This is a genomic window from Ideonella lacteola (genome assembly GCF_038066555.1).
Taxonomy (GTDB): Bacteria; Pseudomonadota; Gammaproteobacteria; order Burkholderiales; family Burkholderiaceae_C; genus Ideonella; species Ideonella lacteola.
Genome location: NZ_JBBUTG010000023.1, coordinates 57,672 through 102,671, shown reverse-complemented (window position 1 = coordinate 102,671; position 45,000 = coordinate 57,672). Strand labels below are relative to the sequence as shown.

At 66.1% G+C, this 45,000-nt stretch carries 40 protein-coding genes and 2 pseudogenes (1 of these 42 cut by a window edge); 11 read left to right on the top strand and 31 right to left on the bottom strand.

Annotation, left to right across the window (positions count from 1 at the left end):
- Nucleotides 1–821: 821 nt before the first annotated feature.
- Nucleotides 822–1,043, bottom strand: a pseudogene (locus AACH06_RS24530) (IS256 family transposase); the annotation flags it as partial.
- A gap of 198 nt (nucleotides 1,044–1,241) precedes the next feature.
- On the opposite strand from AACH06_RS24530, the pseudogene AACH06_RS24525 reads away from it, so the two are divergent.
- Nucleotides 1,242–2,300, top strand: a pseudogene (locus AACH06_RS24525) (IS256 family transposase); the annotation flags it as partial.
- Between the two features lie 509 nt (nucleotides 2,301–2,809).
- Here AACH06_RS24525 and AACH06_RS24520 read toward each other — a convergent pair.
- Both AACH06_RS24520 and AACH06_RS24515 read right to left on the bottom strand, forming a co-directional pair.
- Nucleotides 2,810–4,126, bottom strand: a complete 1,317-nt coding sequence (locus AACH06_RS24520) for a family 8 glycosyl hydrolase (RefSeq protein WP_341428425.1) — start codon at nucleotides 4,124–4,126, stop codon at nucleotides 2,810–2,812.
- 114 nt (nucleotides 4,127–4,240) lie between these two features.
- Nucleotides 4,241–5,326, bottom strand: coding sequence for a branched-chain amino acid ABC transporter permease (locus tag AACH06_RS24515; RefSeq protein ID WP_341428424.1), 1,086 nt, complete (start codon nucleotides 5,324–5,326; stop codon nucleotides 4,241–4,243).
- A gap of 125 nt (nucleotides 5,327–5,451) precedes the next feature.
- Between AACH06_RS24515 and AACH06_RS24510 the strand changes: the two genes are divergently transcribed.
- Nucleotides 5,452–6,360 (top strand): LysR family transcriptional regulator, encoded by a 909-nt coding sequence (locus tag AACH06_RS24510; RefSeq protein ID WP_341428423.1) that lies wholly within the window; start codon nucleotides 5,452–5,454, stop codon nucleotides 6,358–6,360.
- A gap of 11 nt (nucleotides 6,361–6,371) precedes the next feature.
- On the opposite strand, the gene AACH06_RS24505 is transcribed toward AACH06_RS24510, so the two are convergent.
- The 4 genes from AACH06_RS24505 to AACH06_RS24490 are packed head-to-tail and all read right to left on the bottom strand — an operon-like array spanning nucleotide 6,372 to nucleotide 9,490.
- Entirely contained in the window at nucleotides 6,372–6,779 is a 408-nt protein-coding gene (locus AACH06_RS24505; RefSeq protein ID WP_341428422.1) for a nucleotide triphosphate diphosphatase NUDT15, read from the bottom strand.
- Between the two features lie 41 nt (nucleotides 6,780–6,820).
- On the bottom strand, nucleotides 6,821–7,768 hold the full coding sequence (locus AACH06_RS24500; RefSeq protein ID WP_341428421.1) for an NAD(P)-dependent oxidoreductase: 948 nt from the start codon (nucleotides 7,766–7,768) through the stop codon (nucleotides 6,821–6,823).
- Nucleotides 7,765–8,463, bottom strand: a complete 699-nt coding sequence (locus AACH06_RS24495; protein WP_341428420.1) for an RraA family protein — start codon at nucleotides 8,461–8,463, stop codon at nucleotides 7,765–7,767. Before AACH06_RS24495 ends, AACH06_RS24500 begins: the two co-directional genes overlap by 4 nt.
- Before the next feature lie 49 nt (nucleotides 8,464–8,512).
- On the bottom strand, nucleotides 8,513–9,490 hold the full coding sequence (locus AACH06_RS24490; RefSeq protein ID WP_341428419.1) for a Bug family tripartite tricarboxylate transporter substrate binding protein: 978 nt from the start codon (nucleotides 9,488–9,490) through the stop codon (nucleotides 8,513–8,515).
- A 143-nt stretch (nucleotides 9,491–9,633) separates the two neighbouring features.
- On the opposite strand from AACH06_RS24490, the gene AACH06_RS24485 reads away from it, so the two are divergent.
- Nucleotides 9,634–10,524: a LysR family transcriptional regulator gene (locus AACH06_RS24485; protein WP_341428418.1), complete on the top strand. Its 891-nt coding sequence runs from the start codon at nucleotides 9,634–9,636 to the stop codon at nucleotides 10,522–10,524.
- An 8-nt stretch (nucleotides 10,525–10,532) separates the two neighbouring features.
- On the opposite strand, the gene AACH06_RS24480 is transcribed toward AACH06_RS24485, so the two are convergent.
- The 5 genes from AACH06_RS24480 to AACH06_RS24460 form a co-directional block, all read right to left on the bottom strand.
- Nucleotides 10,533–11,351 (bottom strand): response regulator, encoded by an 819-nt coding sequence (locus tag AACH06_RS24480; protein ID WP_341428417.1) that lies wholly within the window; start codon nucleotides 11,349–11,351, stop codon nucleotides 10,533–10,535.
- Nucleotides 11,348–12,841: a PAS domain-containing sensor histidine kinase gene (locus AACH06_RS24475; protein WP_341428416.1), complete on the bottom strand. Its 1,494-nt coding sequence runs from the start codon at nucleotides 12,839–12,841 to the stop codon at nucleotides 11,348–11,350. The genes AACH06_RS24480 and AACH06_RS24475 overlap by 4 nt, the downstream gene beginning before the upstream one ends.
- Nucleotides 12,842–13,097: 256 nt before the next feature.
- A complete protein-coding gene (locus AACH06_RS24470) occupies nucleotides 13,098–15,053 on the bottom strand; it encodes an amidohydrolase (protein ID WP_341428415.1) in 1,956 nt (651 codons plus the stop codon).
- 83 nt (nucleotides 15,054–15,136) lie between these two features.
- Complete coding sequence (locus tag AACH06_RS24465; protein WP_341428414.1) at nucleotides 15,137–16,147, bottom strand: helix-turn-helix transcriptional regulator; 1,011 nt, start codon at nucleotides 16,145–16,147, stop codon at nucleotides 15,137–15,139.
- A gap of 22 nt (nucleotides 16,148–16,169) precedes the next feature.
- On the bottom strand, nucleotides 16,170–17,213 hold the full coding sequence (locus AACH06_RS24460) for a pepsin/retropepsin-like aspartic protease family protein (protein ID WP_341428413.1): 1,044 nt from the start codon (nucleotides 17,211–17,213) through the stop codon (nucleotides 16,170–16,172).
- Between the two features lie 405 nt (nucleotides 17,214–17,618).
- Between AACH06_RS24460 and AACH06_RS24455 the strand changes: the two genes are divergently transcribed.
- Complete coding sequence (locus AACH06_RS24455) at nucleotides 17,619–17,828, top strand: hypothetical protein (RefSeq protein WP_341428412.1); 210 nt, start codon at nucleotides 17,619–17,621, stop codon at nucleotides 17,826–17,828.
- A gap of 42 nt (nucleotides 17,829–17,870) precedes the next feature.
- On the opposite strand, the gene AACH06_RS24450 is transcribed toward AACH06_RS24455, so the two are convergent.
- Together AACH06_RS24450 and AACH06_RS24445 are read right to left on the bottom strand one after the other, a co-directional pair.
- Nucleotides 17,871–18,092, bottom strand: coding sequence for a hypothetical protein (locus tag AACH06_RS24450; protein ID WP_341428411.1), 222 nt, complete (start codon nucleotides 18,090–18,092; stop codon nucleotides 17,871–17,873).
- Nucleotides 18,093–18,537: 445 nt separating this feature from the next.
- Entirely contained in the window at nucleotides 18,538–18,759 is a 222-nt protein-coding gene (locus AACH06_RS24445) for a hypothetical protein (protein WP_341428410.1), read from the bottom strand.
- Between the two features lie 457 nt (nucleotides 18,760–19,216).
- Between AACH06_RS24445 and AACH06_RS24440 the strand changes: the two genes are divergently transcribed.
- Nucleotides 19,217–19,354 carry a hypothetical protein gene (locus tag AACH06_RS24440; protein WP_341428409.1) on the top strand — a complete coding sequence of 46 codons (138 nt, stop codon included), beginning with the start codon at nucleotides 19,217–19,219 and terminating at the stop codon, nucleotides 19,352–19,354.
- A gap of 31 nt (nucleotides 19,355–19,385) precedes the next feature.
- Here AACH06_RS24440 and AACH06_RS24435 read toward each other — a convergent pair whose 3' ends face one another.
- The 6 genes from AACH06_RS24435 to mltG all read right to left on the bottom strand — a co-directional run bounded on the left by AACH06_RS24435 (nucleotide 19,386) and on the right by mltG (nucleotide 24,013).
- Nucleotides 19,386–20,051: an ankyrin repeat domain-containing protein gene (locus AACH06_RS24435; RefSeq protein ID WP_341428408.1), complete on the bottom strand. Its 666-nt coding sequence runs from the start codon at nucleotides 20,049–20,051 to the stop codon at nucleotides 19,386–19,388.
- A 14-nt stretch (nucleotides 20,052–20,065) separates the two neighbouring features.
- On the bottom strand, nucleotides 20,066–20,872 hold the full coding sequence (locus tag AACH06_RS24430; protein ID WP_341428407.1) for a TatD family hydrolase: 807 nt from the start codon (nucleotides 20,870–20,872) through the stop codon (nucleotides 20,066–20,068).
- Nucleotides 20,873–20,976: 104 nt separating this feature from the next.
- Nucleotides 20,977–21,363 (bottom strand): PilZ domain-containing protein, encoded by a 387-nt coding sequence (locus AACH06_RS24425; RefSeq protein WP_341428406.1) that lies wholly within the window; start codon nucleotides 21,361–21,363, stop codon nucleotides 20,977–20,979.
- Nucleotides 21,364–21,391: 28 nt separating this feature from the next.
- Nucleotides 21,392–22,393 carry a DNA polymerase III subunit delta' gene (locus AACH06_RS24420; RefSeq protein WP_341428405.1) on the bottom strand — a complete coding sequence of 334 codons (1,002 nt, stop codon included), beginning with the start codon at nucleotides 22,391–22,393 and terminating at the stop codon, nucleotides 21,392–21,394.
- Entirely contained in the window at nucleotides 22,386–23,018 is a 633-nt protein-coding gene (gene tmk / locus AACH06_RS24415; RefSeq protein ID WP_341428404.1) for a dTMP kinase, read from the bottom strand. Before tmk ends, AACH06_RS24420 begins: the two co-directional genes overlap by 8 nt.
- Nucleotides 23,015–24,013, bottom strand: coding sequence for an endolytic transglycosylase MltG (mltG, locus tag AACH06_RS24410; RefSeq protein ID WP_341428403.1), 999 nt, complete (start codon nucleotides 24,011–24,013; stop codon nucleotides 23,015–23,017). Before mltG ends, tmk begins: the two co-directional genes overlap by 4 nt.
- 113 nt (nucleotides 24,014–24,126) lie before the next feature.
- Here mltG and ygfZ point away from each other — a divergent pair, with 113 nt between their 5' ends.
- The 3 genes from ygfZ to AACH06_RS24395 all read left to right on the top strand — a co-directional run bounded on the left by ygfZ (nucleotide 24,127) and on the right by AACH06_RS24395 (nucleotide 26,489).
- The gene (gene ygfZ / locus AACH06_RS24405) at nucleotides 24,127–25,065 is read left to right on the top strand and encodes a CAF17-like 4Fe-4S cluster assembly/insertion protein YgfZ (RefSeq protein WP_341428402.1); all 939 of its coding nucleotides are present in this window, start codon (nucleotides 24,127–24,129) and stop codon (nucleotides 25,063–25,065) included.
- Between the two features lie 123 nt (nucleotides 25,066–25,188).
- Nucleotides 25,189–25,548 (top strand): DUF4936 family protein, encoded by a 360-nt coding sequence (locus AACH06_RS24400; protein ID WP_341428401.1) that lies wholly within the window; start codon nucleotides 25,189–25,191, stop codon nucleotides 25,546–25,548.
- Nucleotides 25,539–26,489 carry an NRDE family protein gene (locus AACH06_RS24395; protein WP_341428400.1) on the top strand — a complete coding sequence of 317 codons (951 nt, stop codon included), beginning with the start codon at nucleotides 25,539–25,541 and terminating at the stop codon, nucleotides 26,487–26,489. The genes AACH06_RS24400 and AACH06_RS24395 overlap by 10 nt, the downstream gene beginning before the upstream one ends.
- 28 nt (nucleotides 26,490–26,517) lie before the next feature.
- Here AACH06_RS24395 and AACH06_RS24390 read toward each other — a convergent pair whose 3' ends face one another.
- Nucleotides 26,518–27,375: a YbgC/FadM family acyl-CoA thioesterase gene (locus tag AACH06_RS24390; protein WP_341428399.1), complete on the bottom strand. Its 858-nt coding sequence runs from the start codon at nucleotides 27,373–27,375 to the stop codon at nucleotides 26,518–26,520.
- A 14-nt stretch (nucleotides 27,376–27,389) separates the two neighbouring features.
- Complete coding sequence (locus AACH06_RS24385; RefSeq protein ID WP_341428398.1) at nucleotides 27,390–28,361, bottom strand: alpha/beta hydrolase; 972 nt, start codon at nucleotides 28,359–28,361, stop codon at nucleotides 27,390–27,392.
- Nucleotides 28,362–28,417: 56 nt separating this feature from the next.
- On the opposite strand from AACH06_RS24385, the gene AACH06_RS24380 reads away from it, so the two are divergent.
- Nucleotides 28,418–29,566 (top strand): iron-containing alcohol dehydrogenase, encoded by a 1,149-nt coding sequence (locus tag AACH06_RS24380; RefSeq protein WP_341428397.1) that lies wholly within the window; start codon nucleotides 28,418–28,420, stop codon nucleotides 29,564–29,566.
- 68 nt (nucleotides 29,567–29,634) lie between these two features.
- On the opposite strand, the gene AACH06_RS24375 is transcribed toward AACH06_RS24380, so the two are convergent.
- Both AACH06_RS24375 and AACH06_RS24370 read right to left on the bottom strand, forming a co-directional pair.
- Entirely contained in the window at nucleotides 29,635–31,356 is a 1,722-nt protein-coding gene (locus tag AACH06_RS24375) for a diguanylate cyclase (RefSeq protein WP_341428396.1), read from the bottom strand.
- 58 nt (nucleotides 31,357–31,414) lie between these two features.
- Nucleotides 31,415–32,929, bottom strand: a complete 1,515-nt coding sequence (locus AACH06_RS24370) for a family 43 glycosylhydrolase (RefSeq protein ID WP_341428395.1) — start codon at nucleotides 32,927–32,929, stop codon at nucleotides 31,415–31,417.
- 302 nt (nucleotides 32,930–33,231) lie between these two features.
- Between AACH06_RS24370 and AACH06_RS24365 the strand changes: the two genes are divergently transcribed.
- The gene (locus AACH06_RS24365; protein ID WP_341428394.1) at nucleotides 33,232–36,435 is read left to right on the top strand and encodes a glycoside hydrolase family 3 protein; all 3,204 of its coding nucleotides are present in this window, start codon (nucleotides 33,232–33,234) and stop codon (nucleotides 36,433–36,435) included.
- Nucleotides 36,436–36,536: 101 nt separating this feature from the next.
- Here the strand turns inward: AACH06_RS24365 and aceA are convergent, their stop codons facing one another.
- Nucleotides 36,537–37,835, bottom strand: a complete 1,299-nt coding sequence (aceA, locus tag AACH06_RS24360) for an isocitrate lyase (protein ID WP_341428393.1) — start codon at nucleotides 37,833–37,835, stop codon at nucleotides 36,537–36,539.
- A gap of 318 nt (nucleotides 37,836–38,153) precedes the next feature.
- Here aceA and AACH06_RS24355 point away from each other — a divergent pair, with 318 nt between their 5' ends.
- Nucleotides 38,154–39,215, top strand: a complete 1,062-nt coding sequence (locus AACH06_RS24355; RefSeq protein WP_341428392.1) for a LacI family DNA-binding transcriptional regulator — start codon at nucleotides 38,154–38,156, stop codon at nucleotides 39,213–39,215.
- A gap of 130 nt (nucleotides 39,216–39,345) precedes the next feature.
- Here AACH06_RS24355 and AACH06_RS24350 read toward each other — a convergent pair whose 3' ends face one another.
- The 6 genes from AACH06_RS24350 to AACH06_RS24325 all read right to left on the bottom strand — a co-directional run.
- Complete coding sequence (locus AACH06_RS24350; RefSeq protein ID WP_341428391.1) at nucleotides 39,346–39,675, bottom strand: helix-turn-helix domain-containing protein; 330 nt, start codon at nucleotides 39,673–39,675, stop codon at nucleotides 39,346–39,348.
- A gap of 54 nt (nucleotides 39,676–39,729) precedes the next feature.
- The gene (locus tag AACH06_RS24345) at nucleotides 39,730–41,247 is read right to left on the bottom strand and encodes a tryptophan halogenase family protein (protein ID WP_341428390.1); all 1,518 of its coding nucleotides are present in this window, start codon (nucleotides 41,245–41,247) and stop codon (nucleotides 39,730–39,732) included.
- 13 nt (nucleotides 41,248–41,260) lie between these two features.
- Nucleotides 41,261–42,268, bottom strand: coding sequence for a cupin-like domain-containing protein (locus tag AACH06_RS24340; protein WP_341428389.1), 1,008 nt, complete (start codon nucleotides 42,266–42,268; stop codon nucleotides 41,261–41,263).
- 31 nt (nucleotides 42,269–42,299) lie between these two features.
- Complete coding sequence (locus tag AACH06_RS24335; RefSeq protein WP_341428388.1) at nucleotides 42,300–43,001, bottom strand: SapC family protein; 702 nt, start codon at nucleotides 42,999–43,001, stop codon at nucleotides 42,300–42,302.
- Between the two features lie 22 nt (nucleotides 43,002–43,023).
- Nucleotides 43,024–44,574 (bottom strand): tryptophan halogenase family protein, encoded by a 1,551-nt coding sequence (locus tag AACH06_RS24330; RefSeq protein WP_341428387.1) that lies wholly within the window; start codon nucleotides 44,572–44,574, stop codon nucleotides 43,024–43,026.
- 71 nt (nucleotides 44,575–44,645) lie between these two features.
- On the bottom strand, nucleotides 44,646–45,000 hold the 3' portion of the coding sequence (locus tag AACH06_RS24325) for a TonB-dependent receptor (protein ID WP_341428386.1). Its footprint extends 2,663 nt past the window's final position; the window shows 355 of its 3,018 coding nt (coding positions 2,664–3,018); its start codon lies off the right edge, out of view — the gene reads right to left on this strand; it ends in the stop codon at nucleotides 44,646–44,648.

Genomic DNA, 45,000 nt, shown 5'->3' with positions numbered 1-45,000 from the left:
CGTGCGCTTGGCCGTCGTCCCCAGGCCCAGGCTGTGTTGTTTCATGCGCCATATCGTCTCAGCACTTCAGCTTCCCGCCAAGCACCAGGCCGCGCGATTTCTGCAGACATTCCCTAACGTTCGACGTAAGGGGCTGGGCGCAGGCCAGTCCCCTTGACGGAGCGGTTAGGCAAAGGGGGCCAGAGCACCCAGATGCCTGGAACGCAACGCCACAACCGACGGGTATTTCATGCCGGGCAGCCATGCAAGGTATGCGTAGGTTGAGCTAGAGACTCTCATGACAAATGCTACGACGCTGGCCGGGAGAGAAGAAGGACTTCAGCTACCTCGGTAAAGCGCTGAAAGCTTGCCGTGGCAGAGATGGACAACAGAGTACTACTGGCGGAGACAAAGGAGAGCGATTCCGGCGACCGCGGTGTACTGCCGCGGCCACCCACATGTGCCCAAGCTGACTTGAATACGGCCGGAGTCGCCGCGGACCGTGCGCTGGCCGCCGGAGGACGGACAGCCCACGCCGACGATGAAGCTGGCACCCAGAAACCGTAGACATGTCGCTGAGACTTCACCGGCCCTGCTGCCTTCTGATGCCTAACGTTCGACGTAAGGGGCTGGCCGCAGGCCAGTCCCCTTGACGGAGCGGTTAGGCAGAGCGGGTAGGGCACCGAAATGCCTGCAACGCAATGCTACAACCGACATGCATTTCAAGCCCGGTGGCCCGACGAGGCAGTGACTGGCAAAGCAGAATACTTGCACAACAAGTGCTACGACGCTGGGCGGATGGGACGAAGGATTTCAGCGACCTTGGCAAAGCGCTGGACGGCCGGCTTGTCGGCGCCACTCGGGTAGCCCAGGTGGTGGTCGAGCTCGGCGCCCAGAGCGCGCTCGATCAGCGCCTTCTTGAACGCCATCGACGCGGCGTTGACCGCCTCGCCGCTCATCGGCCCGCTGACCAACTGGTCCAGCAGCTCCTTGGGAATCTTCGGCAGGGCCGCCGACTTCGCAGCTATCGCCGCGTTCTTCAACTTCGTCTTGCTTGGTGGCATAGATGCTCCAGGTCGGTCATGCTATGCCTCGCACACAAAACTCCGGACAAGCTCCCGGCGGCCAGCGCTCGGTCCGCCGCGGCTCCAGCCGTATTCCAGTCAGCATGGGCGCACGTAGGTGGCCGCAGCGGTACACCACGGTCGCCGGAATCGCCCTCGTTGGTCACGGCCGGTGGTACTCTGTGGGCCAACCCTCCCAAGGCGGCCCAGACGGTCAACCAGCGCAACGGCAAGACTGCCAAGACCGTTCTGACCGAGGACGGCCCGCTGCGCATCGATGTGCCCCGCGACCGCGAGTCGAGCTTCGAGCCGCTGCTCATCCCCAAGCACGAGCGGCGCTTCACCGGCTTCGACGACAAGATCATCGCCATGTACGCACGCGGCATGACCGTGCGCGAGATCCAGGGATTCCTCACCGATCAGTACGGGGTCGATGTCAGCCCCGAGTTAATCAGCTGCGTGACCGATGCGGTGATGGCCGAGGTCGGCGCCTGGCAGAGCCGCCCGCTCGATCCGATGTACCCGGTGGTGTTCTTCGACGCGCTGCGCGTGAAGATCCGCGAGGACGCCGTCGTGCGCAACAAGGCGGTCTACCTGGCGCTGGGCGTGTTGCCTGACGGCACCCGCGACATCTTGGGCATGTGGATCGAAGGAACCGAAGGCGCGAAGTTCTGGATGAAGGTGTTCAACGACCTGAAGACTCGCGGCGTCAACGACATCCTGATCGCCGTCACCGATGGCCTGAAGGGCATGCCGGAAGCGCTGGGTGCGGTGTATCCGGCCACGACGCTGCAGACCTGCATCGTGCACCTGATCCGCAACAGCCTCGACTTCGCCAGTTGGAAGGATCGCAAGGGCCTGGCCGCCGCCATCAAGCCGATCTACGCGGCCACCAGTGCCCAGGCCGCCGAGCGCGAACTCGATGCCTTCGAGCAAGGCCCATGGGGACAGAAGTTTCCCACCGTCGTTGCCGCCTGGCGTAGGGCCTGGGACCGCGTGATTCCGTTCTTCGCTTTCCCGCCGGCCGTTCGTCGCGTGATCTACACGACCAATGCGATCGAGAGCATCAACTCGCAGCTTCGCAAGATCATCAAGTCCCGGGGTCACTTCCCCAGCGATGACGCAGCGAACAAGCTCCTCTGGCTCGCCTTGCGCAACATCACGGCCGACTGGGGACGTGCGGCGCACAACTGGAAGGAGGCGATGAATCAATTTGCCATCCTCTATGCGGACCGGTTCACCAAGCCGCTCGCGTAGGATGGAGACCGACTGTCCCACCACGTCGGTCGGTGTCGCAAGCGCCCACCGCCGCCGCGGAGAAGTCTCAGAGCGCCTCAAACACAGAATTTCGGACACTCCCTGGTAGAGGTGGCCCACAGAGTACCACCGGCGTACGCCAGGCGGAGCAACTTGAGACCTTGGCATGCTGCAGCGGTCACCCACATGTGCCCAAGCTGACTTGAATACGGCTGGAGCCGCCACGGACCGTGCGCTGGCCGCCGGAGGACGGACAGCCCACGCTGACGATGAAGCGGGCACCCAGCAGCACGCATTTGCGCAAGAAATCGGCCAGAACTTGCGCAAATGGACGTAGAAGTCCGCGTGGCAGATGCTCTCAGAGCTGTTAATTAACATAATATACATTGTCACGCCAATGATGACGGCGAGCCTGCCATGGCCGCCCAAGGCTCTGCCGTTTCATCGTCCGTCGTTCGCGTTCAACGAAGTCGCCTCGATCAGCACCACTACTGGCATCGCCCTGACATTCACGGCGCCCACCAGTTTCCCGAGATCGTCAACAGCGCTTGAAGGCGGATCGCGTCGCCGTAGTATTCGACGGTGGCTGGGTAGTCGCCGCCGGTGATCGATGTCCACAGGCTGTTCATCCAAGCTTGGCCTTCCGGCCCGCCGAGCATCGCGTTCACCGCCATCGGCGCGGTGAAGACCAGGTCGCGGTGCTTGTCCATCTGCTGGCCATTGGGGCCGTTCTTCACGAAGTAGCCATCGCGAATCTTCTTCGGCACGCCGCCCGTCTTCTCGCGAATCCACTTGGCCATCTGTTGTTGCGAGGCCTTCATGTCGGTGCGGCCATCGTTGAGCCAGGACGCGGCCAATCGCCAGGGGGTGCGGGCTGCGTTCCAGAAGAAGTCGCCATCGTTCTTGGTTTCGAGCCACCTACCAATCACTGGCGAATAGCGTGCGCTGGAGCGCAGCATGAAGTCGGGCATCAGGCCGGTCTGCTCGCTGCCGTGGGTGAACTGGTCGTTGACCGCCTTTGAGATCTCGTCGTAGACCCGGTTCCATTTCGCACTGTTGGCCGAGTCGTAGCGAGCAAAGGCCAGGATGTGGCCGGTCATGAAATCGGACGAGCGCGTGTAGTTCAAATCGGCCCCGCGCGTCCAGTCGCCCACGTTGAGGTTGGAATAAGTGGGGCCGATATCCCATTTCAGGATGTCGTGCATCACCTCCAGCGCACGCGCCTTGTAGTCGATGCTGCCTGTCGAGCCCCATTGCACATGGGCCAGCAGCAGCGCGTAAGCCACATCGAGGTCACCGTCGGTGGCCGAGATCTGCCCTTCCACGTCGGTCATCTTGCCGCCCTTGAGCGTCTGCTTCCATGCCATCAGGTGCGGGCCCCACTTGCTCGGATGCTTGGTGAAGTACCCATACATCGAGTCGAAGGTTTCCTTGTCGGCCATGTAGGCGGCCAGCACCATCCCGTAGCCGTGGGCTTCGGATACGGTGGAGTTGGTGTTGTCGTATTTGATCCAGCTTCCGTCGCCGCCGTCGGTGCGCAGGTAGTTGGTCTTCCACAACGCGTATTGAGAGATCACCTTGGCGTCCATGTCCGCCTGCGACACATGGGTGGGCTTGATCGTGCCGGCGGTGTAGGTCACGTGTTGCGGAAACGGGCGTGCCGCGGCCTGCAGGGCTGATGACGCACGCGCTCGGTCGCTCTCCGGAGCGCTGGCGTGGGCCAGCGTGGTGTCGTCTGCAGAATCGCCACCGCCGCAGGCGGCCAACATGCCGGCGGTGACCAAGGCCAAGGCCAGGCTCGATCGCCGCCCTCTTCTTGGGCTCATGGTTCTCTCTCCTCGTTGATTCGCTTGATGGTTGCTCGTGGGGAGCGACGCGCAGCGTACAGCCCGATTCAGGTTTCGTCTGTTCGGAATTGCTGCGGGCCGCTGCTTCCCAAGCTAACCCGGATCCAACGCGCTCCCCCGCCCCTGCCCCACCCACAACCCCGCTGGTCGCCACAGCATCGTGCCGACCATGGCCGCAGCCACGATCAGGGGGCGCAGCACGCCGGCGTCAAGGCGACCGTCTGACCAGTTCTGCAATGGGCCGACCACGTAGCGCAAGGCCTCTGGCAGGCCCGCCAGCAGCAAGGCGGCGATGACCACGCCGGGAACGCGGCCCGGGCCGCCCAACACCACCATCGCCACCACCATGATCGATTCCTGAAGGCTGAACGCCTCGGGTGAGATGAAGACTTGCCAGGTGCCAAAAACGTAGCCGGTGATGCCCGCCAGGCCCGCGCCCAGGCCAAACGCGGCGAGCTTCAGCCTCCGCACGTCCAATCCCATGGCTTCTGCCGCCGTCTCGTCTTCTCGCATCGCCATCCAGGCGCGGCCGAGACGCGAGGCTTGCACCCGCACGCTCACGGCGATCGCACCTGCGGCGAACGCCAACAGCAGGTACGCATAGAGCGTGACCGGCGCGATCGCCACCGAGCCGATGTGCAGAGGGCGGCCCAGGTCGAGCCCGCCGATGCGGATCGGGTCGATCGGGCCCAGGCCCTTGGCACCTCCGGTCAGGTTGATCGGTTCAACCAGGTTCACCATCAGCAGCCGCACCACCTCGCCGAAGCCCAGCGTGACGATGGCCAGATAGTCGCCCCGCAGCTTCAAGGTCGGCGCGCCGAAGAGCATGCCGCAAGCGGCCGCAAGCGCAGCGCTCAACGGCAACATCAGCCACCAGGGCGCGTGAAGCCCCTGCGGCCACCACGTCAACAGGGCGGGCCACTGCTCCAGCAGATGGGGCGATGCCAACAGGCCGCCGGCGTAGGCGCCCACGGCGTAGAAGGCGATGAAGCCGAGATCCAGCAGGCCAGCGTAGCCCACGACGATGTTCATGCCCAAGGCCAGCACCACATAGAGCAGACAGGTGTCCAGCACCCTCACCCCATGCAGGCCAATCGCCTGCAGGCCCAGTGGAAGCAGCAGCACGAAGAGCAGTGGCAGAGCCGGTGACAACGGCAGGTTCGTCAGGTGGCGTGGCATGGTGCCATACACGCTATCCCGGCTTGAATCATTGAAATCGTCGTTGCACTTCCGTTCATTACGGAACCATGTGCTTCAATCGCTGGCCATCTTTCGGCTTCCTGTTTTGAAGGGCAGCGACATTCATGGACCCACTCAACGGCCTGCTGGCATTTGTCCGAACCGCCGAGCTGGGCAGCTTCGTCGCTGCGGGCCGGGCGCTGCAACGCACACCTTCGGCCATTGGCAAGGCGGTGGCTCGGCTGGAGCAAGACGTGGGTGTCCGCCTGATCCAGCGCAGCACCCGGCGCATGCAGCTCACGGCCGAGGGGAAGCTGTTCCACGAGCGCTGCCGACGCGCGCTCGATGAGCTGGCCGATGCCCGCGCCCTTCTCGTCCAAGCGCAAGCGCAGCCTCGCGGCCTGCTTCGGGTGAGCGCGCCCGTCGTGGGCCACCATTTCCTGCTGCCGCTGCTGCCCGACTTTCTGGTGCGCTACCCCGACGTTGAGGTGGATCTGCACTTCACCGACCGCCCTGTCGACCTGATCGACGATGGCGTCGACATCGCCATCCGCAGTGGCGATCTGGCCGACTCCGGCCTCATCTCACGCCCCTTGCAGGCGTTTCGGCTCGGGCTCTGGGCTTCACCTGACTACTTACGCCGCCGAGGCGCTCCACAGCGGTTGGTTCAGCTGGGCCAACACGACGCCGTGAAGTTTCGCCACCCTCACACCAACAAGCTGCTCGACTGGCCGCTGCCCGATGACGCGGAGCCGGCGGCGGCGGCCATTCGCACAGTGCTGGCCTGCAACCACATCGAAGCCGTGCTGACCGCGGCACTCAAAGGGATTGGCATCGTCTGCCTGCCCGACTTCCTGGTTCGAGAGATGGTGGCGGACGGACGCTTGCGCGCGGTGCTGCCTGACGCCGTGGCTTCGACCGGCCGCTTCAAGGCCCTATGGCAAGGGCAACGGCACCTGTCTCCCAAGGTGCGCGCTTTCGTCGATCATTTGACAGTGCATTTGACAGTGCACTTGCCCGGCTCAACGGGTTGAGGTTGGGCGCGCTATGTAGCGACTGGCCGGTAGCCCGCATCCCGCACCGAAGCCAATGGCTGGAACAGCGGGCTGGGCAAGTCAGACCAACGGAACCAGCCCCATCTCACGCATTTGTCGGGTTCCAGCACCCGCGGCTCGCCTGACTTGCAGCGCGCGGCGACGAAGAGCGTCACGTAGTGTTTTCCGTCGAAGACATCGTTGGAATACGTGCCCCGCGACACCTCTTGAATCTCGAGCCCGGTTTCCTCCAGCACCTCGCGCCGGGCGCATTGCTCAATGCTCTCGCCGAATTCCAAGTGGCCACCTGGCAAACCCCAGGTTCCGGCTCCATGAGCGCCCTGGCGAAGGCCGAGCAGCACCAGGCCTTCGCGAACAACGACAACACCGACGCCGACACGTGGACTTTGGCTGGTCATGACACCCTGGTTGGAAACGGGCCACGGCGGGCCTCGGTGGTTCACAGTGTGGCTGATTCTCCCCGCTCAGCGTGCAGCACGGCCAGCGCATTGCGAGCCGCGGCCACCCCCATCTTCACGTAGGCCTCCGCACTCACCCCACCCACATGAGGGCTGAGCGTCAGCCGCGGATGGCCATGAAACGGATGCGGGGCCGTCATGGGTTCCTTGCAAAAGCTGTCGAGTCCCGCATGTGCCACTTGGCCTGAGTTCAGCGCGTCGAGCAAGTCCAATTCGTCGATCAGTCCACCACGGGCAGTGTTGACGATCAAGACGCCGCGTTTGCAACGCGCCAGCGTCGATCGGTTCAGCAGGCGAGTGTTTTCTGGCGTCAGCGGGCAGTGCAGCGAGATCGCGTCGGCCTCGCGCCAGACCGTATCGAGATCCACCCGTTGAACGTGGCCGGGCACACTTTGGGCAAAAGGATCGACTCCCAACACCCGCATCCCCATCGCATCGGCCATGCGCGCGAAGCGCAGGCCAATGGCACCGAGGCCGATCACGCCGACCGTGCGCCCGTCCAGCTCGACGCTCTGGTGCGTGGCCTTGTCCCAATGGCCCGAATGCATGCGAGCGTTCAGCGTCACCACCGATTTCGCGCAGGCCAGCAGCAACGCCATGGCGTGCTCAGCCACCGCCGCCGCATTGGCGCCCACCGCGGCCACCACCTTGATGCCGCGAGCCCGGGCGGCCGCTTGGTCAATCGTGTCCACGCCGCTGCCGTGCTTGGAGATCACCTTCAGGCTGGGCGCCGCTAGCATCGCGGCTTCGCCCACCTTGCTGTACCGCACGATGATGCCGGCGGGGTCATGCCGGCCACACAACGCCACCACATCGTCTTCAGTGGGCGATGCCCCGGCAAACACCAGCTCACAGCCGTTGAGCAAGGCCATGGCCTGGGGGGCCAGGTCCGCCCCGGTGACCAGAATGACGGGCCTGTTGTCACTCACAGCGCGTCTCCCTCATTCAACACGCCCGCCGCCCGCAGGGCACCCTCGAGCCAAGCCGGTCGGCAGGTGCGCGGGTCCTGAACTTCGACCATGCGCCGCGCTTCCGCCACCAGTTTTTCGGCCGCCAGCGGCAGCAAGGCTGCAACCTTGCCGCGCTCGATGACCGTGACCCCGTCGGCATCCCCCACCACCAGGTCGCCCGGGCACACCGAAACGCCCCCTACCGAGATCGGGTGGTTCACCCGCCCCGGCACGGACTTGGTCGGACCGTTGGGGTTGAGCCCCGCGGCGTACACGGGGATGCCCAACTCCCGAATGGCTTCGCTGTCACGCACCGCGCCGTCGATCACCACACCCGACACACCCAGGACCATGGCCTGCCGGCACATGATCTCGCCCATCAGCGCGCTGGACAGATCGCCCTTGCCATCCACGACCAGCACATCGCCCGGTTTCACCAGCGCCAGCGCCGCGTGAATCATCAGGTTGTCGCCCGGCCGAACCTCCACCGTCACGGCCGGGCCCGCCATCCGCATCTTGGGCGCCAGTGGCGCGATGCGACCACTCAGCGCGCCGCGGCGTCCCGCCACATCGGCCAGGATGGACGCTGCATACCGCCCCGCCTGCTCCACCAAGCGCTGATCGACACGCTCGATCTCGCGAATCAGTTCTGGCGCTTGCGCCGCTTGCCTCATGCCACTCTCCTTCATGGTTTCATGCATCCCGGTCTGCTCGGGCCCCCCGTCACTCGACCTTGATGTTCGATTCCTGCACCACCCTGCCCCAGCGCGGCATGTCGTCCCGGATCAGCGCGGTGAATTGCTCCGGCGTGCCGCCGGCCGGCTCGGCCCCTTCGTCCTGCAGGCGCCGGTTCAGTTCAGGGAGTTGCAAGGCCTTGTTGAACTCGGCGTTCAACCGGGCGATCACCGGCTTGGGCGTCGCGGCCGGTGCCAAAAGGCCGAACCAGCTGCGTGCATCAAAACCCTTGTAGCCGGATTCGGCGATCGTCGGCACGTCGGGCAGATCGTCGACGCGCTTGGCGGAGGTGACCGCCAACGCCCTGACCTTTCCTTGCTTGACTTGGCCCAGCAACGTGGGCACTGAGGACATGTACACGTCCACCTGGCCGCTCAACACGTCGGTCATGGCCGCCGCAGCGCCCTTGTAGGGCACGTGCTGCATCTTGATGTCGGCTGCGCGCTGGAACAGCTCGCCCGTCAGATGGGCGACGGTGCCATTGCCCGGCGAGGCGAAGTTCAACTGGCCGGGCTTTGCCTTGGCCGTCTTCACCACATCGGCCAGGGTCTTGTAGGGCGTGGCCATGCTGGCCACCATCACCAGCGGCGCGTGCGCCAGCAGCACCACCGGCGCGAGGTCTTTCTGGGGGTCGTACGGCAGCTTGGGATAGAGCGTCGGGTTGATGGCCAGGTTGCTCGTCTGACCGATCACCAGCGTGTAGCCATCGGCAGGCGCCTTGGCGACGGCATCCACCCCCAGGTTGCCTCCAGCGCCGGGCCTGTTGTCGATGACGAACACCCAGCCTGTCGCCTTGGCCACGCGCTGGCTGGTTTCGCGCGCAATGATGTCGGTACCGCCGCCCGGCGGAAACGGCACCACGATGCGAATCGGCTTCTCGGGCCAGGCCTGGGCCGCGGCCAACGTGCAGGTGCCCACGCCGGCCAACGCCAGCGAGAAGCACCGAAGGGCTTGAATGCCTTGCATATGTCTCCTGAGTCAAGGCCGCCTCTTTCGCGATATCACGATGGGCGGCACGGCTGTTATGCGAGTTCGGGCTTCAGTATTGGCGCGAGAGTCACTACAGTCCAATCGATTCTTCTTGCCGATCCATCAGTGACACTTTGCCTATGGACCTGAGAGACCTGCGCTATTTCGAGACGATTGCCGAGCTTCAGCACCTGGGGCGCGCCTCTGCCAAACTGCATCGAACCCAACCCGCGCTCACCGGCTGCGTCCGGCGGCTCGAGCAGGATTGCGGCGCCGCGCTGCTGGAAAAGTCAGGCCGTGGGATCCGGCTCACCGAAGCCGGCCGCGTCCTGCTCAAGTGGGCGCAGCGCATCCGATTCGATGCCGAAGACGCTCGGCAGGAGTTGGCAGCCATCGGCCAGGGGCTCACCGGTCACGTGCGCCTGGGCATCGTGCCCACTGCGGCGCAGTACCTTCTTCCATCCGTCGCCCGGCAGTTGCTGAAAGAGGCGCCCGAGGTGACGCTGCGAACCTCGGTGGGGCTGATCGAGACCTTGAAGCCGCAGCTGCGCTCTGGCGAGATCGATCTGATGGTCGGCACCGAGAGCGCGCTGGACGACGGCTTCATCTCTCAGGTGGTGGCCGAAGACGCCATCGTGGTGGCCGCCAGCGCGAAGCACGAGCTGCTGCGCGGCTCGCCCACCTTGAAAGACCTGGTGCCCTACCGCTGGGCGCTTCAGCCCCCTGGAGCCCCCACGCGAGACTGGCTGGACCACGCATTCGATCGCAAGCGCCTTCCGCGTCCGCGGGTGCAGGTGGAATCCACCATGCTGCTGATGCTGCCTGCGCTCATCGAACAGACGGGGCTGTTGAGCTTCATCTCGCGCCACCACTTGCACAGCCGAACAGGCCGCACGCTGCTCAAAGAGATTCCCATCAAGGAAGCGACCATGCATCGCCGCCTGGTGTTGACCCGCCGCGCCAAGGGCTACCTCTCACCCGCTGCCCGTCGCTTGGTGGATCTGTTCGCGGCCGCCGCCACGTCGCCCTGAGCGCGGCCTCAGGGCACCGGAGCAACGCCGAGGCAGGAACGGATTTCCCGCAGCAAGGTGTCGGTATCGATCGGCCGGCGCAGGTAGCGCGCGGCCCCGAGTGCCAGGCCGCGCAGGCGGGCCTCCTCGTCCCAATGGGTGGCCGAGAGGAAGATGAAGGGCACATCCGCCAACCCGGGTTCGCGCTTGACCTGAGCGATGAACTCGAAACCGCTGGATTCGCGCATGCCCACGTCGCTGATGATCAGCTGGGGTCGCTCTTCGCGGGCCAGCATCAGTGCCTCGTCTGGCCGGTCCGCCGTGACCACCCGAAAACCCAGTGGTTCGAGCAAGCTGCGCTTGAGTTGAAGGTTGGCCGGGATGTCGTCCAGCACCAGGATGGTCGCCTCAGTTCCCCGACGCGGACGCGGTTCACCATCGCTGGCGCGTTGCGGCGGTGTCGGCGGCACCGCCAAGCCAGAAACGCGCGAAGCCAAGGTGGCAATGAAAGATGCGGGATCGAGTGGTTTGGAGAGGTAATCGTCAAAGCCGGCAGCAAGAATGCGCTCACGGTCGCCCACCATCGCCTGTGCCGTGATCGCCACCAAGGGGATGTGCTGCCAGTCCGGCGCAGCTTTCACCCGCCGTGCAAACTCATAGCCATCCATGACCGGCATCTGCACATCGCACAAGATGCCGTCAAACGCGGCGTCGTCGGCAAGCACGGACAAGGCCTGCTCGCCGTGCGCGGCAGACACCACTTCGCAGCCGGCCGCTGTCAGAAGGTAGCCCACCAGCGCCAGGTTCATGGCGTTGTCGTCCACCACCAGGATTCGCACTCGGCTCATGCCGCGGCCTCGTCTTGGGCGGGTACCGCCGGCAGGCTCAACCAGAACCGGCTGCCCTGGCCCAGTTGGCTGTCCACCTGGATGGCCGTGTCGTGCAACTCTGCAAGCTTGCGGCACAGGTACAGGCCCAATCCCGTCCCTTCGATGCTGCTTCGGTGCTGCCGGCTCCCTACCTGGCTGAACGCTTCGAACAGGCGCGCCATGTCCGCCTGGCTGATGCCGGAGCCGGTGTCGCACACCCCCATGGCCCAGAGGCCGTCGCTCGCGGGCTCGACGAACAGCTCGACAACGCCGCGTTCGGTGAACTTGATGGCGTTGTTCGCCAGGTTGATCAGGATCTGCTGCAGCGCGCGTCGATCGGCATGGACCCAGGCGGCGGGTTGACTCGCCCGCACCGCGAGTTCCAGCCCTTTGGCGTGTGCAATCGGGCGCAGTGTCGACGCCACCTCGTCCACCAATGCGCGAGCTTCGATGGGCACTCGGTGCATCTGCATTCCGCCGGCGTCGATCTTGGCCACGTCCAGCAAATCATTGATCAGCGACAACAGGTGCTTGCCGCTTTGCTGCACGGTGCTCAGCTGTTTTTCCTGCTCTGCCGTGAGCGGCCCCGGCAATCGCATCAGCAAGATGCCGGTGAAGCCAATGATGGCGTTCAACGGCGTTCGAAGCTCGTGGCTCATCGTCGCCAGGAAGCGATCTTTCGCCTGATTGGCGCGCTGCAGCTCGAGGTTCTTCTCTTCCAGCACCCGCTCCACCCGCCGGCGCTCGCTGATATCGCGAATCGCGCTGAGAGCGAACATACCGAGATCGGTGCGCAACGGGCTGAGGCTGATCTCCACGGGAAACTCCTCTCCGCCGTTGCGCTGGCCATGCAGTTCCAGCCCCTGCCCCATCGGGCGTGCATGGGGGTGGCCCATGTAGCGCTCACGGTGCCGGCCATGGGTGGCGCGGTAGCGCTCAGGCAGCAGTGTTTCCAGCGGCGTACCCACCAACTCAGACGCCCGATAGCCAAACATCTCTTCCGCCTGGGGATTCACCAGCGCGATGCGACCGATCTCGTTGACGACCACCACCGCGTCTGGCATGGAGTCCAGCAGTTGGCTGTAGCGAGCCTCCAGCAACTGAGCATCACGCCGAGTGCGCAGCTGTGAGACGTCGGCCAGGTTGTAGACCTCGCACGCCCCGATCTCGGAGGCCATGCCGATCGGGCGCGAGGCCACATTCACGTACAGCAAGGCGCCAGTGGCGCTGCGGGCCACGGCGTCAAACGAAGCGGACCTTTTTTCAGGTGGCCCGTGGCTGGAGGGCGGGGGCTCGTCGCCTTGAAGAATCAGCTCGGCCAAACGCAGGCCCATCGCCTGTTCGCGCGGATGCCCGAACATCGACTCTGCGGTGCGGTTCCAGAAGCGGATCAGACCCTTTTCATCCACCAGCACGATGGCATCAGGCGAGTCTTCCGCAATCGATTCAAACAAAGCGGCGTCTTTCATGCCAGCCTCGGAGAAGTGCGTGAATCAATGCGAAAGATTGTTCTCTGAACCGGGGCAGTTCGTCCGTTGCCCAGGCCTCAGATAGGGCATTGCGAGTCGAAATGAGGCCTGCCAACGCATCAAAGATGACGTGTCATGGCGCTCCCATGAGCGCCGCCAGCTCAGCCTGATCAGTCCTTTCTCGTCAGGTCACATGTGGCGGACCGGCGGCTGGCCGCAGGGTGCGCAAGCGGCCGCCATCTTCTGGTGGCCCGCTTCAATGGGCGTGGCCGTCTCCGTGCGGGGCGCCACGCGCCCGCGGCGGCACCGCATGCCCGGTAGAGCCTTGTGCACTCAACATGGCCGCGGCTGTGTGCTGGCGCAACCGCTGTGCTGATGGTGCCGCCGCGTACACCCCGGTGCCCCACACGACCTCACCGCCGGTCATCGTCAGCAGCACCCGATTGCGGCCCAGCGCTTCGTCGGGCACGGTGAGGAAATCTCGTTCCAGAACGATGAGGTCGGCGAACTTGCCCACCTCGATCGAGCCCACGAGCTTCTCCATCCTCAGCTGATGCGCCGCGTTCAGTGTGATGGCCGTCAATGCCTCGTCACGCGAGAGTGCCGGATCGGCGTTGATGGGCCCCTCGAAGATCGGCGACAAGCTGGCGGCGCTGTGGGGATTGGTCGGATCGCCAGATCGTGTGACGCCCACCTTGAGTGCCAGGAAGGTGTCGAACGGGTCGATCGGCCAGTCGCTGCCGTGAACGATTCGCGCGCCCGCTCGCTGCAGGCTGCCCGAAGGCTCCATGCGGGCAAACCGTTCGGCGCCCAGATGGTGTTCGGTATCACCGATCGAGTACGGCGCCCGCTGGGCCCACTGGAACGACATTGTCGCCATCACGTCCAGCTCGGCAAAGCGTGGATAGTCGGCCACTGCCACGGTTTCGTCGTGTGCGATGGCGGGCCGAAAGTCTGCGGTCGGTCGGGCCTGGCGGGCAGCTGCCACCGCATCCAAGGTCGTGCGTACAGCACGCTCACCGGTGGCATGCAACTGCAGATCCATCCCGGCATCCACCGCTGACAGCACCAGAGCCTGCAGCGATGCGGGGGTGTAGTAGAGCTGGCCCAGGTTGGTGCCCGGTTCCCATTTCGGTTCGGCATCTGTTCCCGCGTTGCGCCAGTACGGCGTCAGCAGCGCCCCGGTGTCGGCGGGCGCATTCACCACGCCGTCCACAAACACCTTGGTGACCCGGGATCGCACACCTGGCGCAGGGGCGGGCTCGCCCAAGTCGGCTTGGTCGGCCAGCGCCTTGGCCTGGGCGATGGCCTCGGCCGGTGCGCTGTTCGCCACCGCGGGATCGATATTGATCGCGAGGTGGGCACGTGCGGTCAGTTCACCGGCGTCGCGCAGCGTCTTGAACACACGCAGATGGGCATCGCCGGCAGCGGCGTCCATGAACGTGGTGATCCCCTGCTCTCGCATGGCCGCCAGTGCGGCCCGCCCTTGCTTGAGTTGATCCTCTTCGCTGTCGGGCGGGATGGCGGCCTTGAGCTCGAAGCCGGCCGCGTCTTCACAAATGCCCGACGGCGTGCCGTTGGCTTCGCGCAAGAATTTGCCACCGACGGGATCCGGCGTGTGGGCATCGATGCCCGCCACCGTGAATGCTCGCGAGTTTCCCAGCACCGAATGGAAGTCAGCCGAGGTGACGGCGATGGGTCGCGTGGTGTTCAGGGCGTCGAGGGTCGCCCGGGTCGGGTCCGCGTCCAGCGAGGCCGTGGACTGGCGATCCCAGTTCACCGCCTCGAGCCATGCGTCAGGGCCGGCATCCGCCGTGGCATCAATGCAGGCTTGAAGGCGTTGGTTGAGTTGCGCCCTTGTCAGTGGCGCATAGGCCAGATCGCACACCAGCAGTGCTCGGCCGCCGGCCAGCGAATGCAGGTGACCGTCGATGAAGCCTGGCATCAGCATGCGGCCTTCCAGCTCGATCACCTTGGTGCTCGCGCCAATGTGCCGACGTGCGTCTGCATCCGAACCAACAAAGGCGATGCGGCCCTCGCGTACGGCCACTGCCTGGGCGATGCGCCGCTGGCCGTCCATCGTGACCACCTTGCCACCGCGAAACACCACATCCGCGGCTTCGGTGTCATCACCGCTGCTGCAGCCCACCACGGCGGCAACGGCGGTGAAGGCCCCCACCGCGCCGATCCGTGCCCATCTGGAACGTCTCATGTCTCCTCCAACCGCACGCCACACGGCGCACGCCGAAGGTATCGTTCGCGCTCCGGGGCTGACCTCTGCAGATGCAGAGGGGCTCAGCGCGGCCTTGCAGGCCGACGTCCGGCCAGCGCCCGGCCCAGCGCCACCTTGTCGGACACGCCAAGCCGAAGGTAAGCCTCTCGCAGGTAGGTGCGCACGGTCGCGGGCGCGAGGCCGGTCTGGAGGGCAATCTCTTTGTACGACCGGCCTTCGGCATACAGCACCGCCACGCCCATTTCGCGCGGCGGCAGCACGGGCCCGCGATGCTGTGGCTGGATGCTCAGCAACGTCAGCTCACCACAAGCCTGGCTCACCAGGCGACGTCGCCCCAGCTTCAATGCACCGGCACCCTGCGCGAAGGCACCGGCCAAGGGTGCAGGCAGGCGCGAGCCCTCCCACGAAGGGGCGTGCTCCTTCAACAGCAAGGCCATGCGGGCCCCGACGTAAACGAACTCACCGCCTGCGTCGAGCAAGGCATGGTCATCCGCGCCCGTCGCCGTGCCCTCGGACGCAATCAGTGTGGCCACGCGCGCGCCCCACCGTCGCATCAGGTGAGCCGTGAACTGCTGGAAAAGCAGGCTCTGCACGGCGTTATAGGGGGGCGAGCATTGCTGGCGGTACAAGCAGATGTAGTGCAGCAACCCGCTTCCAGGCAGCAGCCGGGTGATGGCCATCACGTGATAGAGATCATGGCGGCGAGCAAAGGCCTCGACGGCAGGCTCGGGGTCGGCGTAACCGACTTCGATCACCACGGTGTCCAACTGCTGCATCGACGACCGTGCGAAACGGTCGCGATGAGAGATGGCGTTCCACTCGCGCGAAAACTCGGCGCTCAGGTTGATGCGACCACTCAGCCAGCTGCGCGGGGCCAGGCCATCCATGCCGCCCGAGCACTCGCCCCACCACGCTGCATCGAACGGCACCACCTGACGCAGGGCGGTGAGCCCCTCGCTCATCAGGCGAGCGGGGGATACAGCCGGCGCCAGCCTATCCAACGCCTGCAGCCCCTCGCTGAAGGCGACGAAGCTCTCACGATCGACACTCAGGCCCGAAGTGGGTGGCGCCATCGATGGCCTGCAGCGCTGCTCTTCAGGGCTTGGCGGGCGCGGTGGGGTCGGGGCGACCGGCTTGGGCTTCCGGCGCTGCAGAGTTCGGGGTTGCTGGCGTGCCGGCGACGAACACCGGGCCGCCCAAGTGCGTGAAATACACCATGCGCTGGCTGTTGGCGAACAGCACGCGGTGCGATGTGAGGAAGTCTGCCCCCAGGATCATTTGGGGGCTGTGGGACAAGGACTCTCCGCCCCAATAGCCCAGATCCTGCCGAGCGGCGCCCCACAGGTTCATCACCGTCAACTTGGTGTTGCGGATCTCCTGCGGACCGATCGCCACCGTCTTGAATGACCCCACCCACGAGGCGATCCGGCGCGAGCCGATGCCGTGGAACAACTGCTCCTTCGCCTCTGGCGGCCTCACCACACCCACTTCTTCGGCGGCCTTGGTATCGATCACCGACACGTCGGCCCCGGTGTCCAGCAGCGCACGCAGCGGCTTGCCGTTGACTTCGACGGTGACCATCGCCCGAAGATCATCTGCCGAGCGGTTGTCCAGCATCTTCAGCACGATGGCATCTTTGTCCCAGTACCCGAGGTAGGTGTCCTTGCAGTCCTGGGGGCGGAACAAATGGATCGTGTTGTCCTTGAGCAGCAACTCGACGTCGTTCTGGAAGAGCACGTTGGCGCCGAGGATGGCGCCAGTGCCTGCGTCGTGCGGCATGTCCCAGATGACGCGCATGCGCATGCGGCCCCATTTGGCTTCACCGACGGTGAACTCCTGGACGCTGGCTTGGTACTCCTGTGATTCACCGCCCACCCCGAAACTGGCGTCATCGGTGTGAGACAGCGACAGCTTGGCCCCCTCGGCCGCAGAGCGCGTCAGCCCGGTGCCATAGGCGCCCGAATCTATCAGCACATTGATCGGATACCCATTGACGGTGCCAGCCATGTGGGGCCTGCCGCTGTCGGTATTCACCTTCAGCGCCGCAAACTTGGAGTAGCGGCAAGCGGCTTCCGCCGCCGGCGCGTACAGCGCGACTGCCAGCGTCCAAGCGGCGGCGAGCGCTACACGCCGGGACATGACACGCCGGGTGGAGCCCCGGGCTTTCTGGCATGGGATGAGCATCTGAATTCCCTCCGCGGCACCGCGCAATGTGGGGCGGCTGTTTGATCGTGTTGAAGTCAACGTTCAGGCCGACTTGAGCTGACTTGAGTGGACTTGAGTGGACTGGAGCCGGCGCCGAGATTGTCGCCAATTTGTCGCAGCCCTCATCGGCCGTGAGCGCCGTTTCAGAGGCATGCCTGCCTCTTCACGGCATCGCGCTGGGCGCGTCAATCCGAACTCGCAGCGGGGCCCGGCGGATGTCGCGTGTTACCGACGCGTCGAGCCACCCTCGGGTGCCTACGCTTGGACCGCCGGCAGTCGAACGCTACATTTCGTTTCGCCAGCAACGGCGCTGGCGACATCGGTCAGAGGAGAGCTCACATGCACAACGTGACGTTGGGTCGTGGCTACCCGGAGTCCACGATCGAAGAAGAACCGATTCTGGGCCGCGTGCTCGCGATGCCGGATGGTCGGATTCAACCCCTCACCTGGCGCGATCGCATGATGTTGAGCCTGGGGCTCACCGATGCGCGCCAACTTGCCACCAAGTATTTCGGCCCCGCATCCGCAGCGGCCCTTCCCGGCCACTGAGGCCGCGTGCTTCTGGCGGCGCCAGGCGGGCCAGAGAGCTCGTCAGGCGTCGACCAGATCCAGCATCTGCCGGTGGATGTTGGCGCCCGTGATGGTCAGCCGCAAAGTGCCGCCATCCCACTTGAGCCAGTCCAGCGCGACATAGTCGTCGACGTGGTCGGGCGGAATCTGCGCTGCTCGACGGCGGTGCAACAGGTCGACCGTCTCAGGCAAGGCTGCGCGCAATGCGTGGAGGCGCTGACGCGTCAGGGCTTGGGCAGGCATGAAGAGTCTCCTGGGGCGTGAGTTGGGAACGGTTCTCAAGCCGAGCTACGGCCCGAGAGGCTCCGCCATGGTGCCCGGGGGCCTATGCCCGCCCCGCCAGCCTGAGGCTCATTCCCGTGTCAGACGATGCCTACAGCCACCGCGTTCGGCGTGCCCGGCCGCCGCTGGCTGCTGACGCTCGTCATCGCACCGGCCAAAGCAAAAACGGGGACGCGCCGGCCCCGTACTGCTTTGGATGACTTGTTCATGGAGCACGCTGTCTGGGCGACACCCGTTCGGCATGCTCAGCGTTGGTACCGGGGGTTGCGGAGGATTCGGAAGGGCATGGCCGCCCGCGGCGTCTCGGCCCTGCCGTGCGCGGTCCGCTGCTCTACGGTAGCCAGAACCGGTCCTCGCCACCCTCACCCCGCCTGGACATCCCGCTCACGCGGGAGCTGGGGTGAAGTCAAAGGGCGTCGGCCTCTTCTTCGTCCGCCGCGAGGTCGATCTCGCGGTCGTAAGCGGCGAGATCGGCACCCTGCACCTTGGGGATCAGCGGCCGGTCCAACGGGCGGCAGACTCGGCGCTGCAGCCGGTTCAATCGATCGGAACGCTCCACGGCCTGCAGGATGGCCTCGGGGTCCATCATCATCGTGAACGGGTTGATGGCGTTTTGGGCGTGACGCATGAGCTTCTCCGGGGTGGCAGGCTTCGGCGCGAAGCCCATGCGGCGAACTGTAGGGAAGCTGCTTTCTCGGCGACAGTCGGCCGACAGACAAGCCGCGTGTCGGAAAAAGACTGACAAGCTCACCGACTTACCCGACGCCGGGGTTGGTGGGCCAGCAGCACGCCGTGAAACCTTCCGATCACCGGCTCGCCCGCCTGACACCACGTCCACCCATCGGCGTGCGCGAAGTCACAAGATTCGGGTTATCCCTAGGATCTGTCTTGAAACTGTCGCCGAGAGCTGTCACAGTTACGGCACTGCAGCAAATTGCTAGCAGCAAACCGGGGTGAAGGCAATTGGCCAGAACCCCGAAATCCGGCAGGGCTCGCCAGAAGCGGGCCCGCTGGGCGGCCAAGACGGCCATGCAGGCTGTCCGCGGCCGACACAACAAACCACCAACCTCAAAAGGGCCACGAAAATGACACAACGTCTGAAGAACCTCCTGTCGAACACCAACGCCCAGCTGGGCTACTCGCACTTTGACGCGATGCTGGTGATCGCCGTTCTCGGCTACTTCGCGCTCGCACTGGCCGATCTGGCCGGCCTCAAGGGCTGATTCCCCTTCTCTACCGCCCCGGCAACGCTCATCAAGGCCGCCCGCGCCGGGCAATGGCCTCCAGGCGCTCTGCCAGCCGGCTCCTGTCGGCCTTGCCGGCGTAGTCCACCGCAGAGAGCCCTGCCTGATTGCGCAGGGTGACATCCGCACCGCGCAGGGCCAGCAGCTCCGCCGCATCCACACTACCGAAACCCGCCGCCATCATGAGCGGCGTGTTGCCATTGGGCGCCCGAGGATCGATCTCGGCGTGTAGATCCAGCAGCAACCGGGTGGGCGCCGGTTCGGTGCCGGACGCGGCGTAGTGCAGGGGTGTCCAGCCGGGGCGATTGATTTGCGCCCCGCGATCGATCAACTGCTTCATCGCATCCAGGCGGCCCCGAAGCGCGGCCATCATCAGCAGCGTCTCACCCACGGGGCTGGTGGCCTCCACCTCGAGCTGCGGGTGCTTCAACAGCAGCTCCGCCACGTCGAACGAGTGCTCGCGCAGCGCGATGTACAGGCCGTGCAGCCCTTCCGGGTTGCGCGCATTCACGTCGAACCCCTTGGCCAGCAAGGGGGCGACGATGCCGGGGCGATCCAGTGCGATGCCGAGGAAGAAGTCTTCGTACGAACCGGCACGAGCGACCGACGCCCAGCCGGCGCTGGCCGTCAAGACCCCCAGTGCCAGGCCGCGTGTGGCCAAACGGCGATTCACCATGCCAAGGCCTCCGCTCAGCCTTGAAGGGCGGGCACCGACACCCCGAACAGACGCTCGAAGTTGCGAGTCGTCACCGCCGCGATCTCCTCCACCGACACCTGCTTCTCGGCTGCCAGCACCGCCGCCACGTGGGGCACGTAGGCTGGGCTGTTCGTCTTGCCGCGGTAAGGCACGGGCGCCAGGTACGGGCTGTCGGTTTCTATCAGGCAACGATCGAGCGGCACGAAACGGGCCACCTCGCGCAGATCGGCTGCGTTGCGGAAGCTGACGATGCCGGAGAACGAGATGTGGAAGCCAAGGTCGAGGGCGGCACGGGCGACATCCATCGTCTCGGTGAAACAGTGGAAGACGCCGCCGACATCGCTGCCCGGCTGGCCGGCACCTTCGTCCTTCAAGATGGCGACGGTGTCGTCGCTGGCGCTGCGGGTGTGGATGATCAGGGGCAACTTCATGCGCCGCGCCGCCCCGATGTGGCGCCGGAACCGATCGCGTTGCCACGCCATGTCGGCAACGCTGCGGCCGTTGAGCCGGTAGTAGTCGAGCCCGGTTTCGCCGATGGCGATGACCTTCGGGCGGCCCGCCCACTCGCACAGCAGGGCCTCGTCGGGCTCGGCCAGGCCCTCGGTGTCGGGGTGAACACCGACGCTGGCCCACAGGTTGTGGTGGTCGAGCGCCAGCTGATGGACCTGATCGAACTCTTCCAGCGTGGTGCAAATGCACAAGGCGGCGGCCACCCGGGCCTCGCGCATGTCGCCGAGGATGCGAGGCAGGTTCTCACGCAGCTCAGGGAAGCTCAGATGGCAGTGAGAATCGACAAACATGGTTCAGAAATACAAACAAGCCCATGGGGCCGCGCCTGCCATGCCCCAGCGGCCGATGACTCGACGGTCGGGATCCTTCCCGTCGTGTGAAGGGCTTCAGGATCTCAGATCGTCTGAGTCGGCTTGGACGACTGAATCGATGTGCCGAGGATTTCCTCGATCTTCATCTTCAGCTGGCGGGTCTTGTCGTCGTTCGGGAAACGAACGCCGACACCCTGGGTGCGACCGCCCGAGGTATTCGGGGGCGTGATCCATCCCACCTTCCCGGCCACGGGGTAGCGCTGCGGATCACCGGGCAGGGACAGCAGCAGGTAGATGTCGTCGCCCAACTGGTACTCGCGCGTCGACGGGACGAACAGCCCGCCTTCGGAAAACACCGAGACGTAGGCGGCGTACAGCGCGCCCTTCTCGCGAAACACCAGCTGAATGACACTCGGCCGCGCCGCGCCAGCGGGGGCTGAAGGAAGGGGACGGCCGTCGACATCGCTCATGGCTGCAGTGTATCCAGGCTGTGCGGGATCATCCCGCGCTCCACACCCGCTGCGCCTGCGCCACGAGGGCTTCGACACGCAACGGCGCGTTCCAGGGGTGTTCATCGTGGCGCGCCACCCGGGCCAATTCGCGTGACCAGTCCGCCAGCCCGGCGATTTCCGCGCCCAGAGGCACCTGGCCGGGCATGAAGAAGCGCGGCGCGCCACCAGCGGCCTGCGCCATCGCGTCATGGCAAACCTGCTGCAGCACCCGCACAGCGCGCGGCAATGGCATGGCGGCCAATGCACGGCTGTCGCCCTGCGCCACCTGGGCCGGCAACTGGCCCCACACCGTCGCATCCAGGCCTTCGTCGAGCAGTGCCTTGGCGGCCAAGGGCTCGCCGCCACTGGCGCGCAGCAACGCGGCGGCACCGGCCACGCCCTGGCGCGTCAGCCACGCTTCGGCCGCGGCCAAGTCGGGTGGCTCGAGCCGGACGCGCTGGCAGCGGCTGCGCACCGTGGGCAACAGGCGCTCTGGATCGTCGACGCACAGCAGCAGACGGGTGCCGGCAGCCGGCTCTTCCAGCGTCTTGAGCAGCGCGTTGGCCGAGGTGACGTTCATCGCGTCGGCCGGATAGAACAGCAGCACCTTGCCGCGGCCCCGGCCAGAGCTGGTGTGCGCCCAGTCGATGGCCGCGCGTACCGCGTCGATCTTGATTTCGCGGCTGGGCTTGCGCTTGCTCTTGCCACCCTCGCCGCCCTCACTGTCACCGTCGTCGCCAGCGTCGGACCAACCCAGCGCCAGTTGCGTCGCTTCGGGCATCAGCACCTTCAGGTCGGGGTGGCTGTGTGCCACGGTCAGGTGGCAGCTCGGACACTCGCCGCACGGTCCGGGCCCGTTTTCACACAGCCAGGCCTGGGCGACCCGCCAGGCCAGCTCCCACTGGCCCGAGCCGGCACCGCCGTGGAGGATGAGGGCATGGCTGCGGGGGTGGTCGCGCAATTGGGCCAATGGCTCGGCCAGCCAGGGCAGGTCTCGCTCGTCAAGCACCGTGGGAGCCTCGCACAGTCTGGCAGACCACCTCAAGGACCGCCTCGCGAACCGAGGCCATGTCGGCATCGGCGTTGATGCGCCGCACCCGCCCGGGATCGGCGGCCGCCCGCGCGGCATAGCCCGAACGCACCCGTTCGAAGAAGGCTTCGGCCTCCCGCTCCAGCCGATCCGGCTCACGCGACGCGGCGCGGCGCTGCGCCGCCACCGCAGGAGGCACGTCGAACCACAGCGTCAGGTCAGGCTGAACGCCCTGCTGCACCCACTGCTCCAGCGTTGCCAGCACTTGGAGGTCGAAACCGCGTCCAGCGCCCTGATAGGCGAAGGTGGCGTCGGTGAAACGGTCGCACAACACGGTCAGGCCCGCGGCCAAGGCTGGCTCGATTCGGGTGACCAGGTGGTCGCGTCGCGCCGCGAAGACCAGCAGCGCCTCGCTGAGCGCGTCCATCGGTTCGTGCAGGAAAAGCTCGCGCAGCTTCTCGGCCAGCGGTGTGCCGCCCGGCTCACGCGTCAGCAGCAACTGTTCGCCCTGTGCGCGCAGCGCGTCGGCCACCGCCTCGATGTGCGTCGACTTGCCGGCACCATCGATGCCTTCAAAAGTGATGAAACGCCCTCGGGTGGTCACTTGCGCGGGCCTTTCTGATACTGGTTCACCGCGCGATTATGGTCGTCGAGGTTCTCTGAGAAGACACTGGAGCCATCGCCCCGCGCCACGAAATAGAGCGCCTTGGTGGATTCAGGCCGAACCACCGCCTGCAACGAGGCCAGCCCGGGCATCGAAATCGGTGTCGGCGGCAGGCCGGCCCGGGTGTAGGTGTTCCACGGCGTGTCGGTGGTCAGGTCGGTACGCCGCAGGTTGCCGTCGAAGCGGGCGCCGATACCGTAGATCACGGTCGGGTCGCTCTGCAGCGGCATGCCCAGCTTGAGTCGGTTGACGAAGACGGCCGCGATCCGCCCGCGGTCACTGGCGGTGCCGGTTTCCTTCTCGACGATCGACGCCAGCACCAGCGCCGCCTGCGGGTTGGGCAGGGGCAAGCCCTCGACACGGCTGGCCCAAGTCTCATCGAGCCGGCGGGTCATGGCCGCCACGGCACGCCGCAGCACCGTCATGTCGCTCACGCCGCGGCTGTAGGCATAGGTGTCGGGAAAGACCCGGCCCTCGATCACACCGTCGGGCAGATCCAGCAGCTTGGCGACCTGCTCATCGGACAACACTGAGATCGTCTGTTTCAAATGAGGCGCCTCGGTGAGCGCCTGGCGCACCTGCCGGAAGGTCCAGCCGTCGATGAAACGCAGGTTCTCGAGGGTCTCGTCGCCCCGCACCATCTTGTCGAGCAGTGCCCGCGGTGAGGTGCCCGGGCCGATTTCGTAGCTGCCAGCGCGGATCTTGCGCGCCTGGCCGGACCACCTGAACCACTGGTACAGCAGCTCCGGCGGCGCCTGCACCCCGGCGTCGACCCACAAACGCACGATCTCGCGCACCGGCGTGCCAGGCTCGATGGAAACCTCGGCCTGCTCGCCGCGAAGCGCCAGCGGGCGCTCGAGCCACCACCAGCCGGCGGCGACCAGCCCCGCCAGCAACACCAGCGTGGCAACCAGAAACTTGCGCAGCCACTTCATGCTGCCGACGGTATCCCCAAGGGCCTTGCGAACATAGGGCGGCGATGATAATCGGCGGCATGACTGACCTAGCCTTGGACATCTCCGCCCCCGCTCCTTCCCTTGCCTCCCCCATGGAAGGCGCCGTTCGCCTTGAGAACTGGGGCGTGATACGGGCGCAGGGCGCCGATGCGGCCAGTTTTCTTCAGGGCCAGTTGACGGCCGATGTGGCCTCTCTTCTCTCGAACAGCGTGCCGCCTCGGGCCACGCTGGCCGGCTACTGCACGCCCAAGGGCAGGCTGCAGGCCAGCTTCATCATCTGGTCGCCCGGGCCCGAAGAACTGTTGCTGGCCTGCTCGGCCGACCTGCTTCCGGCCACGTTGAAACGACTGTCGATGTTCGTGTTGCGGGCCAAATGCAAGCTCAGCGATGCGAGTGCCGATTGGCCGCTGTGGGGCCTGGCTGGCGACGCGGCCGCGTCCTGGCTCGGTGATCGACAACCCGCCACCGCGTGGACGGTGCACGCCGCGGCAGAGGCCCAGGTGGTGCGCCTGCCTGATGGCGCCGGCCAGGTTCGCTGCCTGCTGGCCCAGCGGGCCGATGCGCCAACACCGCCGCTGGCGCCACTGCCCGAGCCGGCCTGGCGCTGGCTCGAGGCCGCCAGCGGCGTTGCGCGCATCAGCACCCCGACGATCGACCAGTTCGTGCCGCAGATGGTGAATTTCGAGCTGGTCGGGGGGGTGAACTTCAAGAAGGGCTGCTATCCCGGCCAGGAGGTTGTCGCACGCAGCCAATACCGAGGCACGCTGAAGCGCCGCGCCATGCTGCTGGCCTTGCCCGCCAACGCGCCCATCATGGCCCCGGGCCAAGAGGTGTTCCACGACGCCGACCCCGGCCAGCCCGCCGGCATGGTGGCGCTGGCTGGCCAGTCGCCCCAGGGCGATCAGCTCGGCTTGGTGGAAGTCAAGCTGGCATTGGCGAATGGCCCGGGCTCATTCCACCTGGGCTCGGTAGACGGCCCTGCGCTGTCGCCTCGGGCTCTGCCCTACCCCTTACCGGCTGACCAGGGCTGAGCGCTTCAGAGTCATCCATGATCGCCGTGACGGCATTGGTGCGTGTCGGGGCGCCGCTTGGTCGTTTCCAGCACTGAACACCCCGCCTCCTGATACGCCGCAAACTGCGGCCGCCTGCGCACGATGTCTCATCCCTTCGAATCCGGCGGCGCGTCGCCCACCGACGAGCGCTGGTGGTTCATCTACTATCGAGTGAACATCGCCGACATGGCCGCCGCAGTGGCCATGGCACGCGAGGGCCAGCGTGCGCTGTGCAGCACCCAACCGGGGCTGAGTGCATCGCTGATGCAGCGGCCCTCATCGGCCGCATCTGCCGATGGTTCCCCACAGATGACCTTGCTCGAGACCTACCGCGCCGCGCTCGATTGGCCGGCCGATCGCGTGGCTGCCCTGCCCGCGCAGATCGAAACCACCGTCGGCCAGCGCCTGAACGCGTGGCTGCAGAGCCCCCGGCACCTCGAAGTCTTCGAGCCATGTGTTTAGCCGGTCTGGCGCTGGATGTCAGCCGCCGCTTTCCACTCGTGGTGGCGGCCAACCGAGATGAGTTCTTCCACCGGCCCGCGGCGCGCCTGGGCTGGTGGACGCCCGACGGCGGCAGCCTGCCCATCCTTGGTGGCCGCGACCTGGCCGCCGGCGGCACCTGGATGGGCATGACCACCGAAGGCCGCTTCGCCTTGGTGACCAACGTGCGCGGTGGCGGCACTCCGGCCGGCGACGGACCATCGCGCGGGACGATTGTGCCGGCGTGGCTCGAGGGCCAGCAGGCCTCTGACCGCTTCTGGCCTCGCATGGCTTTGTCCGGCTACGCGCCCTTCAACCTCATCGCGGCGGATTTCCGGCGCGGAGAGTGTTTCTGGGCCACCAACCAGCAGGCCAGCGGCCGGCGTCTGGAGCGCGGCGTGACCGTGGTCAGCAACGCCGCCGAGGTCGATGCGCCGTGGCCCAAAGTCCAGATGCTCAAGCACCGCCTTGAAAACATGCTGGATGAGCATGAAGACGAGCTGAGCGTCGAGGCGCTGGCGGGCCAGTTGTTCGCCATGCTGGCCGACCGCAGCCAGGCTCCGGACGAGCAGTTGCCCCACACCGGGCTCGACCGTGACCGCGAGCGGTGGTTGTCGCCCGCGTTCATTCGCACGCCCGATGGCAGCTACGGCACGCGCTGTTCGACGCTGGTGATCACCGAGCGTGCCGCCAAGCACCTGACCACCCACGTTTTCGAACGCACTTTCACCGGAGGCCCGGGGCTGGCGCTGTTGCGCCGTGCGACGCTGCGCGACTGGCCGCCGAAGTACAGCTCCGACGAAGACGCCCCCGGCGCCGGCAGCGAACGCTGGGCTCCTGTGGCGGACAGCGATTTGCCTGAAGTGCCGCTGGAGCCGCCCAAGAAGCGCCGTGTGCGCAGCCTGATCCGCCCGCTGCGCTGACCCGCGCCAAGCGAGCGCGCCATCGCCGCTACAGCAGCCGAACCATCTCGACGTGGGCGATGCCGGCTTCGTCGAACACCGGCCCGCGCTGGTGGAAACCGGCGCGGCGATAAAACGGCTCCGCGCTCATCTGCGCATGCAAGATCACCTCGCGGTCGCCCCGCTCGCGAGCGGCCTGCATCAGCGCGTCCAGCACCGATCTGCCCACGCGGCTGCCGCGCAGTGCCCGGCGCACCGCCATCCGCCCGATCTTGGCGACGCCCGGCACATGCTCCAACAGCCTTCCCGTGCCCACCGGCATGCCAAGGCGGTTGTAGGCCACGGCATGCACGCACGACGCGTCGGCCGAATCCCATTCCATCTCGGCCGGAATCTTCTGCTCTTCGATGAACACCTCGGCCCGGATGGCGCCCGCCTCGTGGCCCAGCTCTGACCACGCCCCGACCCGCACCTCGACCATGTCCTCGCCGGCCTCGAAGCCCAGCAGCGTGGCGCGCAACTCGGGTGGCACCGGCTTGGGCGCCTTGGCCGCCGGGTCGGCGAACACGTAAACCAGCTCGCCCTCGACAAGCAGTTCATCAGCGCGAAACACCCCGGTGCGGAACAGCAGCGACGAATTGCCGATGCGCTCGCAGCGCACGCCAATGTCGAGCACATCGTCGTAGCCGGCCGACGCGAAATACTCCAGCGTCGACTTGCGAACGAAGAGATCACCGCCCAGGCGGTGCATGACCTCCTGGTAGGGCAGCGCGATAGCGCGCCAGTAGCCGCCCACCGCGGTGTCGATGTACATCAGGTAGTGCCCGTTGAACACGATCTCCTGCATGTCGACCTCGGCCCAGCGCACCCGCAGGCGGTCGAGGAAACGGTAATCATGGCGCGTCATTCGTGTGGTCTCCGTCAGCCTCTCAGGCCCCAGGCGCTGCGCAGGGCCATCGCGGCTGCCGCCTGGGCGAGCCCCGCTTCCTTGATGGCGCGGCCCAGCTTGATGAAATCGTGGGTGAGCCCTCGGTACAGCTCCAGCTCGACCGGCACCCCCGCGGATCGCAGCTTGTCTGCATAGGCGATCCCTTCGTCGACCAACGGGTCGCATTCGGCCAGCAGCACGCAGGCCGGCGCCAGCCCTTCCACGTCGGGAGCGTTCAGCGGCGAGAAACGCCAGTCCTCGCGGTCGGCCTTGTCGATGTAGTGGTCGAAGAACCAGGTGATCGCCTCGGCCTCGAGCAGAAAACCATGGGCGAATCGCCGGTGCGACGGCGTGTCGGCGTGGGCGGTCGTCCCCGGCGTGATCAGCAGTTGCAGTGCCAAAGGCACTGCCGCATCACGGGCCTGGATGGCACACACCGCGGCGAGTGTACCGCCGGCGCTGTCGCCCCCGACCGCCAGCCGAGCGCCGTCAAGCCCGAGCTTCTCGCCGCCTGGTCCAGCGAGCCACTGCAGCGCAGCGAACGCATCGTTCACCGCGGTGGGGAACCGATGCTCGGGCGCCAGGCGATAGTCCAACGCCACCACCGCCCCACCGCTGCGAAGGGCCAGTTGCCGGCACAGGCTGTCGTGGGTTTCCAGATCACCGATGACGAAGCCGCCACCGTGCAGATACAGCAGCACCGGCAGGCGCTCAGCCGAGGGGGCGTATAGCCGCGCCGGCAGCATCGCACCATCGGCGGCGGGGATCTGGACGTTCTCCACCCGTGCCAAAGGGGCTCGCGGTGGCTCCAGGATTTCGGCCGCGGCCTGGTAGGCAGCGCGCGCATCGGCGGGCGCCATCTCATGGAACTGGGTGCGCTTGATGCGCTGGATGCGCTCGAGCACGCCGGCCATCGCCGGGGTCAGGAGTCGCTGGGGTGACAAGTCTTTCAGGATGGCCCTCATTGGCGCGGTCAGGTCATCGTGAGCATACTGGCTCCGTCACCCCACCCCATCGCACCATGGCCCTCATCCAATATCTGACGCACATCGAGATTGACTTCGGCGCCGTGCGCCTGTTGCCGGCGCACTGCGAGCGCGTCGGCATCACCCGGCCGATGGTCGTGACCGACGCCGGCGTGCGCGATGCCGGGGTGCTGGCCCGGGCGCTGGGGCCCTTGGGCGATGCAGCTGTGGCCGTCTTCGATGGCACGCCCCCCAACCCCACCGAAGCCGCCGTGCGCGAGGCCAGCGCGCTCTACGCCCGGCACCGTTGCGACGGGCTGATCGCGGTGGGTGGCGGCTCCAGCATCGACCTGGCCAAGGGCGTGGCCATCGCGGCCACCCACCCGGGCCCGTTGACCGACTACGCCACCATCCTGGGCGGGGCCGGGCGGATCAGTGAGCGTGTTGCACCCCTCATCGCCGTGCCCACCACCGCCGGCACGGGCAGCGAGGTGGCGCGCGGCGCGATCCTGATCGTCGACGACGGCCGCAAGCTCGGCTTTCACAGCTGGCACCTGCTGCCCAAGGCCGCCATCCTCGACCCCGAGCTGACACTCGGACTGCCGCCCATGCTGACGGCAGCCACTGGCATGGACGCCATCGCCCACTGCATGGAGACCTTCATGGCCCACGCCGTGAACCCACCTGCCGACGGCATCGCCCTCGACGGCCTTGCCCGCGGCTGGGCGCACATCGAACGCGCCACGCGCCACGGCGCCGACCGCGAGGCCCGCTGGGCCATGATGAGCGCCAGCATGCAAGGCGCCCTGGCCTTCCAGAAAGGGTTGGGCTGCGTGCATTCGCTCAGCCACAGCCTGGGCGGCGTCAACCCGAAGCTGCACCACGGCACCTTGAACGCGGTGTTCCTGCCCGAAGTGGTGCGCTTCAATGCGGGCGCCGACACCATCCAGCGCGAGCAACGCCTGCAGCGCATGGCACACGCCATGGGCCTCGGCCGCTGTGACGCCCAGGGCACGGAAATCAGCGAAGCCTTGCGCGAGATGAACGCCCGTCTGGGCTTGCCCCGCGGCTTGGCGGCCCTGGGTGTCGACGAATCGGTGTTCGGCCGCATCATCGAGGGCGCGCTCGTCGACCATTGCCACAAGACCAACCCGCGCCTGGCCAGTGGCGACGACTACCGCGAGATCCTGGTCCGGTCGATGTAGACGGCGCGGCGCGCTCAGAGTTTGAGAGGCATTCCAGAGACCCCCGTCGAGCCTGGGTTCCGCCCTGCTCAGCCGGCAGGCTGGCTCTCGTACCGGCTTTCCACCCGGTTGCGGCCACCCCGCTTGGCAGCGTAGAGCAGCGCGTCGGCCCGCTCCATCAGATCGCGCATGGACGACGCCGCCTCGGCCGCGCACAGGCCCACGCTGATCGTCACCTTCAGCCCCGCACCCAAGGGCTGCCAGTCGTGCGAGGCCACGGCCTGCCGCAGGCGCTCGCACACCTCGCGCGCCATCGCGAGCGGCGTGCCCCCGAGCACGACGATGAACTCTTCACCGCCCAGGCGAGCGACCAGATCGGTGCCGCGGGTGTGGGCCACCAGCAACTGGGCCACGGCGCGCAGCACATCGTCCCCGACGGCATGGCCCCAATGGTCGTTGACCTGTTTGAAGTGGTCGAGGTCGATCGCAGCCAGACACAGTGGCGTCTGGCGCAGGCGCGCCGCCTCCAACTGCTGAGGCAGTTCGTGCTCCACCCGCCGGCGATTGGCCAAACCGGTGAGTTGGTCTTCCATCGCGTGGCGGCCCAGCTCGACGGCCCGGTCGGCCAAGCGGCGGTTTTCAGACTCCAGCTCGGTGGCCCGCAGGCGCTGCGCGTCGGCCTCGGTGCGTGCACGGTCGGCCGCCGCTTGCATGTTCTCGATCTCGATGCGGTTCAGCAGCAGCTGAGCCTGCCTGTCGGCGCGCTGGCGCAGGTGCTCGCGCTCAAGCGGAAGCACCGTCTCCAGGTGATGCAACGCCGTCTTGAAATCGCCCAGTTGTTTGTAGGCCGCATACAGCCCTTGGTGGATCTCCAGCAGTGCGTCGTGGTTGTCGGTCTCGTCCGCCTCTGCCAGCACCTGTTCGTACCGCTGCGCCGACTCGGACCACTGGCCCCGGTAGCGGGCCAGCTCGGCCCGATTCAGGCTGGCCAGCAACAGCATCGAGCGGTACCCGTTCGCCGTGGCAAGGGCCTCTTGCCGATCGATGTAGGGCTCGGCCCGGTCGAAGTCGCCCAGCATCACATGGGCGTTGGCCAGGTTGCTCAGCGTCACCGCCTCGCGGTGGGCATTGCCCGAGGCCTCGGCGAGGCCGAGCGCCTCCATGCCGTAGGCGATGGCTCGTTCGAGCGACGCGGTGCGCTGCTCGCCCTCTTGAAGCTTGCAGGCGTGCAGCAGGTTGCTGCACAGGTTGTTCAGTGCGCTGAACATCTCCTCATGGCCCTGCACCTCACGCGCGATCTCGAGCGCGTGCGCCATCAGCGGCTCGCCGCGCCGCGGGTCGCCCAGCTCTTCGTAGGTGAGCCCGGCCCGGTTCAGCGCCCAGCTCATCAGCGAAGGGTCGTTGGCCTGGCGCGCCGATTCGATCGCCTGGGTGGCGTAGTTCAGCGCGTCGGTGCGCAGGCCCATCTCGTTGTGGGCCATGACCAAGGTACACAGCACCTGCGTGCGCTCGGCGGCGTCTTTGGTGCGCCGAAGCAGCGGCAGCGCTTGCTGGCAGTGGGACACCGCCGATCCGCAATCGCCCAGGCGATATTCATTGAGCGCCAGCACCGACAGCGCGGCAGCGCACAGGCCTTGGTGCCCGGCTTCCTGCGCCCACCCAAGCGCGCGTTGGGCGTGCGCCACGCCAGCGCGGTGCTCACCGGCCACCCGTGCCGCTCGCGCGTCTTCGATCGCTGTGCGGGCTGCCTCCAGCATCGACTTCTTGCTGCGCGGCATCGGGGGAAGTGGGTCGTCTTCGGCAGCAGCCATGGTGCCAGTATGCAGCCCCAGCGCCGGCGTGCAACCCATCGGGGTCAAGCCCTGCAGGTCAACGCTCGTAAAAGGTGGCGTCGTCGCGATCGAGCTGGCTCGCCAGGCCCTCGCTGTAGAACAGGCCACCCCGGTGACGCAGGAAGCTGCCGGGGAAGTTGCTGGCCTCGAACGACACTCCATTGCCATCACCCTGCCCCGGCCGCTTGCGCCAGGTGGCATCGGCTTTGAACAGGCCGCTGCCGTCGTTGGCGTCGCTCCAGACCTCGCCGTTGCGATGGCGCAGGTAGTGGCCCGGCGCGTTCACCGACTCGAACGACACGGCGTGCGGGTCGTTCAGCCCCGGTACCTGGCGCCACTGTGCATCCTCCGCCGGGCTCACGTTGGCATCAAGCCGCACCCGGCCGTTGGCGTGGCGCATGAAGTTGCCCCCGATCTTCGAGGCCTCGAAACGCATGCTGCTGTCCGGCGGCGAGCCGGCGGGCTCCTTGATGGCCTTGCCCACCGCCACCGGTTTGCCGAAGTCCGGTGTGTCGTTGGTGCGCCAGGTGAACCGCTCGGCGCGGATGTTGCGAGCACCCCAGCCCGTCCCCGAATCGGTGGTGGCGTGGTAGACGATCCAGTCCTGACGGCCGTTGGGCGACTTCACGAAGCAGTTGTGCCCCGGGCCGTAGACGTGGCCCGCCGGGTTGGACACCAACACCGGCTCGCTTTTCTTCACCCACGAAGCCGGGTTGAGCACTTGCCCGTCAGTGTTGGACAGCAGGCCGAGCTTGTAGCTGTCCGTCCAACTGGCGCTGGCCGAATAGACGAGGTTGATGCGTCCGTTGTGTTTCACGACCGCGGGCCCCTCCTGGATGGCCGCGGTCTCCATCTCCCAAGGCAGCGTGGGCGAAGAGATCTCAACGCGGTCGCCGCTGATGGTGACCGGGTCGCTCATCGGTGCGATGTACAGCCGCTGAGGGAAGCCGTCGTTGGCGCCGCGCCAACCTGACCAGATGAAGTACAGCCGGCCGTCGTCCTGCTGCAACACCGTCCCGTCGATGGCCCAGAAGTCCTGGGGCGGCGCCAGCTTGCCGCGGAAGGCCCAGGTGCCTTGAGGGTTCTGGGTGTCAGCCTGCAGGGCATACATGCGGTGGTTCGCGTTGTTGCCGTCGTCGGCCGCGAAGTACAGGTACCAGCGCCCGTTCAGATACGCGAGTTCGGGCGCCCATAGTTCCTTCGAATACATCGTGTTGGGCGGCGCGGTGTAGACGATGACCCGCGGCACCTGGCCGATGTCCTGCAGCCGCTTGGCCTTGGCGATGCCGATCGAGTTGCCGTTGACGCTGCTGGCCCAGTAATAGAAACCATCACGGTAGACGATCGAGGGATCCGCCGCACCGCCACCGCCGCCTGCCGGCGCGATCGGGTTGGTGAAGGTGGCTGCCGCCACACCCGCTGGCAGCACCGGCAGCCAGGCCACCGACATGGCGGCCAACGCGATGCGGACGGCTGCGGCTGCCAGCCGCCGCTGGCTTGGCGACGGCACACGACGTTGGATCGGCTGCTCGAGACAGACAGGTTGGTTCATGGGCGCACCTCGTTCGGCTCGGTTTTTCAGTGGCATCAACACATTGCGCAGGCTATTGAAAGCGATTTCTTGATTCCTCGCATGAGGGTGACACCCCGAATTGGTGACAGATCGCAGCCGGCTTCAGCCCCCTTGCCTCGCGGGCGCCGACCCGGCCGAAATAAACATTAACGAAACCTTTCAGGGTTTTCTCTGTGCGGCCGGGGCAAGCCGGCTGATTCAATTTTCCCGGCCACCTGGAAGCGGTTCCAGCAGACGCTCCGCGGCGCAGGCGGCCAGTTCAGCCACACAGGACCCTACAAATGAATTCAAGTTGGAGACACGCACGCGCTGCAGCCCCGCAGCGCGCCGCCTCGGTGCCCCCGCTGCCCGGCACCCGCCCCATCGCCCTGGCTGCCGCGCTGGTCGCGGCCGCGCTGGTGGCCGCCTGCGGCGGCAATGGCGACACCGAGCCCGACGTCGACAGCGCCCAGGCTACGCGCGCGCAAGCGACCGCGGCCGACCTCGCCGCCGACAACGTCCAGACGCTGGCGAAAACCATTCCGCCAGCGCCGGTGTACGACGACTGGCCGGCCATCACCAGCTCGATCCCGAAGGATCCTGCGATCGAATCGCGCGTGGCCCAGATCGTGGCCTCGATGACGCTGGAGCAGAAGATCGGCCAGATGACGCAGCCGGAAATCAAGAGCGTCACCCCGGATCAAGTTCGCCAATACTTCATCGGCTCGGTGCTCAATGGCGGCGGCTCATGGCCCAACGGCAACAAGCGCGCGGCGTCATCGGACTGGGTGGCACTGGCCGACCAGTACTACAACGCCTCGATGTCGACGACGATGGCCACCAAGGTGCCCATCATCTGGGGCACCGATGCGATCCACGGCCACAGCAATGTCTACCAGGCCACCCTCTTCCCGCACAACATCGGGCTGGGCGCGGCGCACGATCCGGGCCTGGTGAAGAAGATCGGGGCGTCCGTGGGCAAGGCGGTGCGCTCCACCGGCATCAACTGGGTGTTCGCGCCGACGCTGGCGGTGGCGCAGGACGACCGCTGGGGCCGCACCTACGAGAGCTTCTCGGAAGACGCGTCGATCGTCCGCGCCTACGCTGGTTCCTATATCTCTGGCCTGCAAGGCACCTTCGCGACGGACGCCAATGTCGTTGCCACCGCCAAGCACTTCATGGGTGACGGCGGGACGGACCAGGGCACCGACCAGGGCGTGAACATGGCCAGCAAGGACGTGATGATCAACGTCCATGGCCAGGGCTACTACACCGCGCTCGAAGCCGGCGCGCAGACGGTGATGGCCTCGTTCAACAGCTGGACGAACCCGTCGCAAGGCATCAACGAAGGCAAGATGCACGGCAGCAAATACATGCTGACCGACGTGCTGAAGACCAAGATGCTGTTCGACGGCTTCGTGGTCTCTGACTGGAACGGCATTGGCCAGGTGCCGGGCTGCACCAACGCCAGCTGCGCCCAGGCCATCAACGCCGGCATCGACATGGTGATGGTGCCCGACGAATGGCGCGCCTTCATCAGCAACACGGTGGCGCAGGTCAACTCGGGCGCCATCCCGATGAGCCGCATCAACGACGCGGTCACCCGCATCCTGCGCGTGAAGATGCGCGCCGGCATGTTCAACGGCCGCAAGCCCTCGCAAACCGCCGGTGCCGGCGACCCGCAGCAGTTGCAGGCACGCAGCCTCGCGCGGCAGGCGGTGCGCAAATCGCTGGTGCTGCTGAAGAACAACGACGCTGTTCTGCCGCTCGCGCGCGGCAAGAAGACGCTCGTGGTCGGCAAGAGCGCCAACAGCATGGCCAACCAGACGGGCGGCTGGTCGCTCACCTGGCAGGGCACGGGCAATTCGAACGCCGATTTCGCCGGCATCAGCGACACCATCCTGTCCGCCATCCAGCAGGTGGCCGGCGCAGACAAGGTCGACTACAGCGAAACGGGCGCCGGCAAGAACGTGGCCGACTACGACGTGGTGATCGCCGTCATCGGCGAGACGCCGTACGCCGAGGGCGCGGGCGACATCAACGCCTCGAAGACCTTGGCGCACTCGCGCAACTATCCGGAAGACCTCGCCGCGCTCAACACGGTGAGCGGCAAGGGCAAGCCGGTGGTGACGCTGCTGCTGTCGGGCCGGCCGGTGTACGCGAACGACCTGATCAACAAGTCCGACGCGTTCGTGGCAGCCTGGCTGCCGGGCACCGAAGGGCGCGGCGTGACCGATGTGCTCTACCGCAACGCCAAGGGCAACGTCGATTTCGATTTCACCGGAAGCCTCTCGTTCTCGTGGCCGAAAGATGCCTGCCAGACGCCGCTGAACAAGGGCGATGGCCAGGAGCCGCAGTTCGCGCTGGGTTACGGCCAGAAGTACACGAAGCCGAAGACCCTGGCCCAACTCCCCACGCCGGCGATTCCGAACACCTGCAGCGGCGGTGCTGGCACGCTGATGATCTTCAATCAGGTCGACTACCCGCCCTTCGCATTGACGGTGAATGCCGAGGCCAACAACTGGCAGAACGTGAAGATCGGCTCTGACCTGAACGCGATCATCAACGTGCCGTCCAGCGGCAACCCGGCCATCCGGGTTCAGACCACCCAGATCAACACCCAGCAAGATGCCAAGCAGGTCACCTGGTTCTCGCACAGCCAGTTCTTCTCGCAGGCAGCGAGCGGTCAGGATCTGAGCATCTACACCGACGGTACGCTGGAGTTCGACTGGATGGTGGCCCAGGCACCGTCGTCCACCGTGAAACTGCAAATGGACTGCGGCTACCCGTGCCGAGGAAGCCTGGACATCACCAGCCTGTTGCGCAGCGCCCCGCTGAACACCAAGCAGACCGTCAAGGTGCCCTTGAGCTGCTTCGCCTCGGCCGGCGCCACGCTGGGATCGATCGACACGCCGTTCAGCATCGAATCGCTCGGTACGCTCAAGCTCTCGCTGACGCAGATGAAGGTCGTCAAGGGCGGCGCGTCGTCGCCGGATGCCCTTTCGTGCAGCCAGTTGGGCTCGTTCGCCGTCTTCGGCCCGAATGGCCCGGCACCCGGCTTCAGCGTCACGAGCTGGCAAAGCGCCAACAACTTCGTCAGCTACCAGGTGATGCCGGCCGGTACCGAGCCCGCGGAGATCCGTGCGCAATACGCCAACACGTCAGGCGCCAACGGCATGGTTTACCTGGCCGGCGGCCCGGTGGACCTGACGCCCATGCAAAACGGCAGCTTCGCCGTCGAGCTCTACCCGTACCTGTACGGCAGCAACACCACCGACTTCACCCTGAAGCTCGAAAGCGGCCCGGGCTGCTCGACCGCGGACATCACGCTCGGCAAGCCCGCGCAAGGTGCCTGGTCGAACGTCAGCGTGCCGATGAGCACCGTGCTGGCGGGCGCGGCCGGTTGCTTCGACTTAAGCAAGGTGAACTACGTGGGCGTCTTCCCGCGCTGGAACCAGCAAGCCGGTGTGCAGATGACGATGCGCAACCTGCGTTTCCTGCAGTAAGCCTCCTCGCGGGCGAGCCCCAAAGCAAAAGCCCGGCGATCGCCGGGCTTTTTTATCGTCCGCGTCGGGTGGACGCGGGCCGATGACAGAGGCGCAGGCGATCAGCCGTGCTTCTTGTCGAAGAATTGCTCGTCTTCCGTGGAGCCCTTCAGCGCGGCCGTCGACGACTGGGCTTCGATGGTGGTGGTGACTGCATCGAAGTACCCGGTCCCCACTTCGCGCTGGTGCTTCACGGCGGTGAATCCACGCTCGGCAGCGGCGAATTCCTTCTCCTGCAGCTCGACGAAGGCGCTCATGTTGTTGCGGGCGTAGCCGTAGGCCAGGTCGAACATCGAGTAGTTCAGCGCATGGAAGCCCGCCAGCGTGATGAACTGGAACTTGTAGCCCATGGCGCCCAGCTCGCGCTGGAACTTGGCGATGGTGGCGTCGTCCAGGTTCTTCTTCCAGTTGAAGCTGGGCGAGCAGTTGTAGGCCAGCAGCTTGCCCGGGAACTTGGCGTGGATGGCTTCGGCAAAAGCCTTGGCGTAGGCCAGGTCCGGCTTGCCGGTTTCGCACCACACCAGATCGGCGTAGGGAGCGTAGGCCAGGCCACGGCTGATGGCTTGTTCCAGACCCGGCTTCGTGCGGTAGAAGCCTTCGATGGTGCGCTCGCCGGTGCAGAAGGGCTTGTCGGTGTCGTCCACATCGCTGGTGACGAGGTCGGCCGCTTCGGCGTCGGTGCGGGCCACGAGCACGGTCGGGGTGCCCATGACATCAGCCGCCAGACGGGCCGCCACCAGCTTGCTGACGGCTTCACGCGTCGGCACCAGAACCTTGCCGCCCATGTGGCCGCACTTCTTCACGGCAGCCAGTTGGTCTTCGAAGTGCACGCCCGAAGCGCCGGCCTCGATCATGGCCTTCATCAGCTCGAACGCGTTCAGCACGCCGCCGAAGCCGGCTTCAGCGTCCGCCACGATCGGTGCGAAAAAGTCGATGTCGTCCTTGCCTTCGCTCCACTGGATCTGGTCGGCGCGGGCGAAGGTGTTGTTGATCTTCTTGACGACCTTGGGCACCGAGTCCACCGAGTACAGCGACTGGTCGGGGTACATCTCGCCGTTGCTGTTGGCGTCGCCCGCCACTTGCCAGCCCGACAGGTAGATGGCCTTCAGGCCCGCCTTGACCTGCTGCATGGCCTGGTTCCCAGTCAGGGCACCCAGCGCGTTGATGAACGGCTCGGTGTTGATCAGGTTCCAGAGTTTCTCGGCGCCGCGCTTGGCGATGGTGTGCTCGATCTGCAGCGAACCACGCAGACGAACCACATCGGCCGCGGAGTAGCCGCGCTTGATGCCCTTCCAGCGGGGGTTTTCAGCCCACTCTTTTTCGAGGGCGGCGATCTGTTGTTCGCGGGTCGGTCGGCTCATGGCAGGGGCTCCTTGGAGTGAAAACGAGGGAGAGAACGAAGCGATTGATGGGCTCTAGCCTACGCCTGTCCGCTCTCTTTGTGGAGACTTATGTCTTATATAAGACACAAAAGTATTTTTCTGAAAATCAACAACTTAGATGCTACTTTCCACGATATGAGAGTCTCGATTTCATAGTGGAAAATCCTGCTGCACTGCAGCAGCCGTACTTTTCATAATGCGAACTGTCTGAATCGGGATGTAAAACCGAGTCGCCACTGCAAGCGCTTGCAGGGGCGACTTACACTGATCACTTTGTTGAAACTGAGAGCTCCGCCCTTGTCGACCAGCAACAAGCCCGTACCCCGGCGCAGTGCGCGCGGCAGTTCGGCCGGCGACGAACGCACCGGCCCCGTCACCCTGCAACAAGTGGCCGAGCGCGCAGGTGTGTCGCCCAGTACGGTGTCGCGCATCCTCAATGGCACCGCCGTGGTGAGCGACGACAAGAAGAAGGCCGTCGACGACGCCATCAAGGAACTCGGTTTCGTCCCCAACCCGGTGGCCCGCGGCCTGGCAGGTGGCCGCACGCTGAGCGTCGGCGTGGTCACCCAGGCGATCGATTCGCCGTTCTACGGTGGCGCACACCGCGGCATTGAAGACACGCTCTTGCCGGCCGGCTACAGCCCGCTGTTCATCAGCGGCCATTGGGACGACACGGCGGAAGCCCGCTGCATCGAAGTGCTGCGTTCGCGGCGGGTCGACGGCCTGATCGTGCTCACCGGCCGCATGGACGATGAAGCGCTCAAGGGCCTGGCCCGCCAGCTGCCCATCGTGGTGACGGGCCGCGATCTGAGCGCCCCGGGCGTCTATTCACTCAATTTCGACGATCTGCACGGCGCCCGCCTGGCCACCGAGCATCTGCTTTCGCTCGGCCACAAGCGCATCGCCTTCATCGGCGGTGACCCGCTGCACCCGGACTCTGGCAAGCGCGAGCAGGGCTACCGCGAGGCACTGCAGGCGCATGGCGTGGCGGTGGACGAGGCGCTGCTGCAAGAAGGCAACTACCAGGAAGAAAGCGGGCTGCAGGCCATTGAGAGGCTGCTGGCCTCTGGTGTGCCGTTCACCGCGATCTTCGCGGCCAACGACCAGATGGCTTTCGGCGCTGCGCTGGCGTTGCACCGGCGCGGCCTGCGCGTGCCGCACGATGTGTCGCTGGTTGGTTTTGACGACGTGGCCACGTCGTCGTTCACGGTACCGCCGCTCAGCAGCGTGCACCAGCCGGTGTATGAACTGGGCAGATTGGCGGCGACCGCCATGCTGGATCTGCTGGCCGGCCGCCAGCCCGAAGCCGCCCTGCCCGCCCCGCACATCGTGGTGCGCGAGTCGACCGCGGCCATCTGATGCGCGCCCCTGTGTTTGCTCCTTTGCTCGCCCCGAGGTGAGCGCCCAGGCCGCATGGGAAGACCGGGTTTGACCGGCCCTCTCATGCCCCCGCAGGGCCGGCCAGGTTCAGTCGGGCCCACGGCCGCTCTCAGGCGGCGTCGTCGTTGCCGACGTCTTCCGCCCGATCCACGCCCGCATCGTCACCCGGCGCCAAGCCGGCCTTGGGCGGACGGCCCGAGCGAGACACATCAAACAACGCCAACTCCAGGCCGCCTTGCAAGTAGGCGGCGCGGGTGCGCCAGAGCGCCGTGCGCCCCACGCCGAGGACGGCGATGATCTGGGCCTCCGGCAGACCCGCATCCAGGCAAGCCAGGATGTGCGCCCGGTTGACCTCGCGGCTGTGGTGAACGCCCTTGCGCCGCATGGCCTGCACGGCCGCCCTGTCTTCAGGGCTCAGGTGGAGTTCGGTCTGGCGCATGACGAGGCTTCCAGACGGCCGGCGGCGGCGCGGGCTTCGCGCTGCGCCACCCGGTCACTTCTCCATCGACGCGCAGTATTGTTTGACATAGGCCTGGTGCGGGGGCAGTTGCGCCACCGTGCGGTTGACCTGCTGCCGGATGCCGTCGAGAAAACCCGCCAGTTCCTGGTCGCCCATCAGGTCGGCCACCTGGTGGTGCTGCTGCGGTGTGATGCCCTGCCCCAGCATGACCTGGATCCACGAGTTTTCGGCAAACAGCTCGTTTTGCATGCGGAACACGCGCCCGGTTTCGCGGAAGAGATCGATCCGGTGCTTGAGCGAAGGCGGGATGTCCATCGTCCTGCAGCCGCGCCAGAACTCGGAATCGGTGCGGTTGGTGACGTGGTAGTGCAGCACGACGAAATCGCGGATGTGCTCGATCTCGTTTTGCGCCTGCTGGTTGTATTCGTCGATGTCCGACTGGCGGATGCCCATGGTCGGGAACATCTGCATCAGCCGAATCGTGCCGCGCTGGATGAGATGGATGCTGGTGGATTCGAGAGGCTCGATGAATCCGCTGGCCAGGCCGATCGCGACGCAGTTGGCGCGCCACACCTCGCGGCGCTGGCCCGGGGTGAAGCGCAGCAGGCGCGGCGTGGTGAGCACCTCGCCATGCACCTTGCTCAGCAACAGCTCCTTCGCCCGCTCATCGCTCATGTGCTGGCTGCAATAGACCAAGCCATTGCCGACCCGGTGCTGCAGCGGGATGCGCCATTGCCAACCGGCATCATGCGCAATCGACCGCGTGTACGGCACCGCCTCGCCGACCGACTGTGTCTGGACCGCCAGCGCGCTGTCGCACCGCAGCCATTGAGACCAGTCTTCGTACGGCACCTTCAGCGCCTGCCCGATCAGCAATGCCCGAAAGCCGGTGCAGTCGATGAACAGATCACCTTCGATCGACGCGCCTGAATCGAGCGTCAGCGACCGGATGTGGCCGGTGGCCTCGTCCAAATTGACCGCGTTGATCTTGCCTTCGACCCGCCGCACGCCAAAGCCCTCGCTGAAGCGCCGCAGGAACACGGCGTAGCGGGTGGCGTCAAGGTGGAAGGCGTAGTTCAGCCCGTTGCGCGGCAGGTGGGCGAAGCGGTTTTCCTGGGCGGCACGCAGCTCCAGACAGTAGTCGCCATAGTCGCCGGCGAGTTGGCGCTCGCGGCCTTTGAGCCAGAAATGCTGGAAGCCGGCCGTCCAGTGGTCTTTGCCGGTCAGGCCGAACGAGTGGATGTAGTCCTCGTTGACGTTGCGCCAGTTCTCGAAGCTGATGCCCAGCTTGAAGGTGGCCGAGGTGGCCGCCATGAACTCGCGCTCGTTCAGCTCGAGCAGGTTGTGGAAGGTCAGCAGCGTCGGAATGGTGGCTTCCCCCACCCCCACCGTGCCGATTTCATCGGATTCGATCAGCGTGATGTCGAGGATGCGGCCCATCGTCTTCGACAGGCAGGCCGCGACCATCCAGCCCGCGGTGCCACCGCCTGCAATGACCACACGGCGCACCGGCTTGGCACCCGGCATCGGGGGTTGATCAGCCATGTTCATACAGCAAAGTTCCTCAGCGATTGAGACGTCTCAGCAGACGGGCCCGCAGCCCTCGCACGGCATCGCTGTCCAACGGCGACGCCAGGATCTGGCGGGCCGCAGGCGGCAGGTGCGCAGCCGTGTCGGCATCGGCCTCGAAAACGTAGTGGTCGAAAAGATGTCGCCAGGCGTCGCGTTGCGCGGGTGGCAGGTCACGCACCGTCATCATGGCCAGCAGCAACGCGGCCATGGGTGAATCCATGTGCTCGGGCGACTGGCGCCACCAGTAGTTGACGAGCAGGTTGAACGGCTCGAGCGCCTCGACGTGATGCCACCACATGCTCGGGATGAAGATGGCATCGCCCGGGCCCAGGTCCACCACCATCGCGCGGGCCTGCGCCTGGGCGAACTTGGGGAACCGCTGCAGGTCGGGCTCGCGGAAATCCACCAGGCTGGTCGGCAGGCCGGCCAGCGTGTTCTCCAGCGGGCCGATGTAGAGGTTGCCCACCTGATCGGGCGGCAACAAGGTGAAGCGCCGGCGCCCGGCGGCGACGCAAGCCAGGTTGTCGGGCAGATCCTGATGGGCCGCCACGCAGGCCCTGTTGCCCAGCCACAGGCTCGCCAGCGGCTGCAGATGGCCGATCGGCAGATCGTTCTCGGCACGAAAGCCTGGCAGGCAGGTGTCGATGGTGGTCGAACCCACATAGATGGCCGGCGGGCGGGGGTCGTCACGGTGCGCCGCCAGGGCATCCAGCACCGCGGCGAAGCGCGTCATCTCGCGGGCGAAGTTGAATCCGGTGAGGTCGGCGTTGTAGCCGAATCGCCCTTCGATCTCGGGCGGCCCGTACCAAGCCCCGACGGTGGCACCGACATCGAAGCGTCGCAGGTAGGCGGCCACCTCACCGCCCTGCCCCTCGCCGGCACGCCGTGCCGCCTGGACCACCGGCCAATCACGCACCAGCCCCCTCAGGACCACCGGCTCATCCGAGCTCAGCCATCCCTCAGGCAAGGCCTGGGGGTCGACGTCGTTCAGTTCGCGCATGGGATTCGGCCCGCCCCGATCGCGATGCGACTCACTCGCCCAGCGCCTGGGCGCGCTGGATCAGGTCACGCAGCCGCGACAGCGAGGCGATCGCCATGTAGATGCCGAAAAGATGTCCGGCCTGATGCAGTGATTCGAGCGCGGGCCCGCCCAGCTTGGCCAGGCGCTCTTCGTGGATGGTGTAGAAGCCCGCGAAGCGGTGCTGCGAGCCATCGGGCCGCTCGATATCGAGCGCGAAGGGCTCGAGCAGTTCATGCTGCAGCAGCACCTGCGTGAACGCGGTGTTGCTTTGCAGCCCTTCGTGAATCGCCAGCAGCATCGAGCTGGCGCGCTCGAGGAACTCGGTGGTGCCGCCATAGGGCAGGAACACGGGCTCCCCCTCGGTTTGGCTGACGCGCGGGCTGTCGAGATCGATGTGCACCATCAGCTCGTCGCGGTCGAAACCGATGAGGAAGGGCTGGCGCTCGATCGCCAGCGGCACATACGGCGCATCCCAACGATCGCCCTTCAGGAACAGGTTCTGACCTGCGCGCAAACCCAGCAGCGCCACCGGCTGAAAACCGCGGCCATCGTGCGACTTCTGGAAGACGATCGGGTAATGCGCCTGAACGTTGCGGAACTCGGACGGAAAGGTCACCGCGAACATCACATCGTCGCCATACGCAGCACCCCGTTTGGTGATGACGCGCAGGTCTTTGTGTTCGACGTTGTTCAGCAGGACGTTTCGGGTCATGGGCGTGGAGGTCAAGTGAGTCTCAGATGGAGGGCAGCCCGTGGCGCCGGATGTGCTCGATCAGCTCGCGGTTGCCGGGCAGTGCCGGCAACATGCGTCGCGTCAGTTGGGCTGCTTCCTGGAAATACCCGTGTGCCCGTTCAGCGTCGGTGTGGCTGATCGAATGCCGCTCGGGCTTGAAGCCCATACCATACAGAACGTATTGATAGCTGGCAGAGGGAAACGCCTCATCGTGGCGAACTAAGTCATGCCGTGACGGCGGCCGGTGCCGCCACATCACCAGCGCGTCCTGCAGGCTGGCCGGCACCGATGCCGCCTGGCGGTTGTCGCGCCAGAAGTCGCTGTCTTCACGCGCACTGAGCACATAGTGCAGCTTGAGGAAGTCGACGATGCGATCCCACCGGTAGTGGTGGCCAGCATTGAAGCGCCTCGCCACGATGTCAATGGCCTCGCGCGTGGCGGGCAGCTGGTCGCGCAAGAAGGTGGCCGAATACTCGATGAGGGCCAGCGCCGAGGCTTCCAGCGGCTCAAGAAAGCCCGCCGCCAGCCCGATCGCCAGGCAGTTGCGATGCCAGAAGGTTTCCCGGTGTCCCGGCTCGAAGGAGAGTTTTCGTGCCTCGGGCAAACCTGGGGGCGCCCCGGTGTCGGCCAGATAGGCCCGCAAGGCGGCGCGCGCCTCGTCTTCGCTCGTGTGGGCGCTGGAATACACCAACCCCACGCCACGCCGCGTGGGCAGGCCGATGTCCCACACCCAGCCGTGCGGCTGGGCGGTGGACAAGGTTTGGGAGGCGATCGGCGCGTTGTCGCTGGGATAGGGCACTTGCGATGCCAGCGCCGTGTCGCAGAACAGCACGTGCTTGCGCGACACCAACCGGACGCCGTAGTGCTGGCCCAGCAACAAAGACTGAAGGCCGGTGCAATCGATGAACAGGTCGCCTTCAATGGCGCCGTGGTGCTGCGTCTGCACGGCGGCGATGTCACCGTTGTCGTGCGGCCGAACGGCCACGACGTCGTCGAGCACGTGTTGCACGCCCAGCCGGCTCACGCTGTGCTCGCGCAGGAAGACGCCGAACTTGCCAGCATCGAAGTGGTAGCCGTAATTCGCCACCGCGGCGAACTCGGGGGTTGAGAACTGCTTGGGCGCGCGACCGTGCAGGCACAGGTGCGGCTGAAAGCTCACCGATTCGCCGAAGGGCATCGGCACGGCGGACTGCAACCAGGCACTGGCCAGGTCCACTTCGGTGTAGCCCTGCGGCAGCACGAAGGGGTGAAAGTAGCGCTCGTTGGGGTGGCCCGTGGCCCAGCGGTTGAAGCGCGACCCCTGCTTGAACGAGGCGTCACACTCGCGGATCAGGTCCGCCTCGCTGACGCCGATGTCGCGCAGTGAATCGCGCATCGTGGGCCAGGTGCCCTCGCCCACCCCGATAGGCGGAACGGCGGGTGATTCGAGCAGCGTGAGCTGAATGCGGCCGCGATGCGCGGCGGCCAGAAGGCCGGCGGTCAACCAGCCGGCTGAGCCGCCTCCGACGATGACGACACGCTGGACCGCGTGATCTGACGTGTCTGCAACCATCTCTCTCACACTCGCCGCGGCACCGCCAGGGCCTTCCCAGGCCCTGGCGTGCATGGACGCTCAGGTGACGGTCAGAACTTGTACCGCGCCCCGATCGTATAACGCGGCCCGGTCTGCCAGACGCCGATGATCGCGTTGTTCGTGCGTCCGTGTTGACGTACGACAGCATCGTTCAGGTTGATGGCCTCGAATTGGAACGACAGGTTGTCGTTCCACTTGTAGCCAGCGCTGAAATCCAGCTGCGAGTACGGCTCGGTGTAGACCGGGTTGGGCAGGCCGCTGCCATCGAAACGCGCCGCCAGGAACTGGTCGCGCCAGTTGTAGGCCAAGCGGGCTTCGTAGGTGTCGTTCTCGTAGAACACCACCAGGTTGGCCGTGTCGCTCAGGCCCTCCAGCGCGAACTGCTCACCCAGGCTGCCGTTCTTG

Bases quoted from the DNA above. Each gene is read 5' to 3' on its own strand.
- AACH06_RS24520 (WP_341428425.1), bottom strand. From the start codon at position 4,126: ATGAGCCCAAGAAGAGGGCGGCGATCGAGCCTGGCCTTGGCCTTGGTC.
- AACH06_RS24515 (WP_341428424.1), bottom strand. From the start codon at position 5,326: ATGCCACGCCACCTGACGAACCTGCCGTTGTCACCGGCTCTGCCACTG.
- AACH06_RS24510 (WP_341428423.1), top strand. From the start codon at position 5,452: ATGGACCCACTCAACGGCCTGCTGGCATTTGTCCGAACCGCCGAGCTG.
- AACH06_RS24505 (WP_341428422.1), bottom strand. From the start codon at position 6,779: ATGACCAGCCAAAGTCCACGTGTCGGCGTCGGTGTTGTCGTTGTTCGC.
- AACH06_RS24495 (WP_341428420.1), bottom strand. From the start codon at position 8,463: ATGAGGCAAGCGGCGCAAGCGCCAGAACTGATTCGCGAGATCGAGCGT.
- AACH06_RS24490 (WP_341428419.1), bottom strand. From the start codon at position 9,490: ATGCAAGGCATTCAAGCCCTTCGGTGCTTCTCGCTGGCGTTGGCCGGC.
- AACH06_RS24485 (WP_341428418.1), top strand. From the start codon at position 9,634: ATGGACCTGAGAGACCTGCGCTATTTCGAGACGATTGCCGAGCTTCAG.
- AACH06_RS24480 (WP_341428417.1), bottom strand. From the start codon at position 11,351: ATGAGCCGAGTGCGAATCCTGGTGGTGGACGACAACGCCATGAACCTG.
- AACH06_RS24475 (WP_341428416.1), bottom strand. From the start codon at position 12,841: ATGAAAGACGCCGCTTTGTTTGAATCGATTGCGGAAGACTCGCCTGAT.
- AACH06_RS24470 (WP_341428415.1), bottom strand. From the start codon at position 15,053: ATGAGACGTTCCAGATGGGCACGGATCGGCGCGGTGGGGGCCTTCACC.
- AACH06_RS24465 (WP_341428414.1), bottom strand. From the start codon at position 16,147: ATGGCGCCACCCACTTCGGGCCTGAGTGTCGATCGTGAGAGCTTCGTC.
- AACH06_RS24460 (WP_341428413.1), bottom strand. From the start codon at position 17,213: ATGTCCCGGCGTGTAGCGCTCGCCGCCGCTTGGACGCTGGCAGTCGCG.
- AACH06_RS24455 (WP_341428412.1), top strand. From the start codon at position 17,619: ATGCACAACGTGACGTTGGGTCGTGGCTACCCGGAGTCCACGATCGAA.
- AACH06_RS24450 (WP_341428411.1), bottom strand. From the start codon at position 18,092: ATGCCTGCCCAAGCCCTGACGCGTCAGCGCCTCCACGCATTGCGCGCA.
- AACH06_RS24445 (WP_341428410.1), bottom strand. From the start codon at position 18,759: ATGCGTCACGCCCAAAACGCCATCAACCCGTTCACGATGATGATGGAC.
- AACH06_RS24440 (WP_341428409.1), top strand. From the start codon at position 19,217: ATGACACAACGTCTGAAGAACCTCCTGTCGAACACCAACGCCCAGCTG.
- AACH06_RS24435 (WP_341428408.1), bottom strand. From the start codon at position 20,051: ATGGTGAATCGCCGTTTGGCCACACGCGGCCTGGCACTGGGGGTCTTG.
- AACH06_RS24430 (WP_341428407.1), bottom strand. From the start codon at position 20,872: ATGTTTGTCGATTCTCACTGCCATCTGAGCTTCCCTGAGCTGCGTGAG.
- AACH06_RS24425 (WP_341428406.1), bottom strand. From the start codon at position 21,363: ATGAGCGATGTCGACGGCCGTCCCCTTCCTTCAGCCCCCGCTGGCGCG.
- mltG (WP_341428403.1), bottom strand. From the start codon at position 24,013: ATGAAGTGGCTGCGCAAGTTTCTGGTTGCCACGCTGGTGTTGCTGGCG.
- ygfZ (WP_341428402.1), top strand. From the start codon at position 24,127: ATGGAAGGCGCCGTTCGCCTTGAGAACTGGGGCGTGATACGGGCGCAG.
- AACH06_RS24400 (WP_341428401.1), top strand. From the start codon at position 25,189: ATGTCTCATCCCTTCGAATCCGGCGGCGCGTCGCCCACCGACGAGCGC.
- AACH06_RS24395 (WP_341428400.1), top strand. From the start codon at position 25,539: ATGTGTTTAGCCGGTCTGGCGCTGGATGTCAGCCGCCGCTTTCCACTC.
- AACH06_RS24390 (WP_341428399.1), bottom strand. From the start codon at position 27,375: ATGACGCGCCATGATTACCGTTTCCTCGACCGCCTGCGGGTGCGCTGG.
- AACH06_RS24385 (WP_341428398.1), bottom strand. From the start codon at position 28,361: ATGAGGGCCATCCTGAAAGACTTGTCACCCCAGCGACTCCTGACCCCG.
- AACH06_RS24380 (WP_341428397.1), top strand. From the start codon at position 28,418: ATGGCCCTCATCCAATATCTGACGCACATCGAGATTGACTTCGGCGCC.
- AACH06_RS24375 (WP_341428396.1), bottom strand. From the start codon at position 31,356: ATGGCTGCTGCCGAAGACGACCCACTTCCCCCGATGCCGCGCAGCAAG.
- AACH06_RS24370 (WP_341428395.1), bottom strand. From the start codon at position 32,929: ATGAACCAACCTGTCTGTCTCGAGCAGCCGATCCAACGTCGTGTGCCG.
- AACH06_RS24365 (WP_341428394.1), top strand. From the start codon at position 33,232: ATGAATTCAAGTTGGAGACACGCACGCGCTGCAGCCCCGCAGCGCGCC.
- aceA (WP_341428393.1), bottom strand. From the start codon at position 37,835: ATGAGCCGACCGACCCGCGAACAACAGATCGCCGCCCTCGAAAAAGAG.
- AACH06_RS24350 (WP_341428391.1), bottom strand. From the start codon at position 39,675: ATGCGCCAGACCGAACTCCACCTGAGCCCTGAAGACAGGGCGGCCGTG.
- AACH06_RS24345 (WP_341428390.1), bottom strand. From the start codon at position 41,247: ATGAACATGGCTGATCAACCCCCGATGCCGGGTGCCAAGCCGGTGCGC.
- AACH06_RS24340 (WP_341428389.1), bottom strand. From the start codon at position 42,268: ATGCGCGAACTGAACGACGTCGACCCCCAGGCCTTGCCTGAGGGATGG.
- AACH06_RS24335 (WP_341428388.1), bottom strand. From the start codon at position 43,001: ATGACCCGAAACGTCCTGCTGAACAACGTCGAACACAAAGACCTGCGC.
- AACH06_RS24330 (WP_341428387.1), bottom strand. From the start codon at position 44,574: ATGGTTGCAGACACGTCAGATCACGCGGTCCAGCGTGTCGTCATCGTC.